61 protein-coding genes and 1 tRNA gene (2 of these 62 running past the window's edge) are annotated in these 54,964 nt (G+C 67.9%); 53 read left to right on the top strand and 9 right to left on the bottom strand.

Annotated elements, in window-relative coordinates; translation table 11 throughout:
• The 14 genes from murC to msrA all read left to right on the top strand — a co-directional run.
• A protein-coding gene (murC, locus tag K8P10_RS09380; protein ID WP_224778668.1) for a UDP-N-acetylmuramate--L-alanine ligase crosses the window boundary here: on the top strand, positions 1-1,220 show its 3' portion. 202 nt of this gene lie to the left of the window's left edge; 1,220 of the gene's 1,422 nt are visible here — the last part of the coding sequence; its start codon lies off the left edge, out of view; the stop codon is at positions 1,218-1,220.
• Positions 1,217-2,362: an FtsQ-type POTRA domain-containing protein gene (locus K8P10_RS09375; protein WP_224778667.1), complete on the top strand. Its 1,146-nt coding sequence runs from the start codon at positions 1,217-1,219 to the stop codon at positions 2,360-2,362. Before murC ends, K8P10_RS09375 begins: the two co-directional genes overlap by 4 nt.
• Before the next feature lie 155 nt (positions 2,363-2,517).
• Complete coding sequence (ftsZ, locus tag K8P10_RS09370) at positions 2,518-3,741, top strand: cell division protein FtsZ (RefSeq protein ID WP_224778666.1); 1,224 nt, start codon at positions 2,518-2,520, stop codon at positions 3,739-3,741.
• A gap of 3 nt (positions 3,742-3,744) precedes the next feature.
• On the top strand, positions 3,745-4,440 hold the full coding sequence (locus K8P10_RS09365) for a YggS family pyridoxal phosphate-dependent enzyme (RefSeq protein ID WP_224778665.1): 696 nt from the start codon (positions 3,745-3,747) through the stop codon (positions 4,438-4,440).
• Positions 4,441-4,473: 33 nt separating this feature from the next.
• On the top strand, positions 4,474-4,980 hold the full coding sequence (locus K8P10_RS09360) for a cell division protein SepF (protein ID WP_224778664.1): 507 nt from the start codon (positions 4,474-4,476) through the stop codon (positions 4,978-4,980).
• Between the two features lie 12 nt (positions 4,981-4,992).
• Positions 4,993-5,292, top strand: coding sequence for a YggT family protein (locus K8P10_RS09355; protein ID WP_224778663.1), 300 nt, complete (start codon positions 4,993-4,995; stop codon positions 5,290-5,292).
• Between the two features lie 75 nt (positions 5,293-5,367).
• Positions 5,368-6,030, top strand: coding sequence for a DivIVA domain-containing protein (locus K8P10_RS09350; protein WP_224778662.1), 663 nt, complete (start codon positions 5,368-5,370; stop codon positions 6,028-6,030).
• Between the two features lie 9 nt (positions 6,031-6,039).
• Positions 6,040-6,669 (top strand): signal peptidase II, encoded by a 630-nt coding sequence (gene lspA / locus K8P10_RS09345; protein ID WP_224778661.1) that lies wholly within the window; start codon positions 6,040-6,042, stop codon positions 6,667-6,669.
• Positions 6,669-7,586 (top strand): RluA family pseudouridine synthase, encoded by a 918-nt coding sequence (locus K8P10_RS09340; protein WP_224778660.1) that lies wholly within the window; start codon positions 6,669-6,671, stop codon positions 7,584-7,586. The genes lspA and K8P10_RS09340 overlap by 1 nt, the downstream gene beginning before the upstream one ends.
• A gap of 122 nt (positions 7,587-7,708) precedes the next feature.
• Positions 7,709-8,020: an antibiotic biosynthesis monooxygenase gene (locus K8P10_RS09335; RefSeq protein ID WP_224781257.1), complete on the top strand. Its 312-nt coding sequence runs from the start codon at positions 7,709-7,711 to the stop codon at positions 8,018-8,020.
• A complete protein-coding gene (locus K8P10_RS09330; RefSeq protein ID WP_224778659.1) occupies positions 8,017-8,367 on the top strand; it encodes a TraR/DksA C4-type zinc finger protein in 351 nt (116 codons plus the stop codon). Before K8P10_RS09335 ends, K8P10_RS09330 begins: the two co-directional genes overlap by 4 nt.
• 241 nt (positions 8,368-8,608) lie before the next feature.
• Positions 8,609-12,103, top strand: coding sequence for a DNA polymerase III subunit alpha (gene dnaE, locus K8P10_RS09325; protein WP_370632005.1), 3,495 nt, complete (start codon positions 8,609-8,611; stop codon positions 12,101-12,103).
• Positions 12,104-12,145: 42 nt separating this feature from the next.
• Positions 12,146-12,988 carry an ammonia-dependent NAD(+) synthetase gene (nadE, locus tag K8P10_RS09320; protein ID WP_224778657.1) on the top strand — a complete coding sequence of 281 codons (843 nt, stop codon included), beginning with the start codon at positions 12,146-12,148 and terminating at the stop codon, positions 12,986-12,988.
• A gap of 2 nt (positions 12,989-12,990) precedes the next feature.
• Entirely contained in the window at positions 12,991-13,515 is a 525-nt protein-coding gene (gene msrA / locus K8P10_RS09315; RefSeq protein ID WP_224778656.1) for a peptide-methionine (S)-S-oxide reductase MsrA, read from the top strand.
• 15 nt (positions 13,516-13,530) lie between these two features.
• On the opposite strand, the gene K8P10_RS09310 is transcribed toward msrA, so the two are convergent.
• The gene (locus K8P10_RS09310; protein WP_224778655.1) at positions 13,531-14,016 is read right to left on the bottom strand and encodes a single-stranded DNA-binding protein; all 486 of its coding nucleotides are present in this window, start codon (positions 14,014-14,016) and stop codon (positions 13,531-13,533) included.
• Positions 14,017-14,278: 262 nt separating this feature from the next.
• On the opposite strand from K8P10_RS09310, the gene K8P10_RS09305 reads away from it, so the two are divergent.
• The 3 genes from K8P10_RS09305 to K8P10_RS09295 are packed head-to-tail and all read left to right on the top strand — an operon-like array spanning position 14,279 to position 16,996.
• Positions 14,279-14,797, top strand: coding sequence for a hypothetical protein (locus K8P10_RS09305; RefSeq protein ID WP_224778654.1), 519 nt, complete (start codon positions 14,279-14,281; stop codon positions 14,795-14,797).
• 38 nt (positions 14,798-14,835) lie between these two features.
• Entirely contained in the window at positions 14,836-16,518 is a 1,683-nt protein-coding gene (gene ettA, locus K8P10_RS09300; RefSeq protein WP_224778653.1) for an energy-dependent translational throttle protein EttA, read from the top strand.
• A 34-nt stretch (positions 16,519-16,552) separates the two neighbouring features.
• The gene (locus K8P10_RS09295; protein ID WP_224778652.1) at positions 16,553-16,996 is read left to right on the top strand and encodes a thioesterase family protein; all 444 of its coding nucleotides are present in this window, start codon (positions 16,553-16,555) and stop codon (positions 16,994-16,996) included.
• A 23-nt stretch (positions 16,997-17,019) separates the two neighbouring features.
• Here the strand turns inward: K8P10_RS09295 and K8P10_RS09290 are convergent, their stop codons facing one another.
• Positions 17,020-17,886: an acyl-CoA thioesterase II gene (locus tag K8P10_RS09290; protein WP_224778651.1), complete on the bottom strand. Its 867-nt coding sequence runs from the start codon at positions 17,884-17,886 to the stop codon at positions 17,020-17,022.
• Positions 17,887-17,971: 85 nt separating this feature from the next.
• Between K8P10_RS09290 and K8P10_RS09285 the strand changes: the two genes are divergently transcribed.
• The 21 genes from K8P10_RS09285 to K8P10_RS09185 all read left to right on the top strand — a co-directional run bounded on the left by K8P10_RS09285 (position 17,972) and on the right by K8P10_RS09185 (position 37,331).
• Positions 17,972-18,631 (top strand): hypothetical protein, encoded by a 660-nt coding sequence (locus K8P10_RS09285; RefSeq protein WP_224778650.1) that lies wholly within the window; start codon positions 17,972-17,974, stop codon positions 18,629-18,631.
• Positions 18,632-18,706: 75 nt separating this feature from the next.
• On the top strand, positions 18,707-18,961 hold the full coding sequence (gene rpoZ, locus K8P10_RS09280) for a DNA-directed RNA polymerase subunit omega (RefSeq protein WP_224778649.1): 255 nt from the start codon (positions 18,707-18,709) through the stop codon (positions 18,959-18,961).
• Between the two features lie 3 nt (positions 18,962-18,964).
• Positions 18,965-20,155 (top strand): methionine adenosyltransferase, encoded by a 1,191-nt coding sequence (gene metK, locus K8P10_RS09275; protein WP_224778648.1) that lies wholly within the window; start codon positions 18,965-18,967, stop codon positions 20,153-20,155.
• A gap of 28 nt (positions 20,156-20,183) precedes the next feature.
• Positions 20,184-22,193: a hypothetical protein gene (locus K8P10_RS09270; protein WP_224778647.1), complete on the top strand. Its 2,010-nt coding sequence runs from the start codon at positions 20,184-20,186 to the stop codon at positions 22,191-22,193.
• A 64-nt stretch (positions 22,194-22,257) separates the two neighbouring features.
• Positions 22,258-23,202 (top strand): methionyl-tRNA formyltransferase, encoded by a 945-nt coding sequence (gene fmt, locus K8P10_RS09265; protein ID WP_224778646.1) that lies wholly within the window; start codon positions 22,258-22,260, stop codon positions 23,200-23,202.
• On the top strand, positions 23,199-24,662 hold the full coding sequence (locus tag K8P10_RS09260; RefSeq protein ID WP_224778645.1) for an RsmB/NOP family class I SAM-dependent RNA methyltransferase: 1,464 nt from the start codon (positions 23,199-23,201) through the stop codon (positions 24,660-24,662). Before fmt ends, K8P10_RS09260 begins: the two co-directional genes overlap by 4 nt.
• 67 nt (positions 24,663-24,729) lie before the next feature.
• Entirely contained in the window at positions 24,730-26,100 is a 1,371-nt protein-coding gene (locus K8P10_RS09255) for an MFS transporter (protein WP_224778644.1), read from the top strand.
• Between the two features lie 9 nt (positions 26,101-26,109).
• On the top strand, positions 26,110-26,772 hold the full coding sequence (rpe, locus tag K8P10_RS09250) for a ribulose-phosphate 3-epimerase (RefSeq protein WP_224778643.1): 663 nt from the start codon (positions 26,110-26,112) through the stop codon (positions 26,770-26,772).
• 49 nt (positions 26,773-26,821) lie between these two features.
• Positions 26,822-27,085 carry a phosphoribosyl-ATP diphosphatase gene (locus tag K8P10_RS09245; RefSeq protein WP_224778642.1) on the top strand — a complete coding sequence of 88 codons (264 nt, stop codon included), beginning with the start codon at positions 26,822-26,824 and terminating at the stop codon, positions 27,083-27,085.
• A gap of 40 nt (positions 27,086-27,125) precedes the next feature.
• Entirely contained in the window at positions 27,126-27,968 is an 843-nt protein-coding gene (hisG, locus tag K8P10_RS09240; protein WP_224778641.1) for an ATP phosphoribosyltransferase, read from the top strand.
• A 13-nt stretch (positions 27,969-27,981) separates the two neighbouring features.
• Entirely contained in the window at positions 27,982-28,761 is a 780-nt protein-coding gene (hisF, locus tag K8P10_RS09235; RefSeq protein WP_224778640.1) for an imidazole glycerol phosphate synthase subunit HisF, read from the top strand.
• Positions 28,758-29,123, top strand: coding sequence for a phosphoribosyl-AMP cyclohydrolase (gene hisI / locus K8P10_RS09230; RefSeq protein WP_224778639.1), 366 nt, complete (start codon positions 28,758-28,760; stop codon positions 29,121-29,123). Before hisF ends, hisI begins: the two co-directional genes overlap by 4 nt.
• A gap of 27 nt (positions 29,124-29,150) precedes the next feature.
• Complete coding sequence (locus tag K8P10_RS09225) at positions 29,151-30,716, top strand: anthranilate synthase component I (protein WP_224778638.1); 1,566 nt, start codon at positions 29,151-29,153, stop codon at positions 30,714-30,716.
• A complete protein-coding gene (locus K8P10_RS09220) occupies positions 30,717-31,367 on the top strand; it encodes a Trp biosynthesis-associated membrane protein (protein WP_224778637.1) in 651 nt (216 codons plus the stop codon).
• Positions 31,368-31,445: 78 nt separating this feature from the next.
• The gene (locus K8P10_RS09215) at positions 31,446-31,679 is read left to right on the top strand and encodes a DUF6704 family protein (protein WP_224778636.1); all 234 of its coding nucleotides are present in this window, start codon (positions 31,446-31,448) and stop codon (positions 31,677-31,679) included.
• A gap of 1 nt (position 31,680) precedes the next feature.
• Entirely contained in the window at positions 31,681-32,451 is a 771-nt protein-coding gene (trpC, locus tag K8P10_RS09210) for an indole-3-glycerol phosphate synthase TrpC (protein ID WP_224778635.1), read from the top strand.
• A 50-nt stretch (positions 32,452-32,501) separates the two neighbouring features.
• Complete coding sequence (gene trpB, locus K8P10_RS09205; protein ID WP_224778634.1) at positions 32,502-33,740, top strand: tryptophan synthase subunit beta; 1,239 nt, start codon at positions 32,502-32,504, stop codon at positions 33,738-33,740.
• The gene (gene trpA, locus K8P10_RS09200; protein WP_224778633.1) at positions 33,737-34,531 is read left to right on the top strand and encodes a tryptophan synthase subunit alpha; all 795 of its coding nucleotides are present in this window, start codon (positions 33,737-33,739) and stop codon (positions 34,529-34,531) included. Before trpB ends, trpA begins: the two co-directional genes overlap by 4 nt.
• A 59-nt stretch (positions 34,532-34,590) precedes the next feature.
• The gene (gene lgt, locus K8P10_RS09195) at positions 34,591-35,619 is read left to right on the top strand and encodes a prolipoprotein diacylglyceryl transferase (RefSeq protein ID WP_224778632.1); all 1,029 of its coding nucleotides are present in this window, start codon (positions 34,591-34,593) and stop codon (positions 35,617-35,619) included.
• On the top strand, positions 35,616-37,088 hold the full coding sequence (gene pyk / locus K8P10_RS09190) for a pyruvate kinase (protein ID WP_224778631.1): 1,473 nt from the start codon (positions 35,616-35,618) through the stop codon (positions 37,086-37,088). The genes lgt and pyk overlap by 4 nt, the downstream gene beginning before the upstream one ends.
• A gap of 160 nt (positions 37,089-37,248) precedes the next feature.
• Positions 37,249-37,331: transfer RNA gene (locus K8P10_RS09185), tRNA-Leu, on the top strand.
• A 143-nt stretch (positions 37,332-37,474) separates the two neighbouring features.
• Here the strand turns inward: K8P10_RS09185 and K8P10_RS15410 are convergent.
• The 3 genes from K8P10_RS15410 to K8P10_RS09175 all read right to left on the bottom strand — a co-directional run bounded on the left by K8P10_RS15410 (position 37,475) and on the right by K8P10_RS09175 (position 38,867).
• Positions 37,475-37,729, bottom strand: a complete 255-nt coding sequence (locus K8P10_RS15410; RefSeq protein WP_255596693.1) for a diguanylate cyclase domain-containing protein — start codon at positions 37,727-37,729, stop codon at positions 37,475-37,477.
• On the bottom strand, positions 37,689-38,252 hold the full coding sequence (locus K8P10_RS15405; protein WP_255596692.1) for a diguanylate cyclase: 564 nt from the start codon (positions 38,250-38,252) through the stop codon (positions 37,689-37,691). The genes K8P10_RS15410 and K8P10_RS15405 overlap by 41 nt, the downstream gene beginning before the upstream one ends.
• Positions 38,253-38,537: 285 nt before the next feature.
• Positions 38,538-38,867: a hypothetical protein gene (locus K8P10_RS09175; RefSeq protein WP_224778630.1), complete on the bottom strand. Its 330-nt coding sequence runs from the start codon at positions 38,865-38,867 to the stop codon at positions 38,538-38,540.
• A gap of 75 nt (positions 38,868-38,942) precedes the next feature.
• Between K8P10_RS09175 and K8P10_RS09170 the strand changes: the two genes are divergently transcribed.
• Positions 38,943-39,140 (top strand): hypothetical protein, encoded by a 198-nt coding sequence (locus K8P10_RS09170; RefSeq protein ID WP_224778629.1) that lies wholly within the window; start codon positions 38,943-38,945, stop codon positions 39,138-39,140.
• A 15-nt stretch (positions 39,141-39,155) separates the two neighbouring features.
• Here the strand turns inward: K8P10_RS09170 and K8P10_RS09165 are convergent, their stop codons facing one another.
• Positions 39,156-39,431, bottom strand: coding sequence for a hypothetical protein (locus tag K8P10_RS09165; RefSeq protein WP_224778628.1), 276 nt, complete (start codon positions 39,429-39,431; stop codon positions 39,156-39,158).
• A gap of 42 nt (positions 39,432-39,473) precedes the next feature.
• On the opposite strand from K8P10_RS09165, the gene K8P10_RS09160 reads away from it, so the two are divergent.
• The 7 genes from K8P10_RS09160 to K8P10_RS09130 all read left to right on the top strand — a co-directional run bounded on the left by K8P10_RS09160 (position 39,474) and on the right by K8P10_RS09130 (position 46,654).
• Positions 39,474-39,707, top strand: coding sequence for a hypothetical protein (locus K8P10_RS09160; RefSeq protein WP_224778627.1), 234 nt, complete (start codon positions 39,474-39,476; stop codon positions 39,705-39,707).
• A gap of 256 nt (positions 39,708-39,963) precedes the next feature.
• Positions 39,964-41,046, top strand: coding sequence for an ABC transporter ATP-binding protein (locus K8P10_RS09155; RefSeq protein WP_224778626.1), 1,083 nt, complete (start codon positions 39,964-39,966; stop codon positions 41,044-41,046).
• Positions 41,043-42,737, top strand: coding sequence for an iron ABC transporter permease (locus K8P10_RS09150; RefSeq protein WP_224778625.1), 1,695 nt, complete (start codon positions 41,043-41,045; stop codon positions 42,735-42,737). The genes K8P10_RS09155 and K8P10_RS09150 overlap by 4 nt, the downstream gene beginning before the upstream one ends.
• Positions 42,738-42,804: 67 nt before the next feature.
• On the top strand, positions 42,805-43,797 hold the full coding sequence (locus K8P10_RS09145; protein ID WP_224778624.1) for an extracellular solute-binding protein: 993 nt from the start codon (positions 42,805-42,807) through the stop codon (positions 43,795-43,797).
• Positions 43,797-44,588, top strand: coding sequence for an inositol monophosphatase family protein (locus tag K8P10_RS09140; RefSeq protein WP_224778623.1), 792 nt, complete (start codon positions 43,797-43,799; stop codon positions 44,586-44,588). Before K8P10_RS09145 ends, K8P10_RS09140 begins: the two co-directional genes overlap by 1 nt.
• Before the next feature lie 67 nt (positions 44,589-44,655).
• Entirely contained in the window at positions 44,656-45,420 is a 765-nt protein-coding gene (locus K8P10_RS09135; RefSeq protein ID WP_224778622.1) for a GntR family transcriptional regulator, read from the top strand.
• A 10-nt stretch (positions 45,421-45,430) separates the two neighbouring features.
• Complete coding sequence (locus K8P10_RS09130) at positions 45,431-46,654, top strand: acyl-CoA dehydrogenase family protein (protein WP_224778621.1); 1,224 nt, start codon at positions 45,431-45,433, stop codon at positions 46,652-46,654.
• Here the strand turns inward: K8P10_RS09130 and K8P10_RS09125 are convergent.
• On the bottom strand, positions 46,635-47,828 hold the full coding sequence (locus K8P10_RS09125) for a glutamate--cysteine ligase (protein ID WP_224778620.1): 1,194 nt from the start codon (positions 47,826-47,828) through the stop codon (positions 46,635-46,637). The two genes, K8P10_RS09130 and K8P10_RS09125, sit on opposite strands and share 20 nt — an antisense overlap.
• A 187-nt stretch (positions 47,829-48,015) precedes the next feature.
• Here K8P10_RS09125 and rpsP point away from each other — a divergent pair, with 187 nt between their 5' ends.
• The 7 genes from rpsP to K8P10_RS09090 all read left to right on the top strand — a co-directional run bounded on the left by rpsP (position 48,016) and on the right by K8P10_RS09090 (position 52,796).
• Complete coding sequence (gene rpsP / locus K8P10_RS09120) at positions 48,016-48,429, top strand: 30S ribosomal protein S16 (RefSeq protein WP_224778619.1); 414 nt, start codon at positions 48,016-48,018, stop codon at positions 48,427-48,429.
• Positions 48,430-48,431: 2 nt separating this feature from the next.
• Complete coding sequence (locus tag K8P10_RS09115) at positions 48,432-48,692, top strand: RNA-binding protein (protein ID WP_224778618.1); 261 nt, start codon at positions 48,432-48,434, stop codon at positions 48,690-48,692.
• Positions 48,692-49,288 (top strand): ribosome maturation factor RimM, encoded by a 597-nt coding sequence (gene rimM / locus K8P10_RS09110; protein WP_224778617.1) that lies wholly within the window; start codon positions 48,692-48,694, stop codon positions 49,286-49,288. The genes K8P10_RS09115 and rimM overlap by 1 nt, the downstream gene beginning before the upstream one ends.
• The gene (gene trmD / locus K8P10_RS09105) at positions 49,285-50,007 is read left to right on the top strand and encodes a tRNA (guanosine(37)-N1)-methyltransferase TrmD (RefSeq protein ID WP_224778616.1); all 723 of its coding nucleotides are present in this window, start codon (positions 49,285-49,287) and stop codon (positions 50,005-50,007) included. The genes rimM and trmD overlap by 4 nt, the downstream gene beginning before the upstream one ends.
• A gap of 19 nt (positions 50,008-50,026) precedes the next feature.
• A complete protein-coding gene (locus K8P10_RS09100) occupies positions 50,027-51,358 on the top strand; it encodes a Mur ligase family protein (RefSeq protein ID WP_224778615.1) in 1,332 nt (443 codons plus the stop codon).
• A gap of 26 nt (positions 51,359-51,384) precedes the next feature.
• Entirely contained in the window at positions 51,385-52,146 is a 762-nt protein-coding gene (locus K8P10_RS09095; protein WP_255596872.1) for a type 1 glutamine amidotransferase, read from the top strand.
• A gap of 89 nt (positions 52,147-52,235) precedes the next feature.
• Positions 52,236-52,796: a YceI family protein gene (locus K8P10_RS09090; protein ID WP_224778613.1), complete on the top strand. Its 561-nt coding sequence runs from the start codon at positions 52,236-52,238 to the stop codon at positions 52,794-52,796.
• Between the two features lie 45 nt (positions 52,797-52,841).
• On the opposite strand, the gene K8P10_RS09085 is transcribed toward K8P10_RS09090, so the two are convergent.
• Positions 52,842-53,870 carry an aromatic acid exporter family protein gene (locus K8P10_RS09085; RefSeq protein WP_224778612.1) on the bottom strand — a complete coding sequence of 343 codons (1,029 nt, stop codon included), beginning with the start codon at positions 53,868-53,870 and terminating at the stop codon, positions 52,842-52,844.
• 41 nt (positions 53,871-53,911) lie between these two features.
• Positions 53,912-54,964, bottom strand: partial view of an App1 family protein gene (locus K8P10_RS09080; RefSeq protein WP_224778611.1) — the 3' portion only. The gene runs 36 nt beyond the window's last position; the window shows 1,053 of its 1,089 coding nt (coding positions 37-1,089); its start codon lies beyond the right edge, outside the window — the gene reads right to left on this strand; it ends in the stop codon at positions 53,912-53,914.

The following is a 54,964-nucleotide window of genomic DNA, read 5'->3' as shown; positions in this document are numbered from 1 at the left end:
CCGCTCACGTGGGCGACGCCGAGGCGATCGTAGTCACGGGTGCACTCTGGCAGGACAACCCCGAGTACCGCTTCGCGCTCGAGCACGGTCTTCCCGTTCTCCACCGCTCGCAGGCACTCGCCTGGCTCGCCAGGGGACGCCGGGTCGTCTCCGTCGCCGGAGCGCACGGTAAAACCACCTCGACCGGCATGCTCGTGACCGGACTCCTCGGCCTCGGCGCGGACCCCTCGTTCGTGAATGGCGGTGTCATCGAGTCCCTCGGTGTGAGTGCCGCGCCGGGCGGGGACGATCTGTTCGTCATCGAAGCCGATGAGTCCGACGGATCGTTCCTGCTGTACGACACCGCGATCGCGCTGATCACGAATGTGGACCCCGAGCACCTCGACTTCTACGGCTCTCGAGAGGCGTTCATGCGGGCGTTCGTCGACTTCGCGAGCGGTGCCAGCGAGCAGGTGGTCATCTCCGCCGATGACGCCGGCGCTGGTGAGGTGCTCGCCGCGCTCCGAGCCTCCGGTCTCGCAACCCCGATCCGCACGTTCGGCGAGGCCGAGGACGCCGACGTCAGGATCACCGGCATCGACGACTCCGGTCCCGTCCGGTTCACGGTCGAGATCGACGGGGCGGCGTACACCGGAGGGCTGCCGGTCTTCGGCCGCCACAACGCAGTGAACGCGGTCGGCGCGCTGGCGGTGCTGACGGCGCTCGGATTCGAGCCACAGGCCGCGCTCGACGCCCTCGGCGGTTTCGCCGGGACCAAGCGGAGGTTCGAGTTCCACGCCGAGGTCTCCGGGGTGCGCGTCTACGACGACTACGCGCACCACCCGACGGAGGTCGAGGCGCTTCTCGATTCGGCGCGAGCCGTCGTGGGGGAGGGCAGGCTCATCGCGATCCACCAACCCCACCTGTACAGCCGCACGAGGCACTTCCACCGAGAGTTCGCGGAGGTGCTGGAGCACGGCGCCGATCACACGGTCGTGCTCGAGGTGGACGGTGCGCGCGAGGATCCGGTGCCGGACGTCACGGGCGCGCTCGTCTCGAACGATTTCTCCGATCCGAGCCGCGTCGCTTACATCGATGACTGGCAGCGCGCCGCGGACTACCTCGCCGAACTGGCTCGTCCCGGCGACGTCATGGTGACGATGAGTTGCGGAACCGTCTACCAGATCATTCCCCAAGTGGTCTCAGCGCTGCGCAACCGATTCGAGTCTGAGACGTCGTGAAGCGTCCGGGAGGTTTCGAGCGCGGCGCCGATCCGGAGGAACCGGATCGCGTCAACGCGGAAGAGGCCGAGCCTCGTGGGCTGCTCGGACGATTCTCGCGGCGCTCAGGCGAGCAGCCGCCCGATGACACGGCCCCGCCTGAACGCGGCGCAGAGCGTGCCGCTGGACGGTCGGCGGACGACGGAACCGCGGTCGGCCGTGCGGTGCGCGACGCCATGCGCTCGCCCGAGAGCGCGCCATCCGCCGAGACGGTGGATCTCGCTGAGGCGCGACTCGCCCGTTCCGGAGCACCATCGACCGAGCTGACTCCAGCGTCGGAGCGGGTCGGAGTGATCGAGCGGGCGCGCGAGCGGTTCCGCTCCGAGCCCGACCCCGTCCGCGCGGCAGGTCGGGAGGTGCGTCGCGCCCGCCGTCGCCGGAAGCGGCAGGAACGCCGCGAGCAGCGTCGTTTCTCGGTGCAGGCGCGTCGGCGTCGGCGCAACTGGCTCATCGCACTCGGCGCGGTCGGAGTGCTCGCGCTCACGGTCGTCGTCGGGGTCTTCACGCCGCTGATGGCGGTGCAGGACATCCGGGTGGACGGCGCGTCCCAGGTCTCCCAGGAGGAGATCGAGGGAGCACTCGAGCGATTCTCCGGCGTCCCCCTCGCGCTCGTCGAGGATCGCGAGATCCATCGCGCCCTCGAGCCGTTCCCGCTGATCCAGCGCTACGGGGTTGAGCGCGTCCCGCCGCACACGCTCGTCGTGCGCATCGAGGAGCGCACCCCTGTCCTCGCCGTCGATCGCGACGACCGCTTCGAGCTCTACGATCCGGCAGGGGTGCTGCTCGACCGCACCGAGGAGCGCCCTGAGGGGGTCCCGCTCGCCACCGACGGGCTCAGCAACGTGGCCTCGGAGACCTATGCGTCAGCGGCGACGGTGCTGCGCGACATGCCCGCCGACCTGCGCTCACGCATCTCTTCGGCCTCAGCGACGAGTGCGCAGAACCTGAGTTTCGACCTTGACAACGGCATCGAGGTCATCTGGGGCGAGGCGACGAAGACCAACCGCAAGGTCGAGGTGCTCGAGTCGATGCTCAGCGCGCTCGCGGACAAGGACGTCGAGGTCATCGACGTGTCGTCGACCGAGGGCCCGGTCTTCCGCTGAGCGTTCTTCCGGAGTTTTCGCTGACGAGTCGCGACGCGCCGGTGTGTCTCTTCGCGAATCGGGCGCGCAGACCGTAGTTTGGGGGCTGTCAATGTATACCCGAATACTAACTTTCACCTTAAAGTAGAGGGTGAAGGTTGAGGGGGAGGACCCAGGTGTCAGCGAACCAGAACTATCTCGCGGTGATCAAGGTCGTCGGCGTCGGCGGCGGCGGCGTCAACGCCGTCAACCGAATGATCGAGCTCGGCCTGCGCGGCGTCGAGTTCATCGCCGTCAACACCGATGCGCAGGCGTTGCTGCTGAGCGACGCCGACGTGAAGCTCGATGTCGGGCGCGAGCTCACGCGCGGGCTCGGCGCCGGCGCCGACCCCGAGGTCGGCCGACGTGCGGCCGAGGATCACGCGGAGGAGATCGAGGAGGCGCTGACCGGCGCCGACATGGTCTTCGTGACCGCCGGCGAGGGCGGTGGCACCGGCACCGGTGCAGCACCGGTCGTGGCGCGCATCGCGAAGTCGGTGGGTGCGCTGACCATCGGCGTCGTCACCCGTCCGTTCAGCTTCGAGGGCAAGCGCCGTGCGGCGCAGGCCGACGCCGGAGTCCACGCCCTCCGCGAGGCCGTCGACACGCTCATCGTCGTGCCGAACGACCGGCTGCTCGAGATCAGCGAGCCCGGCATCAGCATGATCGAGGCATTCGCCGCCGCCGACCAGGTGCTGCTCGCCGGTGTGCAGGGCATCACCGACCTGATCACCACCCCTGGCCTCATCAACCTCGACTTCGCAGACGTGAAGTCCGTCATGCAGGGCGCGGGCGCGGCACTCATGGGCATCGGCTCGGCGCGCGGCGCGGACCGCGCCATCAAAGCGGCTGAGCTGGCAGTCGCCTCGCCGCTGCTCGAAGCATCGGTCGAGGGTGCTCACGGAGTGCTCCTCTCGATCCAGGGCTCGTCGAACCTCGCGCTCAGCGAGATCTACGAGGCCTCCTCGTTGGTGCAGGACGTTGTCCATCCAGAGGCCAACATCATCTTCGGTACCGTCATCGACGACACGCTCGGCGACGAGGTGCGCGTCACCGTCATCGCGGCGGGCTTCGACACCGAGCCCTCGTCTTCCACCGTGAAGCCCGACACCGAGCGAGGCCGTCGCGGCAGCCACGTCGAGACCCTCGAGGAGGCGTCGGGGCAGGGGCGTCCGTCCGCCGTCGAGGGTGCCGCTGCCGGCGCCGCTGCGACGGGAGCGGGAGCCGCTGCCGCATCGACCGCAGCCGAGTCCGAGTCCTTCAGCGAAGAGATCTCCCACCCGCCGGTGGAGTCGCAGATCTCGGATCCCGCGTTCGACGGCGACGATCTCGACCTCGACATCCCCGAGTTCCTCCGCTGATCGATGACGTCGACCGAGAGCGCTGAGGGTCCCGGCCTCGCCGAGCGTCTGGAGCGCATGCGCGCCGGCATCGCCGATGCGGCGCGCCGTGCCGACCGCGAGCCCGACGACCTCACCCTCATCGTCGTCACGAAGTTCCACCCCGCCTCGCTCGTCCGGGAGCTCTCGGCTCTCGGCGTGCGAGACGTGGGGGAGAACCGGCACCAGGAGGCGCAGGCCAAGGCCGAGGAACTCTCGGATCTCGACCTCAGGTGGCACTTCGTCGGGCAGCTGCAGACGAAGAAGGCCAGACAGGCCGCCAGGTACGCGCACGCGATCCACTCCATCGACCGCGAGCGTCTCGTCGATGCGCTCGCCGACGGTGATCGCGAGATCGACGCGTTCGTGCAGATCAACCTCACGGACGACCCCGGTCGCGGGGGCGCTGCCCCAGACGAGATTGAGGCGCTCGCCGAGCGGGTGCTCGAATCGCCGACGCTGCGCCTGCGCGGCGTCATGGCGGTCGCCCCCATCGAAGAGGAGCCGGCCAGGGCCTTCGCCCGACTGCGTGGCTACTCGGATCGGGTGCGCACCCTCGCGCCGAACGCCACAGCGATCTCGGCCGGCATGACCCACGACTACGCCGAGGCGATCGCCGAGGGTGCGACACACCTGCGCATCGGCACCGCAATCACCGGGAAACGCCCGGAGCACGGTTAGTCTCGAACGTATCGGACCGTTGGGAGAAGAGTAATGAGCAACCCGCTGAAAAAGACGATGGTGTTCCTGGGCCTCGCTGAAGAGGACCTCGAGCAGCAGCAGTCCGCATCCGCGAGCCCCACCCCGAAGCCTCAGGCGGCCGAAACGGCCCCGCAGCAGTCCAGCCAAGCGCAGCGCCCGAACCCGCACCGCGGAGCGTCGGTGACCCCGCTGCGGAAGGTCACCCCCACCAAACCCGTGAGTGCACAAGCTATGAACGAGATCCTGACGGTCCATCCGACGGCATACCGCGACGCGGCATCGATCGCGGAGAACTTCCGCGACGGCGTTCCCGTGATCCTGAACCTCTCCCAGATGAGCGACACCGAGGCCAAGCGGCTCATCGACTTCGCGAGTGGGCTCGCCATGGGTCTGCGCGGCCGCATCGAGCGCGTGACGAGCAAGGTGTTCCTCCTCTCGCCCGAGCACATCGCGGTGAGCGGTGACGAGGCGGAGACCGCGAACGACAGCGGTTCGTTCTTCGTCGCACCCTCCGCCTGAGCCAGCACACCGGTGGACATCCTCCTCTTCTCCACGCTGTTCGCGCTGCGGCTGGTCATCCGCATCTACATGTTCGTGCTCTGGGGCCGGTTCATTCTGGACTGGGTACGGGTCTTCAACCCGCGCTTCAGGCCCCGCGGGCCGTTGCTGGTCCTGGTGGAACTGGTCTACACGCTCACCGATCCTCCAATCAAGATGTTCAGGCGAATCCTCCCTCCGATCAGGCTCGGGCAGATCGCGCTCGACCTCGGCTGGATCCTGACCATGCTGGCCTGCATCATCCTGCTCGCATTCATCCCTGTGCCCCGATAGGGTTACCAACGCGGATTGTTTGCTAGCGTTGTACTCGATCACCCGAGTGATCCCGATAGTGAAAGAGACTCTCGAATGGCACTGACACCTGAAGACGTCGTGAACCAGAAGTTCACGATCACGAAGTTCCGAGACGGTTACGACCTGGATCAGGTCGACGACTTCCTGGACACCATCGTCGAGGAGCTTCGGCAGCACGAGCAGGAGAAGGCCGAACTCAACGAGCAGATCGAGCGCCTCACGGGTGAGCTCGAAGAAGCCCGTGCCGAGGCGGCGCAGGCCACTGAGGCTGCGAAGGCGGCTCAGACGACCGAGGCGGCTCCTGAGCGCGAAGCGGCCGAGGACCGGACCATCGTCGTCGATGCACCGGCTGCGGCGCCCGCAGAGACCGCTGTGGCGTCCTCCTCGAACCAGAACGACGCGATCAAGTCGAGCGCCATGCTGCAGCTCGCGCTCGAGCTGCACGACAAGCACATCCACGAGGGCGAGGAGAAGCGCGATCAGCTGATCCGCGACGCCCAGGAGACGTCGAAGCAGCTGATCGAGGAGGCGCAGAAGCAGCGCGCCGACGAACTGCGTCTGCTCTCGACCGAGCGCGCCGAGATCGGCACCAAGATCAAGGATCTCCGCGAGTTCGAGGGCGAGTACCGGAGCACGCTCCGCTCGTACATCCAGTCGCAGCTGCGCGGGCTCGACGGTTCCCCTGAGCCGTCGGGTGCCCCCGAGGGCCTCGAGTAGTCCCGGAGCGTGAGCGGAGCCCCATCGGCCGACATCGGCGGTGACGTCGACGGAGTCGACGTCGAGGTTGCACCCACCCGTCCGCGTCGCCGCTGGGTTCCGTTCCTGCTGATCGCGATCGCCGCGGTCTGGTACGGCTTCGACCAGGTCACGAAGCAGTGGGTCGTCACCTCGCTTCCCGAGGGACGTTCCATTCCGGTGCTCGGTGACGTGCTCCAGTGGCATTTCGTGCGGAACCCTGGGGCGGCGTTCTCTTTCGCCGAGGGCGCGACCTGGATCTTCACGATCCTGGCCGCGGTCGTCGCGGGCGTGATCGTGTGGCAGATCCGTCGGCTCGGGTCGATCTGGTGGTCGGTCTTCCTGGGGTTGCTCCTCGGCGGCGTGCTCGGCAACCTCACCGATCGCCTCATCCGCGACCCCGGCTTTCCCGTGGGGCACGTCATCGACTTCATCTCCACACCGTGGATGATGCCCGCGATCTACAACGTCGCCGACATCGGCATCGTGTCTGGCATGATCCTCTTCGTCGGCATCACGCTGCTCGGACTGCCAATCGACGGCTCGCCGCGACCCCGGAAGACCGCAGCCCAGGCCGAACCCGAGATCGCTGAAACGCAGGACAGCGGGGAGGGGCGCTGATGGAGCACCGGAGTCTCCCCGTCCCCGACGGCCTCGTGGGCGAACGCACCGATGCCGCGCTCGCGAAGATGCTCGGGTTCTCGCGCAGCACTGCCGCGGAGATCGCGGCAGCCGGCGGGGTGCAGCTCGACGGACGGCCCCTCGGCAAGTCCGATCGGCTCACGGCCGACGGATGGCTCGAGGTCAGCTGGGAGGCGAAGAGCGGTCCAGAGGTGGTGCCTGTGCACCTGCCCGAACTCGGCATCGTCCACGATGACGACGACATCGTCGTGGTGGACAAGCCGGCCGGAGTCGCCGCGCACCCGTCGCTCGGCTGGAACGGGCCGACCGTGCTCGGCGCGCTCGCGGGCGCCGGCTACCGCATCGCCACCTCTGGCGCGCCTGAGCGGCAGGGCGTCGTCCACCGTCTCGACGCCGGCACCAGCGGACTCATGGTGGTGGCGAAGAGCGAACACGCCTACACGGTCCTCAAACGCGCGTTCAAAGAGCGCGAAGTCGACAAGATCTATCACGCCGTCGTGCAGGGGCACCCGGATCCGTTCTCGGGGACGATCGAGGGTCCCATCGGGCGACACCCCGGATCCGAGTGGAAGTTCGCCGTCACGGCGGGCGGGAAGCCATCCGTGACCCACTACGAGACCATCGAGGCCTACCCGTACGCCACGCTCCTCGAAGTGGAACTCGAGACCGGGCGCACCCACCAGATCCGCGTGCACATGTCCGCGCAACGTCACCCCTGCGTCGGCGACACCATGTACGGAGCGGACCCGACGCTCTCCGAGCGCCTCGGCCTCTCCCGACAGTGGCTGCACGCCATGCGCCTCGGCTTCGCCCACCCGGCTACCGGGGAGTACGTGTCATTCGAGAGCACGTACCCCGCGGACCTGCAGCACGCGCTCGACGTACTCGCGGAGTAGAACCTTCGGGATTCTTGTCCATCTTGCCCGGTCGTCGGCGGGGGCTCATGCGCGTCGAACACCTCGTTCCCTGGCAGAGCGTCTACGCTCGGGATACCAGGCTCACCGTCGAAAGGACTCGCATGCCGGTCGTCAAGATCAACGCCATCACTGTTCCCGAGGGATCAGGTGCCGAACTCGAGCAGCGCTTCGCCGCCCGCAAGCACGCGGTCGACGGGTCGCCTGGTTTCCTCGGCTTCGAGCTCCTCAGGCCGACGCAGGGCGAACGCCGATACTTCGTCGTCACCCGGTGGGAGACCGAGGAGGACTTCATCGCCTGGCGTGACTCCCGAGAGAATACTGCAGCGCACGCCGCACCCGAGGGGGAGGCACCGCGCAAGCCCGTGGCGAGCGGAGCGGATCTGCTCGAGTTCGAGGTCGTCGAACTCGATTGAGCGGGCCGTCTCGAGCCGACCTGATGCTCCTGCGCGAGGCGGCGCAAGAGCGAGAAGCGCGCACGCGAGCGGCGCTCGCCGCGCTCACTCGGGATCGCATTGGCGAAACCGACGATGACGAGCACGACCCCGAGGGAGTGACGCTCTCATCCGAGTGGTCGCGTCTGCACGGTCTGCTCGAAGCGGCGATCGACGAGTCCGAGCAGAGCGCCGCCGCGCTCGCGCGCTGGGATGCCTGCACGTACGGGGTCTGCGTCGATTGCGGGCGCGACATTCCCGAGGCCCGCCTCGAGGCGCGGCCGTTTGCAGATCGGTGCGTGCCGTGCGCGGAGCGCGCCGGGCTCTAGACTCCGTGCCGGCAGGCGTGGCCTCGCGCCGAGACTGCGTTTCGTCAGGTTTCAGCGGCCGTGAAACCGGACGAACTGCGTTCTCGGCACGGGCGGCCCGAGTGTCAGACGCGTCGTGCGCTGTCGGGGGCGAGAGGTATCCTGGTGGGGTCCGGCCAGGCAGGCCAGGGGCGACGAATGAGGAGCGCGATTGGCGAACCGGGACAGCTTCGTACATCTCCACACCCACAGCGAGTACTCGATGCTCGATGGTGCTGCGCGAGTGGGCGATCTCATGGACGCGGTGGTGGCGCAGAACATGCCGGCCATCGCGGTCACTGACCACGGCAACACGTTCGGCGCGTTCGATTTCTGGAAGCAGGCGAAGGATCGGGGCCTGAACCCGATCATCGGGATCGAGGCGTACCTCACCCCGGGTACCCACCGCAGCGACCGCACCCGCGTCAAGTGGGGCGACGGCGCAGGCGATGATGTGTCGGGTGCCGGCGCGTACACCCACATGACGCTGCTGTCGGAATCTACGGCTGGCATGCACAACCTGTTCCGGCTGTCGAGTTACGCCTCGCTCCAGGGGTACTACTTCAAACCGCGTATGGACCGCGAGCTGTTGCAGACGTACGGCAAGGGCATCATCGCCACGACGGGATGCCCATCCGGAGAGGTGCAGACGCGTCTCAGGCTCGGCCAGTACGACGAGGCCCGCAAGGCCGCCGCCGAGTTCCAGGACATCTTCGGCAAGGAGAACTTCTTCTGCGAGCTCATGGATCACGGGCTCGATATCGAGCGGCAGGTTCAGAGCGATCTCTTGCGCCTCGCGAAAGACCTCCAGATCCCGCTCGTCGCGACGAACGACCTCCACTATGTGCACGAGGCCGACGCCGAGGCGCACTCGGCGCTGCTGTGCGTGCAGTCGGGGTCGCGCCTCGACGATCCGAACCGATTCCAGTTCAACGGCAGCGGCTACTACGTGAAGTCCGCCGCCGAGATGCGGCACCTCTTCCGCGACTTCCCGGAGGCCTGCGACAACACGCTCCTCATCGCGGAGCGCTGCTCGACCGAGTTCAACACCTCGGCGAACTACATGCCGAACTTCCCGGTGCCCGACGGGGAGACCGAGGAGAGCTGGTTCGTCAAGGAGGTCGAGCGCGGCCTCCACTACCGGTATCCGAGCGGCATCCCCGACGAGGTGCGCAAGCAGGCCGAGTACGAGATCGGCGTCATCGTGCAGATGGGCTTCCCCGGGTACTTCCTCGTCGTCGCCGACTTCATCAACTGGTCGAAGGACAACGGGATCCGGGTGGGCCCCGGCCGTGGGTCAGGTGCGGGATCGATGGTCGCCTACGCGATGAGGATCACCGACCTCGACCCTCTGCAGCACGGACTCATCTTCGAGCGATTCCTGAACCCCGATCGTGTCTCGATGCCCGACTTCGACGTCGACTTCGATGATCGCCGTCGCGGTGAAGTCATCAAGTACGTGACGGAGAAGTACGGCGACGAGCGGGTCGCCCAGATCGTCACCTACGGCACGATCAAGTCCAAGCAGGCCCTCAAGGACTCGAGCCGCGTGCTCGGCTTCCCGTTCGGCATGGGGGAGAAGCTGACGAAGGCCATGCCCCCCGCGGTCATGGCGAAGGACATTCCACTCGCCGGGATCACCAACCCTGAGCATCCGCGGTACAAGGAGGCTGCGGAGTTCCGCACCGTCATCGCCGAGGATCCCGAGGCCAAACTCGTCTACGACACCGCGCTCGGGCTCGAGGGGCTGAAGCGCCAGTGGGGTGTGCACGCTGCGGGCGTCATCATGTCGAGCGATCCGCTCATCGACATCATCCCGCTGCAGAAGCGCGAGCAGGACGGGCAGATCGTCACGCAGTTCGACTACCCGACGTGCGAGGGTCTCGGCCTGATCAAGATGGACTTCCTCGGGCTCCGCAACCTGACGATCATCTCCGATGCGATCGAGAACATCCGTGAGAACCGCCAGGAGGACCTCGACCTCGAGACGCTCGAGCTGGATGATCAGCCATCGTACGACCTGCTCGCGAAGGGCGACACCCTCGGCGTCTTCCAGCTGGACGGCGGACCGATGCGCGGCCTGCTGCGCCTCATGAAGCCGGACAACTTCGAGGACATCTCCGCGGTGCTCGCGCTGTACCGGCCCGGCCCCATGGGCGCGGACTCGCACACCAATTACGCTCTCCGCAAGAACGGTTTGCAGGAGATCACTCCGATCCACCCGGAGCTCGAGGAACCGCTGCGCGACGTCCTCGACACGACCTACGGTCTCATCATCTACCAGGAGCAGGTGATGTCGATCGCGCAGAAGGTCGCGGGGTTCTCGCTCGGCCAAGCAGATATTCTGCGGCGCGCAATGGGCAAGAAGAAGAAGTCCGAGCTGGACAAGCAGTACGCCGGCTTCTCGCAAGGAATGAAGGATCGTGGATACTCCGACGGTGCGGTCAAGGCGCTCTGGGACATCCTGCTCCCGTTCTCCGACTACGCGTTCAACAAGGCGCACTCCGCCGCATACGGACTCGTCAGCTACTGGACCGCCTACCTCAAGGCGCACTATCCGGCCGAGTACATGGCGGCGCTGCTCACGAGCGTCGGCGATTCCAAGGACAAGCTCGCACTCTATCTCAACGAGTGTCGGCGGATGGGCATCAAGGTGCTTCCGCCCGATGTCAACACCTCCGTGGTCAACTTCGCCGCGGTCGGGGACGACATCAGGTTCGGCCTCGGCGCGGTCCGGAACGTCGGCGTGCACGTTGTCGAGGGAATCCGGCAGGCGAGGGAGCGGGAGGGCGACTTCCAGACCTTCCACGAGTTCTTGAAGCAGGTACCGATGCCGGTGCTGAACAAGCGCACCATCGAGTCGCTCATCAAAGCCGGAGCGTTCGACACCATGCGAGCGACCCGCCGGGCGCTCGTGGAGATCCACGAGACCGCGGTCGAGAGCGCCGTGAAGCAGAAGCGGGACGCGGAGAACGGGAACGTCGGGTTCGACTTCGACAGCCTGTTCGCAGAAGCTGCCGAACAGGGCGGCGATACGGTCGCCGAGTCTCAGGTGCCAGACCGACCGGAGTGGACCAAGAAGGACAAACTGGCATTCGAGCGCGAGATGCTCGGCCTCTACGTCTCCGACCACCCCCTGCGCGGCCTCGACTCCGTGCTCGCCAAAGAAGCGTCGGCGAGCGTCGAGCAGATCACGAATCCCGATTCGCACTTCGACGGCGAGATCGTCACGGTCGCGGGGCTGCTCACGAGCGTGCAGCACCGCACCGCGAAGTCGGGCAACCTCTACGGCATGGTCACGATCGAGGACTTCACCGGCGAGATCCAAGCACTCTTCATGGGCAAGTCGTACACCGAGTTCGGGCGTCAGCTGCAGCCCGACACCATCGTCGCCATCCGCGGCAAGGTCAACTCCCGAGACGACGGCATGTCGATGCACGCCTACGGGGTGAAGCCGATCGACACCTCGTCGCAGAACGACGATGAGACCCTCACGATCTCGCTCGCCGACCATCGAGCGACCGAACCGCTGATGCACGACCTCAAGGAGACGCTGCGTCGGCACCAGGGCAGCAGCGAGGTGCGGTTGAACCTCGCGACCGCTTCAGGAATTCGGGTCTTCGAGATCCCGTTCTCGGTGCGGGTCTCGACGGACCTCTTCGGTGAGCTGAAGGGACTCCTCGGGCCCCGATGCCTCATGTCGGCTGAAGATCAGTGACCGGTTACGCACCGGAAACACGACGGGACTAGGGTGAAGACCATGTCAACGGAGCAGCAGCAGATCATCAGCGCGCTCGGCAGCGTGCCCGCCATCGACCCGGAATCGGAGATCGAACGTCGCATCGGGTTCCTCGTGGACTATGCGCGGTCCGTGCCGGGAGCCCGCGGGTTCGTGCTGGGCATATCGGGCGGACAGGACTCCTCACTCGCAGGCCGGATCACGCAGCTCGCCGCAGAGCGGCTGCGCTCCGAGGGGCATGAGGCCCGATTCGTCGCGGTGCGGCTGCCGTATCGCGAGCAGCACGATGAGGACGACGCGCGTCTGGCGCTCGACTTCATCCGGCCGGACGAGGCGATCACGGTCGCGATCGGTTCGGCCGTCGACGAGATCACCGCCGCCGTCTCCGAGGGCAGCGGCGCGCCCGTCACCGATTTCACCAAGGGGAACGTCAAGGCGCGGATGCGCATGGTTGCGCAGTACACGGTTGCCGGAGACCGCGGGCTCCTCGTCATCGGCACCGATCACGCCGCTGAAGCCGTGACGGGCTTCTACACGAAGCACGGCGATGGGGCAGCGGATGTCCTCCCGCTCTCCGGCCTCACCAAGGGGCAGGGTGCCGCCATGCTCGAGCACCTCGGTGCCCCAGATCGGCTCTGGAAGAAGACCCCCACCGCCGATCTGCTCGATGATGATCCCGGTCAGTCCGACGAGCAGAGCCTCGGAGTCACGTACGCTGAGATCGATGCCTACCTGCAGGGGGAGACGGTGGACACCGCGGTCGCCGAGAACCTCGAGCGGCGGTACACTGCGACGGAGCACAAACGGCGGATGCCCGTCGCACCGGACGATACCTGGTGGATGGGCGAGAGAGAGGATCGGTAGCGATGTCGACGACGTTCGTTCTGGCAGGCGGGTGCTTCTGGTGCCTCGATGCGGCCTACCGTCAGATGCGCGGCGTGGAGAGCGTGGTCTCCTGCTACACCGGCGGGCAGACCCCCGATCCCACCTACGAGTCAGTTTGCACGGGCGGTACCGGTCACGCCGAGGCCGTCGAGGTGACGTTCGACGAGACGGAGCTTCCGGCGCAGGTCGTGCTGGATGCGTTCTTCACCATGCACGATCCGACGCAGCTCAACCGGCAGGGCGCGGATGTGGGTACCCAGTACCGCTCGGCGATGTTCCCCGCCGATGATGAGCAGCGGGCCCTCTTCGAGGCGGCGCGTGAGCGCGCTTCTGAATGGTGGCCGGGGGAAATCGTGACGACGATCGAGCCGCTGGGCGAGGTGACGCGCGCCGAGGAGTATCACCAGGACTTCTTCGCGAAGAACCCGACCCAGGGATACTGCCTCGCCGTCGCCGTGCCCAAGGTGAACAAGATCCGGGCCCAGTTCAGCGAGTATCTGCGCTAACCGAGCACGGCGAGTTCAGAACGGAGTCGTCACCACCGGATCCGGCGGAAGTGCTGCGCTGGGAGCGGAGTCCGTGCTCGACGCCGGGTCTGAGGCTGGCTCCGTTCGGGGGTGACGCTCCTCATCCGGTGTGTCGGCCGCAGCGCCGATCCGTTTCGCGAACTGGGTGACACCCCAGCGCAGGTCGTGACCGAGCGCCTCGGCATCCACCTCGACGGCGGTGCCCGAGCGCTCATCGGTCTCCCACCGCCGAATGCGGAGGCGCCCGACGACCACCACGCGATCCCCCTTTCGCAGAGACCGAGACGCGTGGTCCGCCAGGCCGCGAAACGCTGTCACCCCGAACCAGTTCGTCTCGCCGTCCACCCATGCGCCCTGCTCGCGGTCGTAACGACGGTCGTTGCTTGCGACGCGGAAGGAGCAGAGGGGCGTTCCACCCGCCGGATGCATGAAGCGGGGGTCGGTCGCGATCGTGCCGATGACGCTGATGGGAGTGCTCATGGAAAACCTCGTCTCGTGGCGCCGGGAGGGAACGGGAAGGCGTCGACGTCGGGGATGAGTCCGTCCACGACGCCGGTCGAGCGGAGCGGTGCGCCACGCCGGCCGCTCCGCTCGATCCGTTTCCAGTCTCCGCGCCGCGCGCAAGGGGTGGGGCTCTGAGAGCGGATCTGTGGAGAGCTGCCGAGGGTTCTCCGCTGCTCCGGGCCTGGGGACGGATTGAGAGCGGTTCGCCGCTCAGGCGTTTCCCTCTAGACTCGATCGCGTGGTGAAGAGTTCTCTGGCGGGTACGGAGTCGCGCTTTCGGCGTATCTCCGGAGTGCGACGAGTGCTGGCGGCGAGTGCCGTCGCGGCCGCGCTCACCTCGCTGACCGGTTGCTTCCTGCTCGAAGGGCCGAGCCCTCGAACCCCCGAGCGCACCGCGCCGCCGGAACCCGAGACCGCGCCGCAGTTCGTTCCCGATGGCTCCGCGGAGGAGAACCTCCCGTACTTCACCGAGGTCCTTCGGCAGTACAGCGCAGGTGATGGTCCGGTCGAGGGGCGGCCGATCGTCGACGCCGTCGCCGAGGCCGGCTTCGACAAGGCCGCGATGAGCGTGAGCTTCGACGAGTCGAAGACGGGGTACGCCGCTGACAGCATCTTCGTATCGGTGCGCATCGGTGCGGACTGCCTTCTGGGCCAGGTCGCTGCTGAGGGTCGGGGATTCGCTGCGGAGGCCGAACCCGCGATCGGTCCGGATCACGACGTCTGCCTGATCGGCGAGACCCGTCCGATCGACTGGTGACGGGGCGATCCTCCGACTCGACAGGGTATCCTGGCAGGATGGCTGAGTACATTTTCCAGATGGTGCGCGCGCGCAAAGCGCACGGCGACAAGGTGATCCTCGATGATGTGACGACGGCGATCCTGCCGGGGGCGAAGATCGGCGTGGTGGGCCCGAACGGTGCGGGTAAGTCCACGATCCTGAAGATCATCGCCGGTCTCGACACCCCCTCGAACGGTGAGGCGATCCTGACTCCCGGGTACTCCGTCGGCATCCTCATGCAGGAGCCGGAGCTCGACGAGGAGAAGACCGTGCTCGAGAACGTCGAGCAGGGCGTGGGCGACATCAAGGCGAAGCTGGACCGCTTCAACGAGATCTCGGCTGAGATGGCGAACCCCGACGCCGATTACGACAAGCTCCTCCCCGAGATGGGTGAGCTGCAGGAGGCCATCGACCACGTCGACGGCTGGGAGCTCGAGGGGCAGCTCGAGCAGGCCATGGACGCACTGCGCTGCCCGCCGGCCGACGCCATCGTCAAGCATCTCTCCGGGGGCGAGAAGCGTCGCGTCGCGCTCTGCAAACTGCTGCTGGAGAAGCCGGACCTGCTCCTCCTCGACGAGCCCACCAACCACCTCGACGCGGAGAGCGTGCTGTGGCTCGAGCAGCACCTCTCGAAGTACCCCGGCGCGGTCATGGCCGTCACGCACGATCGGTACTTCCTCGATCATGTCGCGACCTGGATCTGCGAGGTCGACCGCGGGCGCCTGTACCCGTACGAGGGCAACTACTCGACCTATCTCGAGCAGAAGGCCGCGCGTCTCGAGGTCCAGGGCAAGAAGGACGCGAAGCTGCAGAAGCGTCTGAAAGAGGAGCTCGAGTGGGTCAGGTCGAACACGAAGGGGCGTCAGGCGAAGTCCAAGTCGCGTCTCGCCAGGTACGAGGAGATGGCGGCTGAGGCCGAGCGGACGCGCAAGCTCGACTTCGAGGAGATCCAGATCCCGGCAGGGCCGCGCCTCGGCAACCTGGTGCTCGAAGCGAAGGGGCTCGAGAAGGGCTTCGGCGATCGGATGCTCATCGACGGTCTTTCGTTCTCGCTGCCGCGCAACGGCATCGTCGGCATCATCGGTCCGAACGGTGTGGGCAAGACGACCCTCTTCAAGACGATCGTGGGCATCGAGCCGCTCGACGGCGGCGAGCTCAAGATCGGCGACACGGTGCACCTCAGCTACGTCGACCAGACACGCGGGGGCATCGATCCCGACAAGAACGTCTGGGAGGTCGTGTCCGACGGCCTTGACTACATCCAGGTCGGCAAGACCGAGATCCCGTCGCGGGCCTACGTGTCGACCTTCGGGTTCAAGGGACCCGACCAGCAGAAGAAGGCCGGCGTGCTCTCTGGCGGTGAGCGCAACCGACTGAACCTCGCGCTGACGCTCAAGCAGGGCGGCAACGTCCTCCTGCTCGACGAGCCGACGAACGACCTCGACGTCGAAACGCTCACGAGTCTCGAGAATGCCCTGCTCGAGTTCCCCGGTTGCGCTGTGGTCATCACGCACGACCGGTGGTTCCTCGACCGCATCGCCACGCACATTCTCGCCTACGAGGGCACCGATGAGAACCCGGCCAACTGGTACTGGTTCGAGGGCAACTTCGAGGCGTACGAGGAGAACAAGGTCGAGCGCCTCGGGCCGGAGGCGGCGAAGCCGTCGCGCGTGACCTACCGCAAGCTGACGCGCGACTGATCGGGCCCGGCGTATGGCGCGATGGATCATCCCGATGGAGCTCCGGTGGGGCGACCAGGACGCGTACGGCCACGTGAACAACGTGGCCTACGCGCGCTACCTGGAGGAGGCGCGGGTGCGCACGTTCTGGCCGGGGACCGGTGGGGAGCGGAACGGCATGGAGGGTCACTTCAGGGGCGACACTCCCGGCGGCCCGAAGATGCTCGTCGCGAGCCAGCAGATCGAGTTCGTCAGCGTGCTCGAATACCGTGACGTGCCGATCTCGGTGGAGCTGTGGATCGGCAAGCTCGGCGGTTCGAGTCTCGAGCTGCACTACGAGGTGCTGGACGGTGACCCGGAGCGCAGGGTCGTCGCGCGTGCGATCACGACGATCGTGATCGTCGACGGCGAGACCCTGCGGCCGCAGCGGCTTTCGGACGAGGCACGCGCGTCGATCGAGCCGTGGCGCGACGAACCGGTGTCGATGCGGAGGGGCTGAGGCCCCTCCGCGGTATCTGCGGGTTACTCCTCGGGGAGCCGGATCATCGACTCCTGGGAGACGCTCGCGACGAGGGCGCCGCTCTGGTTGTAGAACCGGCCGTGCGCCAGGCCGCGTCCGCCCTGAGAGGTCGGTGAGTCGAGTTCGTAGAGCAACCACTCATCGACCCGGAATGGGCGATGGAACCACATGGAGTGGTCGAGGCTCGCCACGCGGAGCCCGGGAGTGGCCCACGGAATGCCGTGCTGCCTGGCGATCGGCTCGAGCAGCAGGTAGTCGCTCGCGAACGCGAGTGCGGCGGAGTGGAGCAGGTGGCCGGCGGGCAGGGTGTCGCGGGATCGCATCCACACTCGCTGACGGTTCGTGCGCTCGGGAACCCGGAGGATGATGTCGGATTCGACGTACCGGAAGTCGAACGGGCGGTTGAGAACCCAGGAGGCGCGGCCCGAGCCGGCGAGGTGGCCGTAGGTCTCCCAGACGGTCGGGAGTTCGTCCGGCGGAGTGATCAGCGACATGTCGATGGCGTCCTGGTGCTCGAGGCCGGTGTCCGGGCGCTGGAACGAGGCGATCATCGACATGAGCACCTCCCCGTTCTGATACGCCTGCGAGCGGCGCGTCGAGAAGGATCGCCCGTCGTGCAGCCGCGCGACCTCGAACGTCATCCGCTCCGAGCTGTCGCCCGGACGCAGGAAGTAGCCGTGCATCGAGTGGATCTCGAGGGCGTCGTCTACGGTGCCTCCTGCTGCGGAGATCGCCTGACCGAGCACCTGGCCGCCGAACGATCTGCCGTGCGGCGTCGGGAGGGCGGGGCCCGTGAGGATGTCTTCCCTGGTGCGGGCGCCCGAGTCGATGACGGAGAGCATCTCGACGAGGTCGGGGGTCGTGGTCATGTGGGGCCTCCCTGGGGTCGCAGCGGTCCGGTGTGCGTCCCAAGTCTAGGGGTGCCGTGCAGCGTCTCCGGATAGTGTGGAGGATGTGACCAACCCCTCTCTCGGCTCCCTGACGTTCACCGGCACGGCCGACCTCGATGACCTGCGGCGGTACCTCGAGCGCCTCGAGCGGGCGGGGTCGCCCGAGGTCAGACTGCTCTCGCGGGGCGGGGTGCTGGCGGTGTATGGATGCACGCAGGCGCCGCGCGGACTGACCGATGGGATCCCCGTGGTGCTCGTGATGCGCGGGTGGTCGCTCGCCGAGGCGCCGGCAGAGCCGGTCGACGTCACGGTGCTCGCGCGCTCGCTGCTCGACCGTCTCGCCAGGCTCGGCGAGGGGGATCACAGCCTCGACCTCCCCGACGTCACGGCGATGGCGGCGTGGACGGGTGTGCTGCCGCCCCTGTCGGGGTGGCAGCCCGCTGGCGAGCTCGAGGCCGAGTCCGTGGCTCGTGTCGCGCGCGAGGGGAGCGAACGCGTTGCGGCAGCGCTGCCCGATAACCCGGGTGACGCGGTCGTCCACAAGGTCAGGTCGTCGGTTTGGGGACTCGAGATGGCCCCGGGGATTCCTGCAGCTGCCGCATTCGCCGCCGAGACGATGGGCTTCCTGAACGGGGCAGAGACCCTGCGCGTTTCCCGATCCGTCACCTGGGTGCGCCTCAGCAGCGGGCACGGGCACGTCATCGTGCGTTCGCTGCTCGGCTGACAGCTGAATACGCGCCAGTAGCTCGTACGGGTCGATCCGCTAGACTGTCGGGGTCAACCCCTGAGGAGTATTTCAATGGCCAATGTGAACGGGATCATCGATCCGCCCATCGACGACCTGCTGGAGAAGGTGGACTCGAAGTACGCTCTCGTGACCTTCGCCTCGCAGCGCGCGCGTCAGATCAACGACTACTACACCGACCTGCACGACGGGAACCTCTTCGACAACGTGGGGCCGCTCGTCGACTCCTCGGTCGATGACAAGCCCCTGTCGATCGCGCTGCACGAGATCGTCGAAGACAAGCTCGAGATCACCGCCAAGGGCGCGTAGTTGGTGGCGCTGCGGCAGTTCACGTCAGAGTCGGTCACCGAGGGGCACCCCGACAAGATTTGTGATCGCATCTCGGACACCATCCTGGACGCGATGCTCGATCAGGATCCGGGTGCCAGGGTCGCCGTCGAGACGCTCGTGACCACGGGCCTCGTGCACGTGGCAGGCGAGGTCTCGACCTCGGGGTACGTCGAGATCCCGCAGCTCGTGCGTCAGGCGATCCGCGGAATCGGGTATACGAGTTCCGAGATGGGCTTCGACGCGTCCTCCTGCGGTGTGTCGGTGTCGATCGGGCAGCAGTCTCCCGACATCGCGAGCGGCGTGGACAGCTCTCTCGAGCAACGCAGCGGCACCCTCGATGATGCCCTGAGCAGTCAGGGTGCCGGCGATCAGGGCATCATGTTCGGATTCGCCACCGACGAAACGCCCGAACTGCATCCGCTTCCGAGCTGGATCGCGCACCGTCTCGCCGAGCGCCTCACCGATGTGCGGAAGCGCGGGATCGTGCCCGAGCTGCGCCCCGACGGCAAGACCCAGGTGACGATCGGGTACGACGGTGATCGTGCGGCATCGGTCGAGGCCGTCGTGCTCTCGACGCAGCACAGCAGGGATATCTCCCAGCAGGCACTCCGCGAGGTCGTCGAGCGCGAGGTGATCCGGCCCGTGCTCGAGCAAGTCGACCTCTCGACGGCGGACACCGAGCTCCTCATCAACCCTGCCGGACCGTTCGTGGTCGGCGGACCGATGGGCGACGCAGGCCTGACGGGGCGCAAGATCATCATCGACACCTACGGCGGATGGTCGCGGCACGGCGGCGGCGCGTTCAGCGGCAAGGATCCGTCGAAGGTGGATCGCTCGGCCGCCTACGCCATGCGCTGGGTGGCGAAGCACGTCGTGCGCGCCGGTCTCGCCCGCAGGGCTGAACTGCAGGTGGCGTACGCAATCGGGCGGGCCCACCCCGTCGGACTCTACGTCGAGACGTTCGGCACCGAAACGGTGCCGGTCGAGCGGATCGAAGCCGCGGTGCGCGAGGTGTTCGACCTGCGTCCGCTCGCGATCATCCGCGATCTGCAGTTGATCCGCCCGATCTACGCGAAGACGTCCGCTTACGGCCACTTCGGCCGGGAGCTCCCGGAGTTCACCTGGGAGGCCACTCCGCGCGTCGACGAACTGCGCGCAGCAGCGGGCCTCTGAGCCGGCACGCCGTCGTGGGTGACGCGTCGTGAGCGAGCGCCCGGACGGCAGACGGGTCGCGAGGGTCCTGCTCGACTCGTCGCTGCCGCAGCTGGATCACCTCTTCGACTACGCCATACCCGACGAGCTGGCCGACGAGATCCGCGTCGGCCAGCGCGTGCGGGTCCCGTTCCGATCCCAGGAGCGGAAGAGCTTCGGGTACGTCATCGAGTTCACCGACCGCAGCGATTTCGGGGGTGCGCTGTCTGCGGTCGCCGAGATCGTCTCTCCGGTACCGCAGCTCACCCCCGAGGTGTGGCGCTTGGCGCGGGCCGTATCCGACCGGGCCGGCGGCTCCGCCGGCGACATCCTGCGTCTCGCGATCCCGACCAGGCACATCAGGGTCGAGAAGAAGCACTTGGCGGCCCTCGAAGCAGCCGGGCAGGGAGCCGAGCCCGATCCAGGACCAGACGTGCCGCCGGCGCAGCGCTGGGCGCCGACGGTCCAGCAGGAGGAGACCGCGGCACTCCTGGTCTCGGGCGCGCGTCTCGCGGTGACGCCGTCGCACGGCCCGACACGTCTGCTCACGGGGGAGTGGGTTGCCGGGTGGGCACTCCAGCTCGCCGAGGTCGCGCTGACGGTGTTCGCCCGAGGGCGGAGTGTGATCCTCGTCCTGCCCGACTACCGCGATCTCGATCAGGTGCGCGACGCCCTGGCAGCACTCGGCCACCCGGATCCGGTCCGTGTCGATTCCCGCCAGACCGGGTCTGAGCGGTATGCGGCGTTCCTCAGATCCCTCGACACCGAACCGCGCATCATCGTGGGCAACCGGTCAGCCGTCTACGCTCCCGCGCACTCCCTTGGGGCGATCGTGGTGTGGGACGACGGCGACCCCGTGCTCGCCGAACCGCTCGCGCCCTACGTCCACCCCCGCGACGCGGCGCTCGTGCGCGCCGAGCAATCGGGTGCCGGTCTGCTGTTCGCCGCCCACTCCCGGAGCGCCGAGGTGCAGCGCCTCGTCGAGCTCGGGTACGTGCGTGCCGAGTCCCACCCTCCGCGTCGCACGCGCGTGATCCACGCCGACGCCTCCACCACGCCCGACTCGGTCGGCGGCCGCGTGCCCGAGTTCGCCGCGCGATCGATCAGGCAGGCGCTGCGCGAGGGGCCGGTGCTGGTGCAGGTCGCCACGCCGGGGTACGCGCCGGTGGCGGTCTGCGGCGACTGCGGCGACCTGGCGCGGTGCGGGCACTGCGGCGGGCCTATCGGCTTCCGCGAGGCGAAGCGCGCGGCCTGCCGATGGTGCGGCGAGTACGCGACCAAGTGGCAGTGCGGCACCTGCGACGGGCGGCGCCTCGTGGAGCGCGGCATGGGGTCGCAGCGCACCGTCGAGCAGTTCGAGCGCCAGTTCTCGGGGGCTCGAGTGCTGCTGAGCGACGGAGAACACCCCAGGGAACGGGTGGATGCGCGGCCCGCCCTCGTGGTCGCGACCCGTGGAGCTGAACCCCTCGCCGCGGGCGGCTACCGCCTGGTCGTCCTGCTCGACGCCGAGCGTCTGCTCGGACTGGAGACGCTTCGCGCCGGAGAGGACTGCCTGCGCTGGTGGGAGAACGCTGCCGCACTCGCCGCGCCCGACGGGGCCTGCCTCGTCGCCTCTGGCGGAGGGCCGGTGGTCCGTGCGTTCGTGACCGGCAGGATCGGTCCGTGGCTCCACGAGGAACTCCTGATGCGCCAGGAGCTCGCCTACCCGCCGGCAGTCCGCGTCGCGGCCGTGACCGGAGGCCGCGCGGAAGTGGATCGCGCGCTCGCGACCCTCGACGGGCTGGGCGTCGACGTGCTCGGCCCCGCTCCGCAGCCCACCGATCCGGGCGATCCTCCCCTCGTTCGCGCCATCGTGCGGTTCGAGTACGCCAAGGGCGCCGAAGTCGCGAAGCGCCTGCGCGGTGCTCTCGTCGCCGATGCGGCGGGATCCTCGGCGCGCAACCGGGGCAAGGCGCCCGGGCGGGCGCGGCCGGGCGCGCTGCGCCTCCGCTTCGATGATCGCAGCGTGTTCGACGGGTAGCGCCTCGTGCGTCCGGTCGCGGGGCCGCGTGTTCGCTCGCGATGAAGTTTGCGAGAATGGGAGGATGCGCATCGTCTTCGCCGGCACTCCCGACCTCGCGGCCCCCAGTCTCACAGCGCTCGCTGACGCGGGTCACGAGATCGTCGGGGTGATCACGCGCGCGGACGCGCCGGTCGGGCGCAAGCGTGTCCTCACGCCATCGCCCGTCGCCGAACTCGCCGAGCATCTCGGCATTCCGGTGCACCGTTCGAATCGGCTCGACGACGAGACCGTCGCCTGGGTGCGCGACCTGGCGCCAGACCTCGGCGTCATCGTCGCCTACGGCGGGCTGCTCCGGGAGCCGCTGCTCTCCGCGCCAGCGCAGGGCTGGATCAACCTGCACTTCTCCGATCTGCCGCGGTGGCGCGGCGCGGCGCCCGTGCAGCGCGCACTGATGGCGGGGGAGCGGCGCCTGGGCGTCTCCGTCTTCCGTCTCGTCGAAGCACTCGACGCCGGTGACGTCCTGGCGCGCGATGACGAGGACTTCCCTCCGGGCACCTCGGCGGGCGAGGCGCTCTCGGCGCTCGCTGTGTCGGGGGCGCAGACGCTCGTGCGCGCCGTCGCCGGCCTCGCCGACGGGTCGCTCACCGGCGAACCCCAGAGCGGCGAAGCCACACACGCGGCGAAGCTCAGCCGCATCGATGGACGCCTCGACCTGACGCGGTCAGTTGATGCGGTGCTCGCTCAATGGGCCGGAGTCACACCGGAACCCGGAGCGTACGTGGAGTGCGATGGGCAGCCGTTGAAGCTCCACGAGATCCGTACCGTCGAGGGAACGCCAGGGCCGCCCGATCCGGCGTCCGGGAATGGATCCGATACCGCGGTCATGGCGGTCATCGCTGGCAAGCGCGCCCTGCTGAGGTTGTCGGACGGCGCGCTCGAACTCGTCAGGGTGCAGCCGGCAGGGAAGGGCGCCATGGATGGTGCCGCCTGGCTCAGGGGACGCGGCGGCAGCGCGGTGATCTCGTGAGGCCCAGGGAGGCGGAGCGACGCCAGCGTAACGGCGGTCGCGGTCCGCGACCGCAGGGCAGGGTCTCCGCTGCCCGCCTCGTCGCGTACGACGTGCTGCGCGACGTCGATGATCGAGACGCCTATGCGAACCTGGCGCTTCCCGCTCGCATCAGGGAAGCGGGACTCGACACGCGAGACGCCGGACTCGCGACGGAGCTCGCCGCCGGCGCCCTCCGCGGTCGCGGCCGGTACGACCGCATCATCGAGCTCGCATCGAATCGCGCCATCGATCGGATCGACTCGCGCACGCGCAACGTGCTGCGCCTCGGTGCGCATCAGCTGCTTGCCACGCGCGTGGCCCCGCACGCCGCCGTCCACGAGAGCGTCGAGCTGCAGCGGCGCGTGGCGGGCGCTCAGGCCACCGGTTTCGTGAACGGCGTGCTTCGCGCCATCGGTCGTGAGGACGCCGCGGCGTGGGACGAGCGGATCGTCGCGAGTGCTCCGTCCGCGGACGCGGCGCTCGCCGACCGGACCTCCCACCCCGCCTGGATCGTTCGCGCCCTGCGCGACGCGCTCCGAGCCGAGGGACGCGCGGACGAGCTCGAGGCGCTGCTGGAAGCCGATAACCGAGCGCCGGCCGTGCAGGTTGCCCTGCTCCCCGGGCACGGTCTCGACGACGCGATGCTCCAGGACGCCGTCGAACGCGAGGCGATCACGGTCGGTGGCCCCTCGCCCATCGGGGCGGCGCTCGCAGCGGGCGATCCCGCGCGGGTCATCGCCGAGCTCGGCGCTGTTCCGGGCACGGTGCGCGTGCAGGACCAGGGCTCGCAACTGGCCGCCCTCGCGCTCACCCGAGCCAGGCCGGTCCGAGCTGGGGAGCGGTGGATGGACGTGTGCGCCGGCCCGGGAGGGAAGACCGCGGTGCTCGCGGCCGAAGCGGCTCTCACCGGAGCGTCGGTCAGGGCCAACGAGGTGTCCGAGCACCGGACCGACCTCGTCTCCGCTGCCGTCGAGCCGTTCGATGTCGCGCTCGTCACCCACGACGGTCGCGACGACGCCGCATACGGCGGCACCGCGGAGTCCGGTGCGGTGTTCGACCGGATCCTCGTCGATGCGCCGTGCTCCGGTCTGGGAGCCCTGCGTCGCCGCCCCGAAGCGCGGTGGCGGAAAGCGCCTGGGGAGATCCCCGAGCTGACCCGTCTGCAGGAGGAGTTGCTCGCCGCCGCTGCCGATCACCTCGCGCCTGGCGGACTCCTCGCATACGTGACCTGTTCACCGCACGTGGCGGAGACGAGGGGGGTGCTGAACCGGATTCTGCGCGCGCGCCCCGAGCTCACCGAAATCGATGCGCACGCCGTGCTCGACGACATCTCCAGTGAGCCGCTCGACCTCGGGGCGTCGGGGCCGAGCGCGCAGCTGTGGCCGCACCGGAACGGCACCGACGCCATGTTCGTGGCACTTATCCAGCGCGTGGACTGATTCGCTGCCAGGGGGCGGAGATCTCCGCCCCCTGTCCAATGTCGGTGGGGGCGTCTATTCTGTGCCCATGGACGCAGGAGACCAGTCGAACGGGCGGAGCAGCGGCATGCGCACGTTCCTGCACCTGGCCGTGAACACCGCCGTCGCGAACCTGACCTCCAACTTCATGTGGTTCGCGCTCACGTTCTGGGTGTATCTCGAGACGCAGAGCATCCTCGCCACCGGCATCCTCGGCGGCGGGTACATGATGATCATCGCGCTCAGCTCGATGCTGTTCGGCAGCATCGTCGACCGCCACCGCAAGCTGATCGCGATGCGAGCGTCCGCGTGGGCATCGCTCCTCGCCTTTCTGGTCGCCTGCACCATCTTCTTCACGGTTCCCGCCGATGCGCTGCTCGCTCTGAACGGGCCGTGGTTCTGGGTGTTCACCCTCGTCATCCTCATCGGCTGCGTCGTCGAGATGCTGCGCAACCTCGCGCTCTCGACCACCGTGACGCTGCTCGTCCCGCCCGAACGGCACGCCAACGCCAACGGCCTGGTCGGCACGGTGCAGGGCATCGCGTTCATCGCGACCAGCGTGTTCAGCGGACTCTCGATCGGCCAGCTCGGCATGGCCTGGACCATGATCATCGCAACGGTGTGCACCGCACTGCCGCTCGTCCACCTGCACCTCATCCGGGTCCCCGAACCCGAGATCCAGGCGGACCCCGAACGGCGGGCCGTCGACTTCCGCGGCGGCTTCCTCGCGGCCCTCGCCGTGCCAGGGCTGCTGGCGCTCATCGTGTTCACGACCTTCAACAACCTCACCGGCGGCGTCTTCATGGCCCTCCTCGATCCCTATGGCCTGACGATCTTCTCCGTCGAAGCGTGGGGCATCTTCTTCGGCCTCGCCTCCATCGGATTCGTCGTCGGCGGAGCGGTCGTCGCCAAGTTCGGGCTCGGCAGAAATCCGATCCGCACCATGCTCATCCTCGTCGCCGCGACCGGGGTGATCGGCAGCGTGTTCACCATCCGCGACGCCGGCTGGCTCTTCATCGCGGGTCTCGCTCTGTTCATGATGATCATGCCCGCGATCGAAGCGGCCGAGCAGACCGTCATCCAGCGGGTGGTCCCGTACGAACGCCAGGGGCGGGTCTTCGGGTTCGCGATGACGTTCGAAGCAGCGATGGCTCCCATCGCATCCTTCATCATCGCCCCCATCGCGGAGTTCGGAGTGGTGCCGTACATGGAGACACCGGCAGGGCGCGACCGCTGGGCGCTGCTGCTCGGCGAGGGCGACGCTCGCGGCATCGCCCTCATCTTCTTCTTCACCGGGATCGTCTCGATTGCGCTCGCCGCGGGCGCCTCCCTCACGCAGGCCTATCGCCGCGTGTCGCGCAGCTTCCTGACGAGCACGCCGTCGCAGCCGATTGCCGAGGCTGATCCGGAGCCTCGGTAGACTGCAGGGGTGACCGCACCGCGCATCAACCCGAGCATCCTCTCCGCCGATTTCGTGAATCTCGAGTCCGAGCTCGCGCGCATCGCCACGGCTGACCTCGTGCACGTCGACGTAATGGACAATCACTTCGTCCCGAACCTCACGATCGGGCCGCCCGTCGTGGAGCGGATCCAGCAGGTATCGCCGATCCCGCTCGATGTGCATCTGATGATCACCGACGCCGATGCGCACGCTCCGGCCTATGCCGAGCTCGGCGCGTACTCGGTGACGTTCCACGCCGAAGCGGCGGAGCATCCGGTCGAGCTCGCGCGGCGCCTGCGCGACATCGGAGCGCGCGCGGGCATCGCGCTCAAGCCCGGCACCGACGTCGCACCGTATCTGGAGCTGCTGCACGAGTTCGACCAGGTGCTCGTCATGACGGTCGAACCGGGCTTCGGCGGGCAGTCGTTCATGCCGGAGACCATGCCGAAGCTGCGTGCGCTGCGCGAGGCTCGGGAGCGCCTCGGACTCGACGTGTGGCTGCAGGTGGACGGGGGCGTCTCAGTGCAGACGATCGGCATCGCGGCAGAGGCAGGGGCTGACACCTTCGTCGCAGGATCCGCCGTGTACGGGGGCGTTCCCGAGGACCGCATCGCCGAACTCCGCGCGGCCGCGCGCGATCACTCGCACTGATTCGCTCTGAGCGGCATCCCGGTGTGCCCGGGCACGGTACGCTGGTGTGGTGAAAACCTTCGAAGACCTCTTTGCCGAACTCGCCGAGAAGGCTGCGACGCGCCCCGAGGGCAGCGGAACGGTCGCCCAGCTCGACGCTGGCGTGCACGCGATCGGCAAGAAGGTCGTGGAAGAGGCCGCCGAGGTCTGGATGGCCGCCGAGTACGAGTCGGATGAGGCGTGCGCCGAGGAGATCAGTCAGCTGCTCTACCATCTGCAGGTGCTGATGCTCGCGAAGGGTATGTCCCTCGCCGACGTGTATCGGCACCTGTAACCCGCCTCCCTCCCACTCGCACCAACACGAAGGACCATCCATGCTCCGCATCGCGGTTCCGAACAAGGGCTCCCTCTCCGAGGTCGCCTCTCAGATGCTCGCCGAGGCCGGGTACTCCGGCAGACGAGACAGTCGCCAGCTCGTTCACACCGATGCCAGGAACGGCGTCGAGTTCTTCTACCTCCGCCCCCGTGACATCGCCACGTACGTCGGTTCCGGCGCGCTCGATGTCGGGATCACGGGCCGTGATCTGCTGCTCGATTCGGGATCTTCGGCCCAGGAGATCGACCACCTCGACTTCGGTGACTCGACGTTCCGCTTCGCCGCTCCTGCCGGGGGCGAGATCTCGGAGATCGCGCAGCTCGCGGGCCGGCGCGTGGCGACGAGCTACCCCCGTCTCGTCGACGACTTCCTGCAGACGCGAGGCGTCACCGCCGAGCTCGTCAAGCTCGATGGCGCCGTCGAATCGTCTGTTCGGCTCGGTGTCGCCGATGCGGTCGCCGACGTGGTCTCGACGGGTGCGACGCTCCGCGCCGCCGGCCTCGAGATCTTCGGTCCCGTGATCCTCGAGTCGACGGCAGTCCTCATCTCGGGGGAGCAGCGGCACCCGGGCATCGACCGGTTGCTCCGCCGGCTGCGGGGCGTGCTCGTCGCCCGCAAGTTCGTGATGGTCGAGTACGATCTTCCGGCCGATCAGCTGGAGGCCGCAGCCGAGGTGGCAGGCGGCGTCGAGTCGCCCACCGTCTCTCCGCTGAAGGACGAGTCCTGGGTGGCAGTTCGCGTCATGATTCCGGCGGACGCGGCGAACGACGTGATGGACCGCCTGTACGAGCTCGGTGCGCGCGCCATCCTCGTCACGGCGATCCACGCCGCGCGACTCTGATCAGGAGGGCATCATGAGCGTCAGCGTTCGCGTCATCCCCTGTCTCGATGTCGCCGCGGGTCGCGTGGTCAAGGGCGTCAATTTTCTGAACCTCCGCGACGCGGGGGACCCCGTGGAGCTCGCCGCGCGCTACGCCGAGCAGGGAGCCGACGAACTCACCTTTCTCGACGTGACCGCGACGGTCGACGATCGCAGCACGACCCACGACGTGGTGCGTCGCACGGCCGAGCAGGTATTCATCCCCCTCACCGTCGGAGGTGGTGTGCGGAGCGCCGACGACGTCGCCCGGCTGCTCGAGGTCGGTGCCGACAAGGTCGGCGTGAACAGCGCCGCGATCGCCCGTCCGGCGGTCATCGATGAGATCGCCGACCGGTTCGGCGAGCAGGTGCTCGTGCTGTCACTCGACGTCCGTCGCAGCGATCGCATGCCCAGCGGGTTCGTCGTCACGACGCACGGCGGCAAGCGCGAGACCGATCTCGATGCGCTCGCCTGGTGCCGCGAAGCGGTCGAGCGCGGCGTCGGTGAGCTGCTCGTGAACTCGATGGACGCCGACGGCACGCTCGCCGGGTTCGACCTTGAGCTGACGCGTGCCGTCCGTGAGTTGTCGACGGTGCCCGTGATCGCCTCGGGCGGTGCGGGTGAGCTCGGGCACTTCGCCCCGGCCATCGAGGCGGGCGCCGATGCCGTGCTCGCTGCCTCCGTCTTCCACGATGGCACCTTCACGATTGACGAGGTCAAGCGAGCGCTCGCGGATGCGGGTCACACCGTGCGCATGCCCGAGGTGGACGCATGACCCCGCGCGACGCCGTACCCGATGCGCTCGTCTTCGGCGCGGACGGCCTGCTGCCCGTGGTGGTGCAGGACGACGAGACGGGCGACGTGCTCATGCTCGCCTGGATGGACCGCGAGGCCGTCCGCCGTACGCTCACGACGGGACGCGTGACGTACTGGTCGCGGTCGCGGCAGGAGTACTGGCGGAAGGGCGACACCTCGGGGCACCGACAGTACGTGCGCAGCGTCGCGGCTGACTGCGATGCCGACACGCTTCTGGTGCGCGTGATCCAGGTGGGCGCGGCCTGTCACACCGGTACGCGCACGTGCTTCGACGGCCGCGAGATCGCCGCTCTGGTGGGGGATCCCGACGCTGCGGAGTGACCGACGCCGTCGCGGTAGGCTGTTCGGGTGACCCTCACCACGACCCGCGCCCAGTTCGCCGCGGCCCGCTCCACCCACGCCGTGATCCCGGTCTGCCGGGAGATCTTCGCCGATGCCGACACTCCCGTCGGCATCTACCGGAAGGTCGCCGCGTCCCGTCCAGGCACGTTCCTGCTCGAGTCGGCGGAGCAGGGGGGCGTGTGGACGCGCTTCAGCTTCGTCGGCGCCGGGTCGTTCGGCGTGCTCGGCGAGCGGGGCGGACGGGCGCACTGGACGAGCGATCCTGACGGCGGCATCGATGAGGATCGGCTGCTGTCGGGCGGGGTCTCTGGCATGCAGCCCGTCGAAGCCCTCCGAGCGGTCGTCGAGCGGTGGCAGTCCCCAGGGGTGCCGGGGCTGCCGCCGCTCGCCAGCGGTCTGGTCGGGTATCTCGGCTGGGAGACCGTCCGGCAGTTCGAGCAGCTCGAGCACCCGCCGAAGGGCGACTCGGGTCTGCCGACGCAGGGACTCAGCTTCGTCTCCGAACTCGTCGTCATCGATCACCGCGAGGGGAGCGTCGTCCTCCTCGCGAACGTGCTGAACGATGCCGGCATCGGGGAGACCGAGGCCGACACCGAATCGGCGTGGACGGACGCCCAGACGCGGCTCGATGCGCTCCAGTCGGCACTTGCCGCGCCCGCAGCATCGCCCCTCGGCACGCTAGACCGCCAGGCGCAGGCGGATCCGCGACGGCTCACGACCGAGGCTGAGTACTTCGCCAAGGTGGAGCGCGCGAAGGAGCACATCGTCGACGGAGACATCTTCCAGGTCGTCATCTCCCAGCGGTTCGACCAGGAGTGCACGGCCGATCCGCTCGACGTGTACCGCGTGCTGCGCCACCTGAACCCGAGCCCGTATCTCTACCTGCTGCACCTCGAAGACGCCGACGGGCGCCCATTCGCGGTGGTCGGGTCGAGCCCCGAGGCGCTGGTCACGGTGCAGGAGAGCGGGCACGTGATGACCCATCCGATCGCCGGATCGCGCCCCCGCGGTGCGACGGTGGAGGAGGATCAGCAGTTCGAGCGCGACCTCCTGGCGGATGAGAAGGAGCGCGCCGAGCACCTCATGCTCGTCGATCTCGCACGCAACGACATGCTTCGCGTGTGCGAGCCTGCCTCGGTGGAGGTCACGGAGTTCATGCGGATCGAGCGATTCAGCCACATCATGCACATCGTCTCCACCGTCGAGGGGCGGATGGCCGAGGGGGCGAACGCGGTCGACGCCCTGCGCGCCACGTTCCCCGCCGGAACGCTCTCGGGAGCGCCCAAGCCGTGGGCTCTGCGCATCATCGACGAGCTGGAGCCGGTCCGACGCGGAGTGTACGGCGGCGTCGTCGGCTACTTCGGCCTCGGGGGAGCCGCGGATCTCGCGATCGCGATCCGCACCGCGACCATCAAGGACGGCGTGGCGATGGTGCAGGCAGGCGGCGGCCTCGTGGCCGACTCGGTTCCCCGGCTCGAGGAGGAAGAATCCCGGAACAAGGCCGCCGCTCCGCTCCGGGCCGTCGCGATCGCGAACTCGCTCCAGCGTCTCACCGCCGGAGAGGGGGCGTAGATGCTGCGTAAGCGCACACTCGTCCTCCTCCTGCTCGCCGGGGCGGCGGTGATCCTCGTGGCCTCGACCCAGGTCTGGGCGACCTTCGCCCTCGCCCCCGGCGCCGCAACGGTCACGGAGGTCGCGGTGACCGGGCAGCAAACCACCCCAGCGCTCATGCCGATCGCGATCGCCTTGATCGCCGCCGCCGTCACCCTGTCGATCGCCGGGAAGGTGCTGCGGCCGATCCTCGCGATCGTCACTGCGCTCCTCGGCGGAGGCATCGCGGTGGTCTGCATCGGGCGAGTCTTCGGATCGTCCGCCGACCTGGTGGCGTCGGCGGGGGCGGCGCTCAGCGAGGTGACGGGGCTCGGCGCCTCCGATCACACCGGCATCGTCGTGGAGGCCCATCAGTCGGTGTGGCCGGCCATCGCAGCGGGAGCCGGCATCTGCGTCGCGATCATCGCTGTCATCGTCTGCGTTGTCGGGCGGTCGTGGACCACCGGCGGCAGACGCTACGAGTCCGCTGCCCCGAAGGCGGCCGCCGGCGGCCGTACCGATCGGATCTCGGACTGGGATGCGATCTCCGAGGGCGACGACCCGAGCGACGACCCCGCCGAATCCGGCGGCGAGGCTGAACCTGACCCGGGTGCGGGCGATCCGAAACGATGACACCGCGGTCGGCGGTCGCCGAACCCGCGAAACAGCCGGTAGGCTGGAGGGCGTACGCATCGCTTTCAGAGGAGTTTCATGAGTAACGAGCACGGAGATCCCGGCCACGGCGACTCACCCGCCGCCTGGACCGCCGTCGTCGTGATGTTGATCGGCATCGCAGCGGGCACCGTCTTCTTCTTCCTGCACATGGCCACCATGGTGTGGGTCTGCGCGGGCGTCGTCGTCGTCGGTCTGCTGCTGGGGTGGATTCTCGCCAAGGCCGGTTTCGGCGTGAACGGGCCCCGGTTCACCCCGAAGTCGCACGACTAACGTGCTCGACGAACTACTCGCAGGGTCCCTGGAAGACGCACGGGAGCGCCGCGCGCTGCGGTCGCTCGCCGATGTCGAGGCAGCGGCCCTCGCGCGACCGGCCGCTCTCGACGCGCTGGAGTTCCTCGCGCCGGCCGACCACATCAAGGTCATCGCCGAGGTGAAGCGCGCGAGCCCGTCCCGCGGCGACCTCGCCGACATCCCCGAGCCCCAGGCTCTCGCGGCGCAGTACGAGGCCGGTGGAGCGAGTGCGGTGAGCGTGCTGACGGAGGAGCGCCGCTTCAAGGGGTCGCTCGCCGATCTCGAAGCCGTGCGCAAGGCCATCAGCATCCCGATCCTCCGCAAGGACTTCATCGGCGACGAGTACCAGGTCTTCGAGGCGCGGGCCTCTGGAGCCGACCTCGTGCTGCTGATCGTCGCCGCACTGCCCCAGGACCGCCTGGAGCAGTTGCATGCGCTCATCCGTGAACTCGGCATGACGCCGCTCGTTGAAGCCCACTCGGAAGAGGAGGTCGCGCGGGCCGTCGACCTCGGCGCACAGCTCATCGGCGTCAACGCGCGCGACCTGCGCACGTTCGAACTCGATCGGGAACTGTTCGGCCGCGTCGCCGACCAGATGCCCGCAGGCGTGGTCCGCGTTGCGGAGTCCGCCGTGCTCGACATCTCCGACGTCGAACGCTATCGCGAAGCCGGTGCCGACGCCGTGCTCGTGGGCGAGGCGCTCGTCACGAGCGATCCCATCGCGACCCTCTCGTCGTACTTGAACGTCTGAGACGAGAGACCTCTCACCGACCTCCTGAACCGGAAAGCACAGGGTGCACCATGACTGACCAGACACCGGGGGCGCATCCGCTGCGCTCCGAGGCCGGCCCGTTCTTCGGGGAGTTCGGCGGCAGGTACATGCCGGAGTCGCTCATCGCGGCGCTCGACGAGGTGCAGCGCGCCTATGAGGACGCCCAGCAGGATCCGGAGTTCGCCGCCGAGCTCGCCGAGCTGCACCGCACCTACACCGGTCGCCCCTCCATCATCACGGAGGTGCCCCGATTCGCGGCGCACGGCGGGGGTGCGCGGATCCTCCTGAAGCGCGAGGATCTCAACCACACGGGTTCGCACAAGATCAACAACGTGCTCGGGCAGGCGCTCCTGGTGAAGCGACTGGGCAAGACGCGGCTGATCGCGGAGACGGGTGCCGGCCAGCACGGCGTCGCCACGGCCACCGCGGCAGCGCTGTTCGGCATGGACTGCACCGTCTACATGGGCGAGGTCGACACCGAGCGGCAGGCACTGAACGTCGCCCGAATGCGTCTGCTCGGCGCAGAGGTGATCCCGGTGAAGACGGGCTCGCGCACGCTGAAGGACGCGATCAACGAGGCGTTCCGCGACTGGGTCGCGAACGTCGAGAGCACCCACTATCTCCTCGGCACCGTCAACGGGCCGCACCCGTTCCCGGTGATGGTGCGCGACTTCCACAAGATCATCGGCGAAGAGGCTCGCGAGCAGGTGCTGGAGCTCACCGGCCGGCTCCCCGACGCGGTCGCAGCCTGCGTCGGAGGCGGATCCAACGCGATCGGCATCTTCCACGCCTTCCTGGACGACCCCGAGGTCGCCCTCTACGGGTTCGAGCCCGGAGGGCACGGACTGGCCTCCGGAGAGCACGGTGCGACGATCGGCGCAGGCAGGCCCGGAGTGCTCCACGGCACGCGCACGTACGTGCTCCAGGACGAGGACGGGCAGACGGTGGAGTCGTACTCCATCTCGGCGGGACTCGACTACCCGGGTGTCGGCCCCGAGCACGCGTGGCTCTCCGACATCGGCCGTGCCACGTACGAGTCCGTCACCGATGACGAGGCGATGCAGGCGCTCCGCCTGCTGGCGCGCACCGAGGGCATCATCCCGGCGATCGAGTCGGCGCATGCCCTGGCGGGAGCGTTACGACTCGGCAAGCAGCTGGGGGAGGATGCCGTGATCCTCGTGAACCTCTCAGGGCGCGGCGACAAGGACATGGCGACGGCGGCGAAGTACTTCGAGCTGATCGACGACGAGACGGGAATCGAAGGATGAGCGCACCGCAGTCATCGGTCGCGACGGCGATCCGCCGCGCGCAGGAGGAACGCCGGGGCGCCCTCGTCGGGTACCTGCCCGTCGGGTTCCCAGACCTCGACACGAGCGTCGAGGCGGCGATCGCGATGGCGCGCAGCGGCGCCGACGTGCTCGAGCTCGGCCTGCCGTACTCGGACCCGGTCATGGACGGCGTCGTGATCCAGGAGGCGACTCAGACGGCGCTGGCCGCAGGCTTCCGGGTCTCCCACGTCTTCGAAGCGGTCCGCCGCATCCGCGAAGCCGTCGACGTGCCCGTTCTGGTCATGACTTACTGGAACCCGGTGCTGCAGTACGGTGTCGAACGATTCGCGTCCGAGCTGGCTGCCGCAGGTGGCGCCGGCCTGATCACCCCCGATATCACGCCGGACTCGGCCGATGAGTGGCTGCTCGTCAGTCGTGAGCACGGCCTCGACCGTGTGTTCCTCGCGGCACCGACCTCGAGCGATGAGCGTCTTGAGCTGGTTGCTCGTGCGACGACGGGGTTCGTCTACACCGTCTCGACGATGGGGATCACCGGCGAGCGCACGGAGCTCGACGCCGCCGCGTCGCGGCTGACGGCCCGCCTGCGCGAGCACGGCGCCGATCTGTGCTGCGTCGGTATCGGTATCTCGACGGCTGAGCAGGTCGCCTCCGCCCTCGAGTACGCCGACGGCGCGATCGTCGGGACCGCGTTCGTGCGGGCGCTGCGCGACGGGGGAGTCGACCGTCTGGCAGAGGTCGTCGCGGACGTCGCCCAGGGGACTGCCCGCTAGGATAGGTGCGTCGCCCGGTTCCGATCGGTTCTGGGCGCAGAGTCGCGAAAGAGGAGTGGATGATCCTGCCATTCAGTATCCCGAGCCCCGATCTGCAGTTCATCGAGATCGGACCGGTGAGGATCGCCGTCTACGCGATCTGCATCATCGTCGGCGTGATCGCTGCGGGAATCTGGACCAACCGACGGCTGACCCAGCGCGGTGGGGAGCGGGGCGTCACCCTCGACTTCCTCGTCTGGTCCCTGGTGCTCGGCATCATCGGCGCGCGTTTCTACCACGTCGCGTCGCACTGGGGCGACTACTTCGGTCAGGGCCGCGAGTGGTGGAACCCGTTCGTGCCGAACGCGATCTGGAACATCTGGGACGGCGGCATCGCGATCTTCGGCGCCCTGCTCGGAGGCGCGCTGGGCGTGCTCATCGCGTCGCGCATCACCGGTGTCCGCTTCTGGTCGTTCGCCGATGCGCTGGTACCGGGCCTCCTGCTCGCCCAGGCCTTCGGCCGGCTCGGCAACTGGTTCAACCACGAGCTCTTCGGCGGCCCGACGACGCTCCCGTGGGGGCTGCAGATCGAGCCGGACAACGCGGCCTTCCCGATCGGGTTGCCTCCGGAGACGCTGTTCCACCCGACCTTCCTCTACGAGATCGTCTGGAACCTGCTCGGTATCGTCGTGCTGCTCGCCATCGAGCGGGCGTGGCGTCCGCGATGGGGCCAGTTCTTCGGGCTGTACCTCATCTGGTACGGGCTCGGCCGCAGCGTGATCGAGTCGATGCGGGTGGATCCGAGCCTCATCGTGCTCGGCCTGCGCACCAACGTGCTCACTGCGCTGATCGCGATTCTTCTCGGAGTGATCCTGATCATCGTGCAGCGCCACCGTCACCCCGGTCTGGAGCGCACCGTCTACCTGCCAGGACGCTCGAATCCGCAGGACAGCGTCCTTGCGGAGACGAGTGACCCGGAGGAGTACTACCACGTGCTCGACCACGGCGATGCGCGGGACACCCACGCTGGACCCGACGAGGTCGACGCGGAAGACCGTGAGGATACCGATGACGCGGACATGGAACGCGTCGGAGAGGAACGTCGATGAGGCACGCCAAGATCGTCGCAACCTGGGGGCCGGCCGTAGCGAGCTACGACCACACCCTCGAGCTCATCCGGGCGGGCGTGAACGTCGCCCGGCTCAACATGTCGCACGGAACGTACAACGTGCACGAGGGCGTGTACCGCAACATCCGGCGCGCCGAGACCGAGGTCGGCCGCCCGATCGCGGTCCTCGCCGATCTCCAGGGGCCGAAGATCAGGCTCGCGACGTTCGCGGACGGGCCGCACGACCTCGCCGAGGGCGACGAGTTCGCGATCACGACGCGCGACGTTCCTGGCGACCGCACCATCTGCGGCACGACCTACAAGGGGCTGCCGGGAGACGTCGAGGTCGGTGACCCGCTGCTCATCGACGACGGCAAGGTCGGCCTCCGCGTCGTGAGCGTCACCGAGGACACCGTCCACACGGTGGTCGAAGTCCCCGGCACGGTCTCGAACAACAAGGGGATCAACCTCCCCGGCGTCGCCGTGAGCGTCCCCGCGCTTTCGGAGAAGGACGAGCAGGATCTGCGCTGGGCACTGCAGCTCGGGGCCGACTACATCGCACTCTCGTTCGTCCGCGACGCAGCAGACATCACCCGCGTGCACGAGATCATGGCTGAGGAGGGGCGCAAGCTCCCCGTCATCGCCAAGATCGAGAAGCCGCAGGCCGTCGAGAATCTTGAGGCGATCGTCGACGCGTTCGACGGCATCATGGTCGCCCGCGGCGACCTCGGTGTGGAGATGCCGCTCGAGCGGGTGCCGCTCGTGCAGGCGGAGGCGGTCACGCTTGCGCGGCGCTACGCGAAGCCCGTGATCGTCGCGACTCAGGTCTTCGAGTCGATGATCGACAACCCGAGGCCTACCCGCGCCGAGGCCTCCGACTGCGCCAACGCCGTGCTCGACGGCACGGACGCCGTCATGCTCTCGGGCGAGACGAGCGTCGGCGCGTTCCCCGTCGAGGCGGTCTCCACCATGTCGCGCATCATCGAGACGACCGAGGAGCACGCGCTCGACCGCATCGAGTCGTTCGGTACGCAGCCCCGCACCCAGGGCGGCGCGCTGACCCTCGCGGCATCCGAGGTCGCAGACTTCATCGGAGCGAAGTACATCTGCGTGTTCACCGAGTCGGGTGACACCGTGCGCCGCATGTCGCGTCTGCGCAAGTCGATGCCGATCCTCGGATTCACCCCGAGCCTCGAGACCCGCCGCCGCATGGAACTCACCTGGGGAGCTCGCAGCTTCGAGGTGCCGCGCGTCAACAGCACCGACGAGATGTTCGAGCAGGTCGATCACGTGCTGCTCGGCCACCATCGTGCGGAGATCGGTGAGACGGTGCTCGTAATCGCCGGTTCGCCTCCCGGCGTCGTCGGCACGACCAACACGCTCCGCGTCCACCGGGTCGGTGAGGCCACGGGGCAGCTCCCCGAGGCGCGTCCGCGCAAGCACACGCTCGAGGGCACGATCGGCGACTGACCGCCTGACGCTCTGATCGCTGGTGAAGCGGGTATCGGCTCTGCCGGTACCCGCTTCGTCGTGTGTTCGCCCTTCGTGTGCCGAGCGGCTCACCGTGGGTGTCGTGGTCACACCGCCCGCGCTGCTGCGGTAGGGTTGCTTCGGTGGGAATACCCACTATGCCGGATTGGCGGAATTGGCAGACGCGAAGCACTCAAAATGCTTTGTCCTTTGGGCGTGTGGGTTCGAGTCCCACATCCGGCACACATCGCAAGAATTCCGAGATCGAGCTCGGAACTCGAGCTAATTCAGTCGTTCGGCGATCCTCATTCGCCGCTGACGCGAGCGCTCTCTTCTATGATCTACGGCTTCGACGGCGCTCTCCCATAATCCGCCGACCGCCGTGCTCACCCCCTGCGTTCGGTCTTGTGTCGGTACAGTTCGAGGTCGGCGCGCTCGACGGCATCAGCGAACCTTCCTTCCGCGTGAACGGTGGCTGTACCCACCGAGAACTCGATCGGACTCGACGCGGCAACACGCTCGATGATCGTTGCGATATCGGTCGCCGTCGCGTTTCGAAGAACCACGAGGAATTCATCGCCTCCGACACGAACCACGCAATCACCAGACCTGATCGAGGCCTTCCACACGTCGGCGAACAACGCGAGGATCCTGTCTCCTTCTGCGTGACCCCGGGGTATCGTTGACTTCTTTGAATCCGTCGAGATCGAGCGCGAGCACAGTACTGCTCCGATGATGTCTGCGCCGATCGAGCTTGGAGTCCGAGAGGTAGCGTTCCAGGCCGCGGCGATTGAAGGCCCCCGTGAGAGAATCGGTCAGCCCGACTCTCTCCTCAGCCGCTCGGAGCCTGGCGACAGCGATGATCACCAGGGCGTTGAGTGTTCCGAGTGAGATTGCGGCCCAAGTCAGCGCCGCAACATCCTGGCCCAGTGCTGCTGCGACCGCAGAGATACACAGAGCGAGAGTGGCGTAGATGGGGAGGTAGAAGTATCGAAAGACCGATGTGCCGAAGTACCACGCGGCGAGTGCGGCGAGACCGGTCAGGTACCCCAGGTTCATGACTCGGTACACGTCGTTGTTCGAAGTTGCGATCAGCGCGAGACAGAGAAGCTGGAACAGGATGATCGGGAAGAAGAGCACGGGCTCACGCACTCGAGACCTCACGGAGAGCATCGTTGTTCCCAAGATGAGAGATGCGATAGACAGAGAGAAGTCCCACACACTCGAGCGATCGTCTCTGGAGAGAGCGGCGATCAGGATGCTTGCCGAGGCAACGAGGAACAAAGCCCCGGAGAAACGGAGAAACTGCCGGGATCTCCGTTCCTGACTCGACCCTTGAATCATGACGCCAGGCTAGCTCTATGACTGGTCCTCATCAATCGAGCTGGGCCCTCTCCGGCATGTTGTTTGCTCAAACGATACGGAGGTGCCGGATGATGCGTCTGCGGCTCACTCCTCGGAGAACGGGTTCTCGCTGAGAATCCTGAGGAGATCTTCCGGATCGGCGCCTGCGCGTTGCCACAGGTTCGTGAGCAGGATCGCCGTGTGCCGCGAAGCCGCGAACGCCACTGCTCCCGGCGTCATCATCGGCTGAGCGGAGAATTCCTCGAACTTCAGCAGGTAGTCGTGGAAGAGCTGCTCGATCGCTGCAGGTTCCGTCTCCTGCACATTGCGCTGCGCGAGAGTAGCGAGTTCGGCCCCCATCGCTGCGAGGTGGTCGATCGCATCGTGGCCGAGTTCGGTTTCCAGTCGGTTCAGGGGGTCGTCCTCAGTGCTCATCCGCCGAGTCTACGGTGCCGGGGTGCGGTGTCTCTGGGGCTGTGCTCCACGCGCGTCCGTCGGTAGGGTGAGGGCATGGCGCAGGACGATGACTCGAGCAACGGTCTCATCTACGGCATCATCTTCGGGATGCTCGGCGGTGTCGTCATCGGTGTCATCACGGACAACATCGGCCTGTGGATCGCACTGGGCATGCCGATCGGGATCGCCATCGGGCTCGTGTCTGACGCGGGGAATCGGCGGAACCGAGACGAGGGGCATTCCGATGAGTGACGTCGGTTCTGGCGCTCAGTCGTAGCGGTGCGCCACGTGCCACCTGCCGGCGTCGTCGCGCTGCACGTCGAAGACGCTGGCCAGACCGTCCTGGTCGCTGCGAGCGGTGAAGCGCCACCCGATGAACTGCGCGGGGGCGTGTGTGATCTGCGGTGGGAGCCAGTCAGGCTCGCGGGTGAGTGGGGTGGGCTCGTCGATCACGCGCCAGCGGACGCGATCAGCCACCATGCGGGCAGGCACGCCAGACTCGAACCAGAGCGCGACGGCGTCTCGTACTGATGTTTCGAACATGTGTACGATGGTAGACGAAGGTGCAGACATTGGGAACCTGGAATGAGTTCCTTTCTGAAGGGGGCGGGTGTGGGTATTCGTGAGAGCAGCGGCTTCAGTCGCAGTGGGTCCGCCTACGATGCGCAGCACGCCGCCGACTCCATCGCCGAGCTCGAGGCGCAGTATGCGGCTGGCGAGATCGAGCGCCACGCCTACTTCGAGAAGAAGCGCTCGCTCGTGCAGATCTACCTCAAGGCCACGACCTCGCCGAAGCGCACATTTCCTGAGGAGTACTGAGCCGGTGCTTCACCGGCGCGCGAACGTGGGTGAGTCGCGCGGTGGGCGCTGGAGGCCTGGTGTCAACTAGTACATACTAGTAACCAGTTGTTGCTGGTGTATTGCTCTCGCGTTTCCGCGAGTGTGCGGGAGTTGCCCCGAATATGCGGGTCTATATGCGTCTGAATCGCGCCGAAAGAAATATTTACAACTTTCGAAGTTCTTGCTACATTGGGCGTGCGACAGCGATTCAGCGACGACGCTGAGAGAGGCACTCATGACGTCCATTGACATCAATCAACTGACCATTACGTACGGCAGCACGACCGTCATCGAGGGGATGGACCTCTCGATACGGGACGGTGAGTTCTTCACGCTGCTGGGCCCGTCTGGCTGCGGCAAGACGACGCTGCTGCGCACGATCGCTGGGTTCATCGCTCCGGCTGAGGGGCGGGTGCTGTTCGGTGATCGGGATGTCACGGGGGTGCCGGTGCATCGGCGCAACATTGGCATGATGTTCCAGGACTACGCCCTGTTCCCCGATAAGACGGTCGCGGCGAACGTCGCGTACGGGTTGAAGGCGCGCAAGACCCCGAAGGCCGAGATCGGCGGACGGGTGACCGAGGCGCTCGAGCGCGTCGGGATGGCGGGGTTCGCGGATCGCTTGCCCGGTGCGCTTTCGGGCGGTCAGCGGCAGCGCGTCGCGCTGGCGCGCGCGCTCGTGATCCGCCCCTCCGTGCTGCTGATGGACGAGCCCCTTTCTGCCCTCGATACGAAGCTGCGGTTGACGGTGCGCGAGTCGATCATGGATCTGCAGCGCGAGCTGGGTATCACGACGGTGTTCGTCACGCACGATCAGGAGGAGGCGCTCGCGATGAGCGACCGGATCGCGCTCTTCCGCGAGGGGCGCATTGAGCAGGTCGGGTCGCCGACCGACATCTACCGGAATCCGGTGTCGAGTTACGCGGCCGACTTCATCGGCGCTGCGAACGTGCTCCCGGTCGAGGTGACGGCCGCGTCCGCGCAGGCGCCGGGTGACGAGGTCACGGTCGGGCTCGGCGCGACCGTGCTGCGGGGTGTGCGCCGTTCCGCGCTCTCGGCGGGTGGGGCGTACGCGATCGCCCGGCCGGAGCACCTTGGTCTCTCCGCGGCCGGTGCGGCCCCGGATCCGGGCGTGACGGCGGTGCCGGGTGAAGTGGTGCGCCGGCAGTATCTGGGACGGGTGCAGCAGCACAGTGTGCGCTTGGATGGCGGCTCCGAGATCGAGGTGAGCGGCCCGGCGAGCGCACCGGGGTTCGAAGCGGGGGAGCCGGTGCAGGTCCTGTTCCCGGCCGCCGAGACGCTGGTGCTGGCATCATGAGCGTGCAGACGGCCCCGATCACTCAGGCGTACTCCATCACTCGCGAGAAACGGAGGCGGCAGTTCTCGCCGTGGCTGCTGCTCACGGTAATCGCCGTGATCCTCGCTCTCGTCTTCGTGGCCTGGCCCATCGTGAACGTGCTGCTGTCCTCGTTCACCGCCAGCGAGGGCGGACCCCTGGACGGTTGGAAGGAATTCTTCGCGGATCCGGCGTACCTGACCGCTGTGGGCAACACCCTCCTGCTGGCGGCGATCGTGACGGTCCTCGCGACGACCTACGGGGTGTTCCTGGCGTACTTCACGTCCCGGTTCCGGTTCTGGGCGAAAGCGGTGATCGCGGTGCTGCCGGTGACGGCGATCCTGGTGCCCGAGGTAATCGTGACCCAGGCGTGGCTGATGTTCCTCGGGAACAACGGATTCCTCACCCGGCTGCTGCGCGATACCGCCGGGATCGAGATGCCGACCCTCTACGGATGGCGAGGACTGATCCTGATCCTGCCGCTGCTCTACTACACCTATGTCTACCTGGGCACGCTCGCGGCCCTGAAAGGGTTCGATTCGCAGCTCGAAGAAGCGGCGATGAGCCTGGGCTCCTCCCCGCTGCAGGCGCGGTTCAAGGTGATGATCCCCGCGATCTTCCCCGCGGTCGCGTCGACCTCGATCGTGGTGTTCACCCTGACGCTGGGCAACTTCGCCACCTCGACGATCATCGGCGGCGACGTGGACCTGCTCGCCCCGCTGACGTACCGCGTGTTCCTGGCCGAGACCGGTGGGGATCCGATGATGCAGTCCACCCTCGCGACGACCGCGATCGCGATCGTCGCGCTCGTCCTCTTCCTGCAGCGCCTCACGGTCGGGCGGAAGAAGTACGAGATGGTGCAGGGACGTGCCTGGGTGCCGATCCGCGTGCGGGGAGCCTCCGGGGTGTTCCTCTCGATCATCACCGCGATCCTGCTGATCGCCTCGACTCTTCCGCTCGTGATGGTCATCGTGATCGCATTCACCGCTTCGAGCGGTCCGGTGCTGCGGTGGGGCGAGTTCTCGCTCGACAACCTCACGACGGTGCTGTCGCGGGAACCGCAGCCGATCCTCAACACCCTGACCTATGGCGGGCTCGCGTGCCTGATCGGGATCCTGGTGTCGATCGTAGTGAGCGTCGTGATCGTGAAGAAGAAGAACTTCCTCACCCCCGCGCTTGACTACCTCGTGATGCTGCCGATGGCGCTGTCGGGCACCGTGCTGGGCATCGGCATGATGTCGGCGTTCGGGGCCGGGCCGATCGGGCTCGGCGGGACGGGCGCGATCATCGTGCTGGTGTTCGTGATCCGTCGTCTCGTGCACGGCGTGCGGAACTCGTCCGCGACCCTCCACGCGATCCCCGACTCGCTCGAGGACGCGTCGGTGAGTCTCGGGGTGCCGCCGTTCAAGTCGTTCCTGAAGGTCGTGCTGCCGCTCATGGTGCCCGGCATCGCGGCGGCCACGGTGCTGACGTGGACCACGATCATCGCTGAGCTGTCCGCGTCGCTGGTGGTGTACTCCGCCGGCAGGGAGACGATCACGATCAAGGTGTTCCAGCTCATGGGCACCGGCCTCAACGGTCAGGCCGCGGCGTACGGGCTGATCCTCGTGGTCCTCGCGATCGTGCCGATCGTGATCGCGACGCGGGTGTTCAAGATCCGCCTCTTCACCTGACCCGGCGTCCCGAGCGCTCCTCCCCACATCTCCCGGTTCACCGAACCGGCTCAACGAAAGGTACCCCATGAAAATCTCGAGCTTCGCGAAGGCGGGCGCCCTGGCGACCGCGACCGCTCTCCTGTTCACCGGCTGCTCCGGCGGAGGAGGCGAGGGCGGTGCATCAGCGGTGATGTACACCTCGAACAACGAGACGACGGTCGGCGTGGTCGTCGACGCAGCGGCCGCGCAGGATCCGTCCCTGAAGGTCGATGCGGTGACCGGCAGCTCCGGTCCGCTCCTGCAGCGCATCGAGACCGAGGCCGGAAGCCCCGCCGCTGACGTGTTCTACAGCGCACCCGCTGACACTCTCGTCGACTTCACCGACGTGATCGCGACGTACGAGTCTCCGGAAGCCGCAGCGATCCCAGAGGAGCTGCGGGATCCGGAGAACCGCTGGACCCCCACGAACACCCACGTGGTGGCATTCATGGCGAACACCGACCAGATCGACGGGGGCTCCGCGCCCACGACGTGGGAGGAACTGACCGACCCGGAGTGGGCGGGCAAGGTCGTCATCGCCGATCCTGAGCAGTCCTCCACCGCGTTCACGGCCCTCTACGGCGCATACAAGGTGCTGGGCGAGGACGGCTTCGCCGATCTGGCTGAGAATCTCACGGTCACGGAGAACTCCAGCAACGTGTACCCCGCCGTTGCGCAGGGCGAGTATGCGGTGTCGATCGGATACGAGTCGAACATCTACCCCTACGTCGCCGGCGAACAGGCCGGAATCGAGATGATCTACCCTGAGGACGGCACCTTCGTCGAATACGATTCGGCGTTCCTCGTGAAGGACGGGCCGAACGGCGAGGCTGGGGAGCAGCTCATCGACACGCTGCTGTCGAAGGAGACGCAGGAGCAGAACCTCGAGCAGTCGTTCCGGCGCCCGAGTCGCGACGACATCGACCCGACGCAGTTCGTCGAGTTCGAGAAGCTCGAGGACCTCACGGTAGTCGACATCCACGGCGACGATGACGCGCAGGGGCGCGAGGACTTCCTCGCCCTCTGGCAGAGCCTCTGATGGCGTTCGCGGACCATCCGCTCGCCGAGGAGTTCACCGCGTTCATCCACGAGCTCGCCGACGCCGCAAGTGCGCAGCTCGCGGAGCGGCACGAGGGGAGCCGGTTCGAGACCAAAGCCGACGCGAGTCCCGTCACCGAGTTCGACCGGGGAGTGGAGCAGCGGCTCCGCGCGCTGATCGCGGATCGGTACCCCGAGCACGGCATCATCGGCGAGGAGTTCCCTCCGGAGCGAGAGGATGCGGAGTTCGTCTGGGTGATGGATCCGATCGACGGAACGAAGTCGTTCGTCGCCGGCATCCCGGTCTTCACGACGCTCATCGCGCTCTGCCGGAACGGCACCCCGGTCATCGGGGTCATCGACGCCTCCGTTACGCAGGATCGATGGGTCGGCGTCGACGGCCGAGCCACGACACTCAATGGGCACGAGGTGCACACGAGCGGGCGACAGGGGCTCACGGGAGCGACGCTGTCGTGGAGCCAGCCCGATCGCGTGCTCGAAGAGCACCGGGTGGGGCTCGAGCAGCTGAATGAGCGTGTGGCCTGGCGCGTGTTCGGTGCGGCGTCCTACGGCTTCGGTCGGGTGGCCGCGGGAGCGATCGACCTCGCCGGGTACAGCGGAGGGTTCGGCCCGTACGACGTCTGCGCGATCGTGCCGATCGTCGAAGGCGCTGGCGGGGTCGTGAGCGACGAGCTCGGCCAGCCGATCACCATCAGGCAGGCGCAGGCATGCATCGTGTCGGCCTCGCCCGAGCTGCACCGCGAAGCCCTCAGCGTGCTCTGCGGCGGCTGAGCGAGCCGACCTGCCTGACCGTCGTCGGGTGTTCTGGCCACGACGACGGTCAGGCTAGGGTGGTCCCATGAGCTCGAAGCAGCCGTTGCATGAACAGCTCTACGCCGCCATGGCCGAGCGCATCCGTCTCGGTCACTGGCCGGAGGGGGAGCGGGTGCCGAGCGAGAAAGCGCTCGAGGAGGAGTTCGGCACGTCACGGGGCCCTGTACGCCAGGCGCTGGCCCGATTGCGTGCGGAAGGACTGATCGTCGGCGGTCGAGGCGCGCCGCCCCGCGTGCAGCACGCCGTGCCTGCACAGTCGTTCGACACCTACATGTCGTTCACGGAGTGGGCCGAAGAACTGGGCCGCGTGCCGGGCCAGAAGACGATCGAGGTCACCCGCCGCCTCGCCGACGAGCGGCTCGCACGCGATCTCCGGATCGAGCCGGACAGTCCCGTGGTCGAAGTGGTGCGGCTGCGCACCTTCGATGACGAACCGGTGATGCTCGAGCGATCGGCCTACGCCCTGGCTATCGGGAAGCACCTGCTCGCCGTCGATCTCGATACGCACAGCATCTACCAGACGCTGCAGGAGCAGGGCATCACGCAGACGCGGGCGCGCAACGTCATCGATGCGATCGCGGCGAGCGCGTTCGATGCCCAGTGGTTCGGGATCGACGTCGGCAGCCCGCTGCTGCGCGTTCGGCGGATCGCGTTCGACGAAGCCGGGTCGGTCGTGGACGTGGTGGAGAATCACTACCTGCCGTCGAAAGCGACGTTCGCCGTCGAGAACATCCGCGATCAGCGGACGCCGTTGTCGCGCGTGACCGTCGATGGCGAGTCCCGTGTATGAGGAGGAAGACGTGACGAACCGGGAAACACGCCACCGCGAGCTCGCGGAGCACTACCTGCCAGACGCGCTACTGGCGCGGATGCGCGAACGAGCCGCGGGGTACGACCGCGAGAACCGCTTCTTCTGGGAGGACCTCGACGACCTTCGGGGCCGGGGGTACCTGACGTTGTTCGTGCCCGAGGAGTTCGGCGGGCCGGGGCTCACCCTGAATCAGGTGTCTCGACTACAACAGCGGTTGGCATCGGCCGCGCCCGCGACGGCGCTCGCGGTGAACATGCACCTCATGTGCACGGGTGTCGTGGCCGCGATGTTCGCCAGGGGAGACCGCTCGCTCGGCTACGTGTTCGAGGAAGCGATGGCAGGCGAGATCTTCGCGTTCGGCATCAGCGAGCCGGCGAACGACTGGGTGCTGTACGGATCGCACACCGTCGCCGAACCGCAGGCCGATGGCGGCTATCTGCTCTCCGGGGTGAAGATCTTCACGTCGCTGTCGCCCGTGTGGACGCGGCTCATCGTGCACGGTCTCGACGAGTCCGACCCGGATGACCCTCGGGTAATGTTCGGTTTCGTCGAGCGATCGCACGAGGATGCCGCGGCCGATGGCGGGCCCGGGATCACGGTCTCGGATCGCTGGGACGTGCTCGGCATGCGCGCCTCGCACAGTCGTGCGACGGTGCTCGACCGGGCGAGCGTGCGGCCCGAGCGAGTGGCGCGGCGGGTGCCCGCGGGCCGGACGCCAGACCTGCTGACCTTCGCCATCATGGGCAACTTCCAGCTGCTCATCGGCTCGGTCTACGCGGGGATCGCGCGCCGCGCGCTCGAGGTCGGTGCCAATGCCCTGCGCGGGCGTCGGTCGGCGCAGCGGGGTACGAGCTACGCCGAGGTGCCCGAGAGCCGGATCCGACTCGCGGACGCGCACCTCGAGTTCACGGCGGTACCCGCCCAGCTCGACGCGACGACCCGGGACTTCGATGAGCTGGAGGACCTCGGCGCGGCGTGGCCGCTGAGGTTCGTGAGCGCGCGCCTGAACGCCGTGACGGCGGCGCGGCGCTGTGCCGAGAGCGCGCTCCTGTGCTCGGGAGGCGCCGGATTCAGCAACGATCACGAGGTGAGCCGGTTGCTGCGCGACGCGACGGCCGGCCTGTTCCATCCGCCGAGCATGGACGCCGCCCGCCCGATGTATGCCGCGGCGCTGCTCGACATCGACGAAGAGGCTACTGCAGACTCTGCTTGAATCCGTCGGCGAGTGCGTCGACGACGGCCTCCAATGCTGCGGCGGGAACGGTGCTCGGGGTGCCCGAGCGCAGGTCGCCGAAGGGAAAGCCGGACCCGCCGTTGGCGTGCAGCACGTCCAGCTGCCTGGAAGCGCTGTTGCCCTCGTCGAGCACGCGGGCGACGCTCGCGAGCTCGGCGGAGCACCCGAGGTCGGCGGCGACGGGAGCGAGTTCGTCGAGCAGAGCGGAGAGGTGCGCTCGAACGGGCATCTGCGTCCCGTCCGGGTCGACGATCACCTCGGCGTCGAGCCCGTACCGAGCTGCGCGCCACTTGTTCTCCCGCACATACCACTGCTGCAGGCGGGGGAGCGCCTCGCCTCGATCGAGCTTCCGCTGGAAGTGCTCGACGAGGCACTGCGATACGGCCGCGAGCATGCCGATCTCCCACAGCGTCGAGGCCCCGTCGCAGGCCCGGAGCTCGATGGTGCCCCACCGGGGTGCCGGGCGCACGTCCCAGCGCGCCTCGGTGGGCTCGGCGATGATGCCGGTGCGCGTCAGGTCGTCGACGACGCGCTCGAAGTCCTCCCAGTCGTCGAGATCCCACGGTACGCCGGCCGTGGGGAGCTGCTGGAACATGAGCGCCCGGTTCGATGCGTACCCGGTCGGCTCTCCGGCCCAGAGCGGACTCGAAGCGGCCAGGGCCTGCAGGTGGGGCAGGTACGCGAGCACGGCGTGCATGATCGGGATGACCCGCTCGCGTCGGTCGATCCCGAGGTGCACGTGGACGCCCCAGATGAGCATGTTGCGGCCCCACCACTGCGTGCGCTCCAGGAACCGGTCGTAGCGCTCGGACGGGGTGACGCTCTGCGCCTCCCAGCGGCTGAACGGGTGGCTGCCGCTGCCGATGATGCGGTGTCCGCTCGCCTCGGCCGATGCGAGCGCGGCGCGCGCCATCTCGCGGAGGTCGGCAACCGCGTCGCCGACGCGGGCGTGCGGTGCGGAAACGAGCTCGATGGTGTTCTCCAGCAGCTCGCTGGTCGCGTGCGGGAACTCGCTCGTGGGCCAGCGATCGGCGATCTCCGCGAGCACCTGCGGTGCGACGTTCGCGAGACCACGGGAGTGGGCGTCGATGACGCCGAGTTCCCACTCGATGCCGAGCGTGGATCTCGGCGAGGCCGTGAACTCGATGGCCATGGGGGCTCCTCCCGCCGAGCGGCGCCGAATGGGATCAGCCTAGTATCGCGGGAGGGGTACGAGAAACTTCGCGCGATGGCGGTCATAAAAATGCTGGTCATGACAAAAATTGCTTTACCGGCTCCGGTGTGGCATGCTTGATGGGTTCGCGCGATCCGCGCGCCCGCAGGCTTTACAAGGAGTATTCATGGCAGTCAAGATCCGTCTCAAGCGTCTCGGCAAGATCCGCGCGCCCTACTACCGCATCGTCGTCGCCGACTCGCGCACCAAGCGCGACGGCCGCGTGATCGAGGAGATCGGCAAGTACCACCCGACCGAGAACCCCTCGTTCATCGAGGTCCAGTCGGAGCGCGCTCAGTACTGGCTCAGCGTCGGCGCGCAGCCGACCGAGCAGGTTGCTGCGATCCTGAAGCTCACGGGCGACTGGGGCAAGTTCTCGGGCGAGGGCAACACCGAGTCGCAGGTGCTCCCGGTCGAGCCGAAGGCCGTCTTCGAGGCCGACGCGTCGAAGAAGACCGTGCTCCGCCCGAAGGCCGAGAAGCCCGCTGCTCCGGCGCAGGAGTCGAACGACTCGGCCGAGGCTGAGAACACCGAGGCGTAATCATGGCCGACCGCTCGCTGGCCGAGGCGCTCGAGCACCTCGTCTCCGGCATCGTCGATCACCCCGACGAGGTCCGCGTCGACGCGCGCGACTCCTCCAGGGGAGAGACGCTCGAAGTGCGCGTGAACCCGGAAGACCTGGGTCGCGTGATCGGCCGCGGCGGTCGGACCGCCCAGTCGCTGCGCACCGTCATCGGGTCCCTCGCCGACGGCGACCGGGTCCGCATCGACGTCGTCGACACGGCAGCGGAGGGCGCCGCCTGATGGCGGACGCACCGAAGCGCGCTCAGGCTCCCCGCCCCGATATCGGGTCGGGGAGTCTCCGCGTTGGGCGACTCACCAAGCCGCACGGGTTGAAGGGCGGCGTCAAGCTCGAGCTCTTCACCGACAACCCCGACCTGCGCTTCACACCCGGCTCGGAGTTCCACCTGCAGGTTCCCGAAGATTCCGAGTGGTTCGGGCGCGCGATCACGCTCCGCGAGCTGCGCTGGTTCAACGCGCAGCCGGTGGGCTTCTTCGACGAGGTGCCCGACCGCACCGCGGCGGAGTCGATCGTGCGAGCGATCCTGTGGATCGACGAGGAGGCCGTCGCCGAGGGTACGGAGGAGAACGCCTGGTACGACGGGCAGCTCGTGGGGCTCTCGGTGCGTCGTGACGGCGTCGAGCTCGGCGTGGTCTCTGAGGTCCAGCACTTCCCGGCGCAGGACCTGCTTGCGGTGAAGACGGACGCAGGGACCGTGCTCGTTCCCTTCGTCGAGGCGATCGTGCCGCGCGTCGACCTTGAGGCGGGTATCGTGGAGGTCACTCCGCCGGCGGGGCTCTTCGAGGAGATCCCCGAAGACACGCCCGGTACGGCATGAGGATCGACGCCGTCTCGATCTTCCCCGAATACTTCGGGGTGCTCGAGCTCTCCCTGCTCGGCCGTGCACGGTCGCGCGGGTTGATCGACGTGCACGTGCACGACCTGCGCGACGCCGCCCACGATCGCCACCGCACCGTCGACGGGACGCCGGCGGGTGGCGGTGCCGGCATGGTCATGCGGCCGGAGCCCTGGGGTGAAACGCTCGACGCGATCCTCGAGGACGGCGCGCCGGGCACGTCGGGGTCGGACGGCCCGGTCATCATCTTCCCCTCGCCGGCTGGAGAGGTCTTCACCCAGGCGATGGCCCGCGAGCTCGCAGGCGAGTCACACCTCGTGTTCGGGTGCGGCAGATACGAAGGCATCGATCAGCGAGTGTTCGACGAGTACGGTGACCGGGCCAGGGTGCGGCTCGTGAGCCTGGGGGACTACGTGCTGAACGGCGGCGAGGTCGCCGCGATGGCGATGATCGAGGCGATCTGCCGTCTGGTTCCCGGTGTCGTCGGCAACCCCGAGAGCCTCGTCGAGGAGTCGCACGAGGACGGACTGCTCGAGTACCCGAGCTACACCAAGCCGGCGGAGTGGCGCGGTCGCGCGATCCCGCCGGTCCTCCTCGGCGGCAATCACGGCGCCGTGCGCGCGTGGCGGCACGAGCAGAGCATCGCTCGGACGCGACGCACACGGCCCGAACTCCTGCCACCGGACCTGCGCGACGAGTAACCGCCGGTAGGCTTGTGGCATGCGGGATTTGCTCTCTGCCCTGATCGGTAAAGCGGTGCGCCAAGTGGCGCGCCTGCGCGGTGGAGGCTCCGCTCTGCCAGGTCTGGTCGTCGACAAGATCGATCCGGGCTTCCTGGCGAGGGTGCTGGGGCGCCTGCCGTACGGGGTAGTCGCCGTGAGCGGGACGAACGGCAAGACCACGACGACGAAGATGATCGTCGAGATTCTTGAAGCGCAGGGGCTGCGGGTCTTCACGAACCGCACCGGCTCCAATTTCTCCCGAGGCGTGATTGCCGCGGCGGTGCAGGAGTGCACCGTCGCCGGCAAGCTGCAGGCCGATATCGCGGTTCTCGAGCTCGACGAGGCGCACGCCATGTACTTCATCGACCGGGTCCGCCCGCGGCACACGCTGCTGCTGAACGTGCTCCGAGATCAGCTCGATCGATTCGGCGAGATCGACACTACGGCCCAGCTGCTGCGCCGGATCGCGGAGGCGACGACGGACGGCGTGGTCGTGAACCGGGAGGATCCCCTGCTCGAAGCGATTGGTGCGCGCATCGAGGCAGAAGTGGCCGGATCGGGGCGCCCCGAGCTGCGGCGCTTCGGCCTGTCGCCCGCACTGCGCGCCACGTTCCCGAGCGACAGCGACTTCCACGGCGCGGCAGCGCACGACAGCGCTTCGGCCGACCCAGACTCGGATCGCGTCTTCGCGGACGTCGTCCTCGCGGAGATCGGCGATCACGAAGTCGTGTTCGAGATCGACGGGGATCGGCACCGTACCTCCCTCCGGCTGGAGGGGCTCTACAACACGTTCAACGCCGCGGCCGCACTGGCGACGGTGCGGATGGTCCTCGGCTCGGGCGCCGGCGGAGGGCGCTCCGCAGATACGGGGGCGATCCTCTCTGCCCTCTCCGAGGTGCGCCCTGCCTTCGGGCGGGGGGAGCAGCTGCAGCTCGACGGGCATCCGCTCGAGCTGGTGCTGGTGAAGAACCCAGCGGGGTTCCGGCTCGGGCTCGCGTCGTTCGACCCCGAGGGTGTGGACACCATGATCGCGATCAACGATCAGTACGCGGACGGCCGCGACATGTCGTGGTTGTGGGACGTCGACTTCACGTCGCTGCAGGCCTCGGGAGTGCGCACCGTCAGCGGCACCAGGGCCTGGGACATGGCGCTGCGGCTCGAGCACGACGACGTGCGAGTCGACCGGGTGCTCGAGGATCTCGCGACAGCGCTCCGCTCGTTCCGGGCGGAGACCGGCGAGCGGCCCAGGCGCATCTACTGCACCTATACGGCGATGCTGGAGCTCCGGCGCGAACTCGCCGAGATCACGGAAGTGGAGGAGATCTGGTGAGCACCCCACGTGCGCCGCGCGAGCAGCTGCAGGCGACCACTGATCAGGCGACGACGGAACCCGCGGGCTCTGCTCCCGAACTCGTCATCGTCGACCTCTACCCCCGCGACATGAACATCTACGGAGACCGCGGCAACGTGCTCTCGCTCGTCAGGCGGGTCCGTGCCCAGGGGTTCGTGCCGCGGGTGGTCGAGGTGAATCCGGGGGATCCGCTGCCCGACGATGTCGATATCGTCCTCGGCGGAGGCGGACAGGACTCGGGGCAGGGGCGCGTGGCGAAAGACCTCGCCGTGAAGCGCGACGAGATCCACCGCCTCGCAGCTGACGGCGTGCCGATGCTCATGGTGTGCGGGCTGTACCAGCTGTTCGGGCACCGCTTCATCACGCACACCGGGGACGAGCTGCGCGGTATCGGCGTGCTCGACGTCGAGACCCGCGGAGGCGACGTCCGCATGATCGGCAACATCGTGCTCGATACCGAGGAGTTCGGCGAGGTCATCGGCTACGAGAACCACAGCGGCAACACGACGCTCGGCCCGGAGTCCCGGCCGTTCGGGCGCGTCACCCAGGGGGCAGGCAACAACCCGGAAGACGGCGTGGAGGGTGCGCGCTCGCACCACGTCATCGGCACGTATCTGCACGGGTCGATCCTGCCGAAGAATCCGCGGGTGAGCGACTTCCTCATCGCTCGGGCGGCCGAGCGTCGGTACGGGGAGTTCACTCCGGTGGCGGAGATCGGCGACACCGTGACCCGGGCGCGCGAGTCGGCGAAGCGGCGCCCCCGCTAACTGAATCTTCCGTGAACACGGTTGACAGTGCGTCTGAGCGGTCGTATGGTTGAAAAGTCAATCAACATGAATTGAAATGGAGGGCTCCCGTGGCCATCACTGCAGCAGACATCCCCGGTTACCGCACTGGCACCTGGAAGGTCGACCCCTCGCACTCCGAGGTCGGCTTCTCGGTCCGTCACCTCGCGATCAGCAAGGTGCGCGGCTCGTTCAGCGAGTTCGACGGCACCTTCGTCACCGCTGAGAACCCGCTCGATTCGACGGTCGAGGCCTCGGTCGAGGTCGCTTCGGTCGACACCAAGGACAAGAACCGCGACGGCCACCTCCGCACCGGCGACTTCTTCCTCGCAGACGAGTACCCGCAGCTCACCTTCGTCTCGACGGGCGTGCGCGAAGAGAACGGCGACTTCAAGGTCGACGGCAACCTCACCATGCGCGGCGTCACCAAGCCCGTCACCTTCGACTTCGAGTTCGGCGGCTTCGGCGCCGACGCCTACGGCAACTACAAGGCCGGCTTCACGGCGAAGACCGTGGTGAAGCGTGAGGACTTCGGCCTCACCTGGAACGCTCCGCTCGAGACCGGCGGCGTGCTGCTCGGTTCCGACGTGACGATCACGCTCGACATCCAGGCTGCACTGCAGCAGGACTAACGCCCGCCCCGGCGCATCACACGCGGCCGGATCACCCCGAGCACGTCACTCGAGCTCGCCGGTGATCCGGCCGCGTACGCGTCTCAGGTCTTCCATAAGCGAACCGATGAGCACCCAGTGATCAGGGTGCGGTTGGGGGATCGTGTAGGGAGCCGTGAGCGCGGGCTCCTCAGGCTCATCTCCCCACGCAGGGACGGGGGTCACGAGCAGCTGCAGGTCGTGCGCCGCGCGCCGCATCTCCTCCACCATTCCGATCACCGAGGGATCGGTGACGAGGTCGGGCTCGTAGAGGTCGTAGAGCGCACGCGACATGCCGGTGATCTGCGTCAGGATCGGCTGGAGGCGCTGGAAGAGCGCGTCGTCGGTTTCGAGTGAGGCGCGGAACTTCGCACCGCGCGGGTTGAAACGCAGACTGTCCCGCGCCTGCCTGAGGAGTGCGTGGACGCGAGTGCGGTCGTCCTGCAAGCGTCTGGCACGCTCGAGCATGTCCTCCAACCAGGCGTCGTCGCGTGGCTCCGCGAGCGCATCGGCGAGTCGCCTGAGCGCTGCGGCCGCGTCGTGCACGAGTCCTCGGAGCTCCTGATGCACGGGCAGCGTGCGCACCGGGGCCACGACGACCGCGTTGATGATGACGCCGATCGCCGCACCGATCGCGGTTTCGGTGAGCCGCTCGAACCCGTAGTCGAGCTGATTGTTGGCCCCGCCGAGCGCGATCATCAGGAGCGCGGTGATCGCGATCTGGTTGCTCGACGAGTTCGTCATCTTCAACAGCCAGCCGATGCACATCGACACGATGATGGCGGCGATGAACAGCCACGCCTGCGGCCCGAAGATCGCCGCGGCACCGAGGGCCACCGACACACCGAGCATGACGCCGACGACACGCTCGATACCGCGCGTCAGCGACTGGTCGACGCTCTCCTGCACGCAGAGGAGCGCGGCGATGGCGCCGAAGATCGGCATCTGCTCGGGAAAGATCGCGAGGCAGACGAACCAGGTGAGCAGCGTCGCGGCCGTGGTCTTCACGACCTGGAGGATCGGGGTGCGCGAGGAAGCGGTGAACCGGCCGGTCATCCGCCGCTCGAAGCGGCGCCACGGTCGAGTCGGCGGCCCGGTCACAGCACGCCGACCTTGACGAGTTCCTCTCTCAGCGTGGCTCCGTCTGGTCCGTAGACCCAGGGCACACCGCTGACGTTGCGGTGCAGCTGCGCCTTCGAGCGTCCGCCCGCCAGCACCGCCTCGCCGACCGAGAGCTGCCGGATCGCCACTGCCGCCACGTTCTGGGGGTGCGAGAGGGTGAACTCGTGGTAGATCGCCTCGTCGTGCTGGCCGTCGTCGCCGAGCAGCACCCACTTCACCTCGGGGAAGTCCTCGGCGAGCCGCAGGAGCTCCTCACGCTTGTGCTCCTGCCCGCTGCGGAACCAGCGGTCTGGTGTGGGCCCCCAGTCGGTGAGGAGCAGCGGGCCCATCGGGTAGAGATTTCGCGCCAGGAACCGGCTGAGCGCTGGTGCGGCGTTCCACGCGCCGGTCGAGAGGTACACGGCGGGTGAACCCGGGTGCTCGGCGATGAGGTGATCGAGGAGCACCGCCATGCCAGGGGTCGGGGTGCGCGCGTGCTCGTCGACGACGAAGGTGTTCCATGCGGCGACGAACGGCCGGGGGAGCGCGGTCATGAGGATGGTGTCGTCGATGTCGGAGAGCACGCCGAAGCGCGCGTCTGGATCGACGATGTACACGGGCGCGTCAGCAGACTCGCCGATGAGTTCCGGGGCTTCGCCGGTACCGGCACAACTGCGCGCGATGACCCGAAGCGTCACGGTGTGCCAGCCGGGCTCCAGCGAAGCGGGCACCCGCGAGTTGATCACGCCGCCCCGGTCGGACTGCACTTCGGCGACCGGATCACCGTCGACGCAGACCTGCACGCGCTGGAAGGGGACGTGCACGCTCGTGAAGGTTCGCCACCCGCGGACGCGGGAGACGCCGGCCACGTCGGGACGCAGGCGCGTGTGCTCGCGGCTCTCCGGCTTCAGGAAAAGCAGGCGACCGAGTACCCGCAGCGAGTCGGTGGTGCCGTAACCGATGTAAGGGATGACCGAGGGGACCTTCCCGCGCTTGATCGCCCGCTTGGCGCGCCGCTGGTGCAACCAATCGTCCAGTCGCGCGACGAG

Origin of the sequence: Leucobacter sp. Psy1 (assembly GCF_020096995.1) — a bacterium.
Taxonomy (GTDB): Bacteria; Actinomycetota; Actinomycetes; order Actinomycetales; family Microbacteriaceae; genus Leucobacter.
The sequence above is the reverse complement of the archived record's forward strand: the minus strand, read 5'-3'. Positions and strand labels throughout refer to the sequence as shown.

What these genes read in the sequence shown, in the direction of transcription:
- lgt (WP_224778632.1), top strand. Translation starts at nt 34,591, where the DNA reads ATGATCCTGCCATTCAGTATCCCGAGCCCCGATCTGCAGTTCATCGAG.
- rimM (WP_224778617.1), top strand. Translation starts at nt 48,692, where the DNA reads ATGGCGGACGCACCGAAGCGCGCTCAGGCTCCCCGCCCCGATATCGGG.
- K8P10_RS09220 (WP_224778637.1), top strand. Translation starts at nt 30,717, where the DNA reads ATGCTGCGTAAGCGCACACTCGTCCTCCTCCTGCTCGCCGGGGCGGCG.
- K8P10_RS09140 (WP_224778623.1), top strand. Translation starts at nt 43,797, where the DNA reads ATGGCGTTCGCGGACCATCCGCTCGCCGAGGAGTTCACCGCGTTCATC.
- trpB (WP_224778634.1), top strand. Translation starts at nt 32,502, where the DNA reads ATGACTGACCAGACACCGGGGGCGCATCCGCTGCGCTCCGAGGCCGGC.
- K8P10_RS09340 (WP_224778660.1), top strand. Translation starts at nt 6,669, where the DNA reads ATGGAGCACCGGAGTCTCCCCGTCCCCGACGGCCTCGTGGGCGAACGC.
- ettA (WP_224778653.1), top strand. Translation starts at nt 14,836, where the DNA reads ATGGCTGAGTACATTTTCCAGATGGTGCGCGCGCGCAAAGCGCACGGC.
- trmD (WP_224778616.1), top strand. Translation starts at nt 49,285, where the DNA reads ATGAGGATCGACGCCGTCTCGATCTTCCCCGAATACTTCGGGGTGCTC.
- rpsP (WP_224778619.1), top strand. Translation starts at nt 48,016, where the DNA reads ATGGCAGTCAAGATCCGTCTCAAGCGTCTCGGCAAGATCCGCGCGCCC.
- K8P10_RS09100 (WP_224778615.1), top strand. Translation starts at nt 50,027, where the DNA reads ATGCGGGATTTGCTCTCTGCCCTGATCGGTAAAGCGGTGCGCCAAGTG.
- K8P10_RS09350 (WP_224778662.1), top strand. Translation starts at nt 5,368, where the DNA reads ATGGCACTGACACCTGAAGACGTCGTGAACCAGAAGTTCACGATCACG.
- K8P10_RS09295 (WP_224778652.1), top strand. Translation starts at nt 16,553, where the DNA reads ATGGAGCTCCGGTGGGGCGACCAGGACGCGTACGGCCACGTGAACAAC.
- pyk (WP_224778631.1), top strand. Translation starts at nt 35,616, where the DNA reads ATGAGGCACGCCAAGATCGTCGCAACCTGGGGGCCGGCCGTAGCGAGC.
- K8P10_RS09125 (WP_224778620.1), bottom strand. Translation starts at nt 47,828, where the DNA reads ATGGCCATCGAGTTCACGGCCTCGCCGAGATCCACGCTCGGCATCGAG.
- nadE (WP_224778657.1), top strand. Translation starts at nt 12,146, where the DNA reads ATGTCAACGGAGCAGCAGCAGATCATCAGCGCGCTCGGCAGCGTGCCC.
- K8P10_RS09165 (WP_224778628.1), bottom strand. Translation starts at nt 39,431, where the DNA reads ATGTTCGAAACATCAGTACGAGACGCCGTCGCGCTCTGGTTCGAGTCT.
- K8P10_RS09155 (WP_224778626.1), top strand. Translation starts at nt 39,964, where the DNA reads ATGACGTCCATTGACATCAATCAACTGACCATTACGTACGGCAGCACG.
- dnaE (WP_370632005.1), top strand. Translation starts at nt 8,609, where the DNA reads ATGCTCGATGGTGCTGCGCGAGTGGGCGATCTCATGGACGCGGTGGTG.
- rpoZ (WP_224778649.1), top strand. Translation starts at nt 18,707, where the DNA reads ATGGCCAATGTGAACGGGATCATCGATCCGCCCATCGACGACCTGCTG.
- K8P10_RS09115 (WP_224778618.1), top strand. Translation starts at nt 48,432, where the DNA reads ATGGCCGACCGCTCGCTGGCCGAGGCGCTCGAGCACCTCGTCTCCGGC.
- msrA (WP_224778656.1), top strand. Translation starts at nt 12,991, where the DNA reads ATGTCGACGACGTTCGTTCTGGCAGGCGGGTGCTTCTGGTGCCTCGAT.
- fmt (WP_224778646.1), top strand. Translation starts at nt 22,258, where the DNA reads ATGCGCATCGTCTTCGCCGGCACTCCCGACCTCGCGGCCCCCAGTCTC.
- K8P10_RS09365 (WP_224778665.1), top strand. Translation starts at nt 3,745, where the DNA reads ATGACGTCGACCGAGAGCGCTGAGGGTCCCGGCCTCGCCGAGCGTCTG.
- hisI (WP_224778639.1), top strand. Translation starts at nt 28,758, where the DNA reads ATGACCCCGCGCGACGCCGTACCCGATGCGCTCGTCTTCGGCGCGGAC.
- K8P10_RS09135 (WP_224778622.1), top strand. Translation starts at nt 44,656, where the DNA reads ATGAGCTCGAAGCAGCCGTTGCATGAACAGCTCTACGCCGCCATGGCC.
- K8P10_RS09215 (WP_224778636.1), top strand. Translation starts at nt 31,446, where the DNA reads ATGAGTAACGAGCACGGAGATCCCGGCCACGGCGACTCACCCGCCGCC.
- trpA (WP_224778633.1), top strand. Translation starts at nt 33,737, where the DNA reads ATGAGCGCACCGCAGTCATCGGTCGCGACGGCGATCCGCCGCGCGCAG.
- hisG (WP_224778641.1), top strand. Translation starts at nt 27,126, where the DNA reads ATGCTCCGCATCGCGGTTCCGAACAAGGGCTCCCTCTCCGAGGTCGCC.
- K8P10_RS09255 (WP_224778644.1), top strand. Translation starts at nt 24,730, where the DNA reads ATGGACGCAGGAGACCAGTCGAACGGGCGGAGCAGCGGCATGCGCACG.
- hisF (WP_224778640.1), top strand. Translation starts at nt 27,982, where the DNA reads ATGAGCGTCAGCGTTCGCGTCATCCCCTGTCTCGATGTCGCCGCGGGT.
- K8P10_RS09160 (WP_224778627.1), top strand. Translation starts at nt 39,474, where the DNA reads ATGAGTTCCTTTCTGAAGGGGGCGGGTGTGGGTATTCGTGAGAGCAGC.
- K8P10_RS09290 (WP_224778651.1), bottom strand. Translation starts at nt 17,886, where the DNA reads ATGACCACGACCCCCGACCTCGTCGAGATGCTCTCCGTCATCGACTCG.
- K8P10_RS09360 (WP_224778664.1), top strand. Translation starts at nt 4,474, where the DNA reads ATGAGCAACCCGCTGAAAAAGACGATGGTGTTCCTGGGCCTCGCTGAA.
- K8P10_RS09150 (WP_224778625.1), top strand. Translation starts at nt 41,043, where the DNA reads ATGAGCGTGCAGACGGCCCCGATCACTCAGGCGTACTCCATCACTCGC.
- K8P10_RS09085 (WP_224778612.1), bottom strand. Translation starts at nt 53,870, where the DNA reads ATGACCGGCCGGTTCACCGCTTCCTCGCGCACCCCGATCCTCCAGGTC.
- K8P10_RS09170 (WP_224778629.1), top strand. Translation starts at nt 38,943, where the DNA reads ATGGCGCAGGACGATGACTCGAGCAACGGTCTCATCTACGGCATCATC.
- K8P10_RS09175 (WP_224778630.1), bottom strand. Translation starts at nt 38,867, where the DNA reads ATGAGCACTGAGGACGACCCCCTGAACCGACTGGAAACCGAACTCGGC.
- K8P10_RS09335 (WP_224781257.1), top strand. Translation starts at nt 7,709, where the DNA reads ATGCCGGTCGTCAAGATCAACGCCATCACTGTTCCCGAGGGATCAGGT.
- K8P10_RS09310 (WP_224778655.1), bottom strand. Translation starts at nt 14,016, where the DNA reads ATGAGCACTCCCATCAGCGTCATCGGCACGATCGCGACCGACCCCCGC.
- K8P10_RS09145 (WP_224778624.1), top strand. Translation starts at nt 42,805, where the DNA reads ATGAAAATCTCGAGCTTCGCGAAGGCGGGCGCCCTGGCGACCGCGACC.